Below are 52,788 nucleotides of genomic sequence, written 5' to 3'. Positions count from 1 at the left end.
GGTCCGGATGTAGGTGATGTCCGTGACCCACGCCTTGTCCGGAGCAGCAACGTCGAATTGACGGTCCAGAGTGTTGTCGATGACAATGGAAGGCCTGCCGCCATAAACTCCGGGACGGCGCTTGTAGCCGATCTGAGCCTTTATCCCGGCAATCCGCGTCAGACGCGCAACCCGGTAGGGGCAGCATGTCTCGCCGTGATCGAGCAGGTCGTCATTAAGCTTGCGATACCTGTAGACCTTGCCGCTCTCTTCCCAAGCCGTCTGGAGCAGATCAATCTGCCGCTTGTCCTCACAGGCACGCTTGCTCAAGGGCATCCGAAGCCAGGCATAAAACCCGCTGGGATGGATGCGGAACAGGCGACACATCATTCGCACCGAGAACCGCTGTTGATGCTGGGCAACGAACGCGTACTTCACTTTGCATCCCTGGCGAAATACGCGGTCGCTTTTTTTAATATGTCGCGCTCCTCCGTGACCCGCGCCAGTTCCTTTTTAAGCTGCCTGATCTCTTCGGACTGGTCGTTACCCTGGCTCCCAGACGCCAAGGAGAAATTCTTCTTCCACTCATAAAGCGAGTGCGGGCTTACACCGAGCCGCTGCGAAACCTCCGCAACCGGATAGCCCCGTTCCGTGATCTGACGCACCGCGTCGCGCTTAAACTCTTCGCTGAAATTCGATTTGCTCATGGTGATCTTCTTGCCTCAAAATTAGGAAAGAAGGCGTCTACAAATCTCGGGGCTATTCAATGTAATTCGGCCTATGCCGCTGATGGCGAGGCGGGTGTATGTGGTGATCTGATGTCCGCTCGCGGTTGTTGTTCGTTCCCTAGCGAGCCAGCCATATCAATTCGGCCGGTGGGTATATGGTAAATCCACCCTGCCGAGACTGCAGTCCAGCATCTTTGACATATTAGTGAACTGGGTATTCAACGGCGCCGCCGAATGTGGTCGCGCTAGCGATCAGCGCAACGGAGATCAGAGCAGCAATGAAGTTATAATCATGGCTTTGGCGCCCGATTCGTCGATCGTGACCATGTAAATACCGACATGCATATCCTCCCTAACCTCATGCTATGACGTTGGATCATACGCTACTGCAATTCTGGAAGCGGATAGCTCCGCCCGATCAATACGAGATACTCCATGATGTCTTTAAGAAGGTGTCTCGTTTTCCGTAGTATTCTGTGATCGCAGATAGCTTCGGCATGACCTCCTCCAGCTGATCATTGGGAAGGTCGGCATCGCCGATTACATAGCCTACGCCGGCGATCCCCGTGATCTTGCAGCCGGTAGCGGCGACCTCCTCAACGAACGCAGGAATTTCTTCAGGTTTCATTTTATGCATCGTGACCTCCTTCTCGCAGTCGAACCTAGCGGCTAAGAGCAGCATGATCGATTAGCAGAACTGCTAGTGCTATGTGGACGGCAGCGACCCACCTGGATTTTTCGCTCCCATAGGTCTAGATCTCCAGATAGCCGAGCCCGATTAGGTCGGTTGGGACTCAGAGCAGGGCGGCGGTTCTTATCGCTGCCTAAGCTTTCCGCCCCGTCTACCAAGAAGAGCCCTAACGACGTCCGTCCAGCCCTGCGCAGGGTGCGGCTTGCCCAGCGTTGAATGAGCTTCGGGTGTGAGGAACACAACGGCACCACAACTCCATTCGCTGCCGGCATCAACGCGAATAAGTCCGAGTTCACGCGCGTTGTTGAAATGATCCGTAGTTTCGAGCTCCAGAAGCTCTTCGTCAGTCAGGAGTAGAGCTCCATTTTCCTGATCGATGGTTTGCAATAGAGAAAGTAGGTTCCGGTCTATTTCCTGCCTTTTATCGATGTGAGGAGCCATGGCGACACTCTAAGTATTCGGAATCGAACCCACCCATATACGATACTCGAGTAAATAAAAGCGGCTGGCTAGAAAATATTACCTACGTGTGCTCTCGGAACAAGATTTGCTCAAAATGTTCTGATTAATCCAATAAGTTCAAATTGAATGCAACGTTGGGCGTTTAGGTACCGAGCCCGAGATCCAGGCGTCAGTTTTCAACATGTCGATTGCTGCCCCTTCCGTCTTTCTCATAGTTTCCGAAGAGCTTGGTAAGCATATCGGGCTGTGTTTTTTTTCTGACAGGTCGTACCTTTTTCGGCACGTACTTTGCCTGATATACGTTGACGTCCGCTAGTCCACTATAACGATCGCCATATTTCTTCTTGATGGCCGACACTGTTGACCAGCGCTTTGCGCGCGCGGCTAGTACTGCCTGGCCGACGACCCCCCCTTCGGTTGGCTCGAAGGAAACTGATTTGTCAAACAAGCGGCTCGCATCGGCAGTATTCTTCTGTGACAATAGGTACCATCCTAGCGCTTGAGTGCCCAACGCGGACTCATGTTCAAGAACAAGCTGCTCGAACTGCTTCAGGTCCTCGCTCCTCATCACCGCCGGCTTTTCGTCCGTCATCTGGTCGGCGACCAGCTCGATATAGATCTTGGTGATCTCTGGGGTTAGCTCGACATTTTTCTTAGCCAGCACCGTCGCCTCGACCTCATGGTCGAGATTGCGCGTGCAAAGAATCATGCCTTCCAAGCTCTTTGGGTCAGCGGCGACCTGATGCGCGAAAGAAAACCACTGGTAAGCCGCTTCCCAGCTTTTCTGGCTGTAGTAATACCAGCCGAACAATGCGGCATCCGATGCCGAGTTTGTTTTCTGGGCGAGAATGGCAAGACGTTGCAGCTGATCCGTTGTGACCACACCAGCAGCCGGATTGCCCTGCGCTAGGCTACCCATGCGGCTACGCAGGGGATCGAGCGAGACGTTTTCGAATTCGAGGCTTCCATCGGGAAGCGAACGACCCATGGCCACAAGGTTTGCGAACCCTGCTTCTGGCAGGATAAGGCTTGCCTTCTGGACCGTCGCCAGCCTTTCGTCGCCGTTGGTGCAGGTCGTCAGCACATATTTGTAGAGTTCGAAAGCCCGTGCAAGATCCTGCGTGCGCGCCAGCGATTCCGCGGTCAGCCAGATCGAATTCATATCCTGGCAAACCATCAGGGCCGGCGTCGATTCAGCGAGTTCTACCACCTGAGACCAGTTGCGCTGTGCAAATGAGCGCTGCATCAGCGTGCGGATTTCGGCCAGTCCCAGTTTCATCTGCAGGTCTGCAGACGGCTTCCAGTTCGGATTGTCGCCCTGGAGCCGCGCCACTTCGTTGTGGACGCCGGCATAGTCACCGCGACCGAACATCTCCCATAGTGGCTGTTCGGAAACGTTTGTCGGCGGGTCGAAAAGGTTTTCGGGCGCATCCCAGTTCGGATAAAGCGCCTTCAAACGCCGGATCTCGGCGCCAAGCCTCTTCAGGTCGCGTTGCGTCGCGTAATAACGGAGTGCCGTCTCGTCGATGGTCAGCGTGTCCTCCAGAGCCGAAGCCGCTGGCGCCGATTGTGACGCGCCAGACGAGGTTGAGCCGAAGGACGTCGGATGCGTTATGGCGGCGGGTGCCTGCAGTGGGGCTGTCGAGGCCGCGAAAGGGTTCTCGCCAGCTTTGGCGGCAACAGGTTGCGCGACCGTCGCCGCCGCGACGGCAAAGCTGGCAGGAACCACAGCCGTGACCGGCCCCTGCGGCGACGCTACAGCCGGAACGACGGCTGCTGTCGGGATCTGAGCCTGGCCTAACGATGCCGGCGTGACTGGCGCGGCGCCCTGCTGGAGCCCCGCTGCTGTCCCCACGCTTGCCATGTTCGGCGGCATGACAGCGACGGTTTGAGCAGGAGCGGTGGCTGGAAGAATGGTGCCGAGCGGGCTGGTGACGGCGTTGTCGCCAGTCGCGTAGCTGATGGGCACGACAAGGCAGCAGCCAGCGAGGAGAACGGACTTCAGAGAGAGCCGGTCAAACATGTCGGGTACCTTTCAGCGATAGCCATGAGGCTGAGAACGTGGAGGGTGGAAGGATAATAATCGGTCGGACTGAAGTTCGAGACCTCCTCGATATTCACAGGCCGGCCAAGACTGCATTCGACAAGATTGGCGACCGCCCGGTAGCCGGGATCGGGCATGGCGGCGGTTGCGGTCGCTGTTGTCAGTTCGATGACGGCCAGCCCCTTCGTGCCAGCTGAACGCTTCCACTGTCTGGAAAACGTTTCCAGCAGGTCCGGATGATCCGTCGAATACCAAGCGAGATAGAGCGGAATGCGGATGGATTCATAGCCGAACTGCGGCGTAAATCCCTGAGCCGGCTTCGGACTGCTTGCCGAAAGCCCGATCCAGTCAGCGGGCAGTTGTGCTGGCCCGAAACGTGCGTCACGCACCAGCGACAAGCCGGTCTTGACGAGCGCCCGACCTGGAAAGGCTCTTGAAGCCTGAGCAAGCTCCTCCAAGGCCGGAAAGACCCAGTAGGACAGATTGACGACCGGACCGTCTGGTTGCTCGCCAGCTTTGAAGCCGTAAATTGCCGGCATCAGCACCTTGCCGAACGCTGTCTCGGCCGTCGCCAGCTTGGAAATGGTCTGAGCCATTTGCAGCGCGACCTTGCTGTAATCTGACTGCTTCCATTTCTGCGAAGCCCTCAGTAGAGCCCAGGCGACTAAGAGGTCTCCGTCGGACGCGTTGTTCGTGTCTTTGACATGCGGGTTCTCCCTGGCATCCCATCGCCATGCCATGAGTCCGTCCTCACGTATCATGAGATTGGCGCGGGTCCATTTCCACATGAGGTCGAAGGCACGTTTGTCATTCGCGAGCACCGCCATCAGCATGCCATAGCCCTGGCCTTCGCTATGGCTGATGTCACCGGCCTTGTTGTCGATGATGCGGCCGTCCGGCGTCATGAACTTGTGCTGATAGAGCAACCATGCACCCGCAGCGAGATCCGCTGCAGGGCTCTCGATATCGGCGCCTACCTGTGCTTTTGCTGTCTCCGCTTCCCCGGACAAGAGGGCAAGCACCGCAAGGAGGGCACCTTTCGTCTTTGGAAATGTCATGGCTTCCGGCGTCCTTTGCGAAGGACGACGAAGGTTGACATGCCAAGCAACACTGCGGCGGCGATCTGGGAAATCGTGAACTGCAATGAATTGTTGGCAAACCAGCCCGCGACGATAAGGCGACCGTTCTTGAGCGACAGCGGCTTGGTCTCATAAAGCTCTTGATGGAGAGCTTCCTTGCGCTCGATCTGTTTGCCAGTCCGCTCGAAGGCCTGAACCGTGCCGCCGATGCCGCTCCAGACATGCGGCTGGCTGATGGCGTTGACGCTTTCCTGCAGCACCAATTCGTCACGTCCAACAATGACCGTCCAGGGCGAGCGGTCACCCGCCATCCGCTGGGTGACAAGCAGATCGGTATTGCCCGGGATTTGGTAGCTCTGGTCAGCAGCAAGGACCTGCGGGTTGGGAACGAGGTTCAGAATTTCGGCCTGCGTGCGAAGGCGCTCAAAGGCAGCAATGCCCAGACCCTCCGCCCACTTTATGTAAGCTGCGACCTTGGTCTGCGGATCTGCAGACTTGGTTGAATCTGGCTGGTCGGTGCCGAAGGCCAGGCTTGCTGTCGACTGCGCTGCCGGCAGCTTGGATGCGGCCGAGGATGCCATGTCCAGCGATGGACTGAGATCAACCATCATATCGGATTGAGAGTGACGGCCGATGCCGGCAAACGTGCCGAGCGCCAGCAACGCACTGTCACGCTGCGAAGGCCATTGGTTGGTCGTGGCAACCGGCGTGACATGGCTTGAAAGATAAGCCGTGCGGGCGAGAAGCGTTGCCGCCGCTCCGAGCGAAGCCGGACGCAGATTCTCGACGAAAAGCGGTAGAGGCTCTTTATCACTTGCACCAGCCTTGAAGTCGCCTGCCATGGCGACTGCCAGATCCGGAGAATGTCCGACCTGTGCAAACACTGGCATGTCGAGCGAACTATCCGCCTTGACGTGAAGGCGCGGCGTCGAGGAGGTCAACGTCTGGGCGTCACAGGCTGCATCGGCAGAAGCGGTCAAGTCCGCTTCGAGACGGATTGTATTTCTGCCGGGGCGCAATTTGTTCAGCGGAATCGGGAGATGTTGATTGGTGATGCGACCCGTCCGTCCGTCCCCAAGATGGACGCTCGCGACCGTCTCGTCATTTGCGCGTACGATCAGCTTGGCATTCGGGGAAAGCCCGGCAGCGTAGTCGGCACTGAGATTGAGCGTCGCAGCGCCATAGTCGCCGGGATAAAAATCGGCCGGCAGGTTGAAGGACACGGACTGATCATAGTGTCGGCCGAGAAAGGGCCGTGAGATAAATCCCAGCGCTGATAGCGCCGTGCGGCTGGCCGGCTCGAGAAGACGGCCGCGCCGGTTCTCGATGGCCCGCCGTCCCTGGCTCGTGCCATCCTGATAATGGTCGCGACCATCCACTTCGAAACGGGCGATGATCTGGTCGAGATCTTCTTCCGTTCTTGCTGTCGCAATCAACTGGGATTTGCCGGTGTCCGGATCGGTTTTTACGTGAACGCCTTCGCTAAGCTCGCCGGCATTGCTTCCGAGAGCCTGACGGACCAGGCCGAAGGTGCCGACCAGCATCTCGATGCCAGGGGTCGATTCGGGTTGCTCAACCATGGAAATTGCCGGTCGGTCGAGCTGACCCGCAATTGCCAGAGCCTGCACCATGGCCATGGTGCGATCGATATCATTGGTCGTGCCGGTCCTCGGCAAGATCATGCGAATGGCTGTTCGACCGTTGACATTGCCAAAGGTCAGCAGCGACGAGAGGTCGCTGCTGCCGTCACCCGTGCGCCGCGAGAATGACACACCGCTATTGGTGGGATTGATTTGCGTCCAGAGCTCATAGGTTGCATCCAGTGAGCAGTCGACCCGATGGAACTGGTCCGCAAGCATCACCAGCGAATTATACCCAGGTTGCAGCCGCCCCTTGGGAATTTCAATTTCCACCTGCCGCGGCGCGCCGGAGACGAGTGGCATGGTGCCAAGATCCTGATCGTTGATGAACAGCCGCAACGTCGAACGCTCGGGCGCGACCGAAATCGCCGATTGGATATCAAGAACGATCTTCGCGCTGCCGGTCATTTCCGACGGGAGGACCAGAAAGGCAAACTCGCGATTGACGGTTTCGCCTCCCATGAACAGGTCGTTCCGATCCGCCATCAGCCGACGCATCTGCCGGGTGTCTTCGGGCGTCCGTTTGGCGGGAGCCTCGGGCTTTGCTTTTGGTGCAAGGATGAAGCCCGTGTCGCTGGCGGCGGCCGAGGTCGTGGCTGCCAAGCCGAGGAACAGCAAAGCGGATGTGGTTAGGAAACCTGCTTTGTGGAGGGTCATTCTGCGAACTCCTTGTGATGTGCAGGTGCGGCGGCAATGGCGAGCGGCTGCTTGGCGATCTGCTTTCGCTCTTCCGACCGCTCTTTCGGCGCAGGGCTGAGGGCGACGGACAGGGCGGAAATCGGGCAGGTGATCGCCCAGCGGACGAGACGTATGCTCCCCGAGATCAGCCCCTTCCTCTTGCGCCGTACTTCCCGCTCTGCACGAACGACCTTCATGTCCTTCAGCATCAGTTCCGCGATGATCGGAAAGTGATGGGCTTCGGGCTCGAACCGCAACTCAAGCGCATGATCGTCGGACGTTGACGAGGCCGCGATATGAATGGGCATGCTCGTGATCAAGATGTTCGAGGAAGGATTGAGAAGATGCAGCCGGCCATACTCGCCCTTGCGGAGTTGGCGGGTCGTCCTTTCGGCCGGTATCAGCCTGGCCTGACGGGCCGATGCGGTGACGATCGCGCCCTTGAGAATGGTTTCGCCAAACTCCAGCTCGACATTGGCCCGAACCGGCAGTTCGACACCGACGTCATTATTGCCGCGTTCGGTCACGACACCCAGAGCAGCGCCTGCGATGGCAAGGTTGAGCACGTTCCAGATGCCGGCAACGAGGAGAAGGTTCGCGATTTCAGGTTCGGTATTGTAGCGATAGGCTGCCACGAAGAGCGTAACCAGAAGCAAGACGAAGATGCCGACGAAGGGAAGCGCGAGTTCCGAAATGCGATCATGCTTCTGTGATGCGCCCTTAGCGGTGACGTTGAATGTCGGGCTACGCGGGCTCAGAATAACGGCGACAATAGCCCGGATCAGAAAGACGCTCTGCACATATTCGTAGAGGTCGGAGACCCAGGGCCAGCGCACATTTCCGTAGAGATAGCCGCGCACCAGTTCGCAGACGATGATGTACATCACCGTATAGCCGATGAAATCGTCCAGCGATGCGACGAAAATCTTCATATTGAACAGAATGAAGAGCATTGGAGCGATCAGGAACGTCGCGCGGATGAACGGGAAGAACCAGTACATCGAGCTTGACAAGTAGCTGAGCCGCTGCGGCAGGCTGAGACCACGCTTGAACATCGGGTTCTTCAAGATCAGGATCTGGATCATCCCCTGGCACCAGCGCGAGCGCTGACCGATAAAACCGGCGAATGTCTCGGGCTGAAGGCCCGTGATCAAAGGCTTGTCGACGTAGATGCTGTTCCAGCCGCGCGAATGGAGTTCGAGAGCAGTTTCGCAATCCTCGGTAATGGTAATGCCCGAGAAGCCGTTAACCTCTTCCAGTGCCTCGCGACGAAGCACGGCAGCAGAGCCGCAGAAATACGAGGCATTCCAGCGGTCCAGGCCCTTCTGGATCTTGCAGTAGAACATCTCGTTTTCGGACGGCATGCGTCCGAAAGTTGCCAGATTGCGCTCGATCGGATCCGGATTGGAGAAGAAATGCGGGGTCTGCACGAGAAACAACTTGGGATCGGTGGAAAAATGACCAACCGTGTGGCGCAGGAAACTGCGTTCGGGTGCGTGGTCGGCGTCAAACACGACGATCAGTTCGCCCTTGGTGCGCCAGAGGGCCGCATTCAGATTGCCCGCCTTGGCATGGGAGTTCTCCGTGCGGGTCAGGTAGACGACCCCAAGATCGCTGCAGAGGCTCATCAGTTCCTCAGCCCGCGCCTTGGCCCGGGATGAAACGACCACGTCGTCGCTGAATCGCTTCTGGTCGGTACCGCCGTCGTCGAGCAGATAAACCGTGAACTTGTCGGCCGGATAGTCCATCGCCTTTGCAGCAGACAAGGTGAGGGCTAGGATTTCACTGTCCTCGTTGTAGCTGGGTACGAAGACGTCAATGGTTGGACAGGATTCCGGATCGAATTCCGCAGCTTCCGGCTGCTCAATGGGATCGGCAATAACGAACAGGCCGATTGCGAGCATCACGATGCAGTACATTTCTACGGCGTAGACGATCGCACCTGGGATAAACGAATAGAGGTCATCAATGGGCGGAATTGTACTCGTCGTGCGCCAGTAGGCATATTGTAGAATGACGATACTCGACAATGCCAAGAAGACGTGGCGCCATACCCCGTCGAGTCTGAAAACCATGATCACCGCTAGTATTCCGATGACGATCAGCGAAACGCCGAGCCGGGTTCCGTGACCTACAGGTTGTGCAACAAGCAGCAACATCAGGACGGCTAAGCTTAACCAAAATCCGTATGTAAGTAGCCTGACCATGACCGTGCACTCCTTCGCTATCTCTTCAGTCGCGGGCGCCTGCACTGAGATGCACAACATGACCCAACCCGCGGCCATACTTGGCATGGTTAGGAAACTATTAACGCGACTTGGAAGTGGCGCAGCAAGATAATTGCGCAGATGGCCGGATCGCGGCGCAGTTTGTCTTGATTCGTGCGTCACGACGAAAGTTATTGACTGATTGTCAATTACTAAATATGTCAAACGCACAAGTTATCCCGAGCAAGTTCGTTTAATAAGTCGATAGAATTTTGAATCAATATCGCATTTTGTTTTAAATGGAGCCAAAGTTCATGATGGTTACATTTTTAGACACGAGGTGAACAGTATTTAGGCAAAACGTGTTCTATGCCCAGTGAGGATGTTGGGGTTTTAAATGACTCGGTATGTGGGTGTACTATTACGAGACAGAATCTTACTTCAGGAGATAGCGGACCTCGCGAGGTGTTTCGATATGGCAAACCTGTTGGCGGAGGGTGAAATCTATAAGCTGGTAAGCTTTTCACTCTCGGCGAACGATATTTTCACCTTCGCCACTTGGTTGAGCTGCACCCCGGCACACGGTATTGAGGATCTCCCCCAAGAGGTCGGCGCTATCCTAATGCCACCCGCAGACCGCAACTCCCGTCCAACAACTGATGCTGGATATGCTGGATTGTTTAAGGCCCGCCCCCATCTTCAGCGGGTCCTGGCATGGGGCAATGGTGTAGTGCTGGCGGCGGCCTGTGGCCTTGCTGCGGGAGGGAAAGTCGCTTGCGAAGCCGCAGACGTTCCAAAGGTCATGATGCTCGGAAACAGCATAGCCATCGAGCCCTTTGCGGATAGCTGTCACTCCGGCTCGCTGTCGACTTGGGCCTCGTCAATCCAAGCACGCAACATCGTTCTTACACTTGTCGAGGAGGATTTTGGGCCGGCATTCGCACATGAACTGGCCCGCCGGCTGGGCGTGATCGAGCGGATGGAAAAACTCATCGCTCCGACGCCGGCAACGCGCCGTAAGACGCCAATTGATAGAGTTCAGGATTGGGTTCAAGAAAACCCGAATGAAAACCTCAGCGTCGGCACTCTGGCGAAGATGGTGTCAATGACGGAAAGAACACTCTCACGCACCTTCAAGGAAAAGACGGGGCAGACGATCGGAAACTACATTCTCAGCATACGCCTCAATCGTGCATGCAACCTTCTGACCACCACCGACCGGAAGATCAAGGAAGTCGCGCAGCTGAGCGGTCTCGGGAGCCAAGCGAACATGCGCCAAGTCTTCATGGCGAGGCTGGGCACGTCACCAAGTAACTACAGGATATGCCGGACCGACGACATCAAATCAGCCGCTCCAAGCCACGGCCCAAACTAGGCCTACAATGGTTCGATCTCTGTAACTTACAAAGCGACCTGCCGCAGTGGAACATTTGCATCGACAAATATGGATCAAACTGGCGCCGGCATGGAAGTCGCGCCCGACAAGTTAATTCCGAGATGCTGGAATGAGAGGCCCTTATTGAGCCATCGGTGCATACCGGTGGCTACTCACAGAATTTGGCTGCGCCGCTGCCGCGGACCGTCACAACTTAGAACAGGAAATCGCCCACATCGAGGGCCGCGAGCTTTACGTTCTGCAACAGGATGCTGTCGCCGTTCAGGCCATCGATGTAAACATCGTGCCCGACCTGTTTCATATGGTGCTGGACCAGGTCCTTGTAGTCGATGATGCTGCCAAGACCGGTGAGGTCGAGGATGTCGTGCTTCGGACCGGTCGCGACAAAATCGGCCATCGTGTCCTTGCCGTCCTTGGTGGCAAAGACGAACTGGTCGGCACCCGCGCCGCCGGTCAGGATATCGGCGCCGCCATGGCCCCAGATGATATCATTGCCTGCCTTGCCGTCGATGACGTTCTTGCCGCTATTGCCGTGAAGCTGGTTGGCCAGCGCATTGCCGGTGGCACTGATCGCCGAAGCGCCGTTCAGCGTCAGGTTCTCGAAATTGTTGCCCAGCGTGAACGACACTGCCGATTTGACGAGGTCGGTGCCGCCGCCGGTATTTTCGGAAAGCTTGATCTTCGCGTCGCTGATCACATACACGTCGTTGCCGTTGCCGCCATAGATCGTGCCGTTGACCTTGCCGCCGGTGCCGTCGAAATAGTCGTTGCCATTGCCCAGCTTGATGTCGCCGGTGATGGTGCCCTTGTTGAAGAGCGAATCGGCGCTGTTGCCGCCCAGGAATGCGGTGCCCGCCGATTTGATCAGGCCGTTGTTTTGCAGCGCCGCTTTGCTCGCGCCCGAAAAATCGATCGTCGCCAGAGATGCCTGCGTGCCTGTGATCGTACCGTCATTGGTCACGGTTTCACCGGCGCCACCGACCTGGATGCCGCCCGCCGCCGTCATGGTCTTGTTGTTGGTGATGATCGTATCGTCGGCCGAGACGGCAATCGCATAGCCGGAGGCCTTGATCAGGCCGTTATTGGTGATCTTGCCGTGATCTCCGGTGAGCGTCATGGCGTTCTTCAAAGCGGTGATCTCGCCGCTATTGGTGATGATCGCCGCAGCGCCGGTCGCCGTGATCGCGCCGCCCTTCATCGAGATGACCGTGCCGTCATTGGTGATGACAGCATTGGATCCGGACGATGCGATGGTGGTCCCGGTGCCGGTCGCGGTGCCGTGATTGGTCAAAACCGCCGATTTGCCGCTGGACACGATCGCCGAGCCCTTGTCGGAGCGTAACTCGCCATTGTTGGTGAGAATGGCCGAGGCGCCGCGCAGTTGCACCACATCCAGCGCCGCATGCGTGGTGCCGTGATTGATGATTTCCGCGTTGCTGCCGGACACGGCGACGCCGATACCTGCAGAGGATTCGATCAGGCCGGTATTGACGATTGTCGTCGCCGTTGCAGCAACTGCGATCGCGGTCAGGCGTGCCGCCACCGTGCCGTCATTGATGAGCTCCAGTCCGCCGCTGTCGATCTTCAGGCCGTAGTCCTGGCCGTTGACCACACCGGACGCGCCGACCACGAACTGGCTTTGGCTGTCGGTCACCGCGGTTGTGCCGAACTGGAAGGCATAGCTGGAAGCGGAAAGCACCGTGCCGTTGATGTAGAAGTCGCGCTGCGTCGCCACGCCGGTCGCCACTATCGCCGTCGCGGCTGTGCTTAGCGTCACCCCCTTGTTGAGGATAAATTCGCTGCCGGTTTCAAGATCCGTCACCTGAGCAGTGCGGTCACTGGTGATCACGATCTTTTCGGTCATCTGCCCATCATGCTGAGTGTCATCGGCTTGGTTTCGCTGTCTCAACGGTACGGTAAGGACACTTAGCCCCGCCCGGCATTTAAGCTCTTATGATGGATTCATAGGAACGCCGCAATGGCCATTCTGAGCGAGGGTCTCAAGCACTGTCGCGAAGGGGCTCAGCGACATCCTGGTGGCTTTCAAGCGGATCGTCTCAATGCGCGACGAAATTTCGGTGGCCTGCCCTCTTCGACTAGTCGCCAGCCGGCGATGCGGGTTGCCAAAATCTTGCCGACGACATCGCCGGTGACATCCTTGTTGCTCTTTCGGCGACGTTGTCTCGGGGTGGGCCGTATCGCGAGCTAAAGGGCAGGGGAGGCGAAGACGTGGGTTAGTCCGCGCCACTTCGTGGGCGTCGCCCACGTTGCGAGGGGCCGGCGCTCGGTATCGGGGGATGCGGGCCTGCCGACTTTAGAAACCTTGGCTACGGAGATTCTGCTCGACCTCTGCTGGCATCCCGTGATCCGGATCGGTTTCGCGCTTCTCCGGGTCCCACAAATGATGTGCGACAAATTTTAGGAGCAAAGCTTCGGGCCGGCCGAGGCAGAAATCTACCAATCGCCGCCAGCTACCATGCTTGCAGATAGGCAAGATCAGACGTTAGGGCACGAAAGGGTCTTCTCCTCATTCCCTCATTTACTAGATGGCGCAACGTTGCGACATCCTGGTCGGTAAGTCTGCTTGTGGCCAGTCAACAAGAATGGCGTGCCGGCGTCGCGCTCGTTGATGTTGCCGATGATCTTTTTGTCTGCAACACAGTTGCACTTTGTGCTTCGGTCCGTCTCGGTCAGGCATACTGGAACCGGCTATTTCGAAGAAATATGGACACTACTCACTCTGCAAACTGACGGCAAACGGCCAATCAGGCTCTAAGCGGTTCGTGATCATTTCCTACATGCTGACCGTAGAGGGCCATTAGGCTTGCAGCAGCATCTGCATCAACGGCCCTGGAGAATAAGTATCCTTGTCCAAGTTTGCAGCCGAACGACACGAGTTGCTCGAGCTGGAGATCCGTTTCGATCCCTTCAGCGACAACCCTCAGACCCAACTTGTTTGCTATGCTGACCAGCCCTTCGACTATAACGACAGCCCCGTCATCAGGCGTCAACCTGTCGACGAAAGATTTGTCGATCTTGATGATGTCGACCGGGACCGTCAGGAGATGAGTGAGTGATGCGAACCCTGTGCCAAAGTCGTCGAGCGCGACGCGCATTCCGCAGCTGCGAAGCAGTTTGATTTCGTCGGCAACCACATGATCGCGGTGGCCGAGATAGACGGACTCGGTCACCTCAAGGATGACATGATCAAGCGGGACGCCGACGTCCGCGAAGACTGTACAGATCCTCTCCTGTAGCCGACCCGCATGAAAATCAGCAGCAGAAAGATTGATGCCAACGTGCTGGAGAGGAAGGCCCCTGTTGAGCCAGCTGCGCATATCACGCGCGACACGTTGGAGCATGCACTGGGTTAGTTCGGCAGCGACATGGGCATCTTTGGTTGCTTCGTGGAAATTGGCAGCCGCGATGATGTCACCTGAGGCTTTCGACATCCGACACAACGCTTCAAACCCTACCACTTCACCCGAATCGAGCCGTACGATTGGTTGGTAGTAAGGATGTATTCGCTTTTCAACGAGTGCGAGACTAACGTCTCGGATCGCCCGAAAGCGCCGCGTTAGTGCCGTTCCAAGCCCAGGTCGGTGTTCGACGAATTGGCCGCGACTGCGCTCTTTAGCATGGTACAACGCGACATCAGCGCCTTGGCGCACTTGATCGGCAGGCTCATCTCGGCTCGCGACACACCCGCCTAGCGTGGCGCTGGGGAGGACAACGTGGTCGCCGCAATGCGCTTGCCCCTTGATGGCCTCAAGGAGCCTCCCTGCTAAAGTCGAAAGCGGAGACGTAGTGTCGCTCTCAACAACGACTGCGAATTCGTCGCCACCGATCCTGAACGCACGACCCGTGCCGGCTACAGCGTCTATCCTTTTTGCAACGATCTGTATGAGTTCGTCACCGGCGCCGTGTCCGAATGTGTCGTTGATGACTTTGAGATTATCCAGGTCCGCTAGGATTACGGCCCAACCGCCCCCTGCGCGCCCGGCTAGCGCTGAAAGAACCTGATTGAACGCTGCCCGGTTAGGAAGCCCGGTCAGTACGTCAGTATAAGTCAGGCGCTGGCGCTCCCGAACCCTATCATCTCGCTCTATGGCGATAGCACAAAGATGAGTGCACGCGTTGACTATGCGCTGTTCTAGCTCGTTTGGGCCTCGGCAGTCCTGAAAGTAAAAAGTAAACGTCGCGACGACGCGGCCGCCACTGCAAATCGGCGTCGACCAGCGTGCTTTGAAGCCGAGCGGGAGTGCTATGGCGTTAAAGCCTGCCCAAAGAGGATCATGTTCGATCTCTGTGACGGTCACCGCTTCCCCTTGAAAAGCTGTAGTGTCGCAGGACCCAATAAAACCCCCGATCGGCAAACCATCCAAGGCTTCTTGAAAAGATTGCGGGAGTGATGGGCCAGCGAGAGCTTGAAGACGTTCATCACGAACTAACAACACTGAACACACCGTCCCGATGAGCAAGGCTTCAGTTTCGACACACAGCCGCTCGATCGTTGCCTGCAAAGCTTCGCCGCGGGCGATCATTTCCAAAATGGTGTTCTGCAGTTTTAGTATCATCGCAATTGCTTTCTCGGAGGCTGGAAGGCTGCCAGCTCAGATCCTTAACCATGCATTGTGGATAGTAGTCTTAGCCTCACAGGCAATTCTGTCGTTCAACGCAAACCCGACCCGGCACCAAGAACGTGCTATACCCCTCGCGGACATGCTCCTTGATCATCACCCAATGGCGCCTCACCTATTTGACTGCGCGTCATGCTACCCCCCTGCCACCAAATCAAAACAAATGCTTCGGTGGCAATGAGATTGAGGCCTTACATGCCTCCTCGAGCCGTGGCACTTTCCTTTCGCTATCTCGACGACCATATCGGTCTCCGCAGGGGGACGAGTCATTCAAGACCAGCGGGCCTCGGCGGCCCATGTTGCGGCCACAGTGATCCTCGCCTGAAAACGCCGGGAAGAGCCAATGAGCCTGGCAGGGACAAGTTCTTTAAGGACGTAGATATTGATTAAGAAGGTAGGCTCGCCCGTGCTGATTGAAGCGAGCCCAACAACTGCCTCTTACCTCTCACGACTCGAAGCGTTTAGACATTGATACGCCGAGGTTTAAGAAACATTAAGACACTCTAAAATACGAAATTCTAAAGTACGCTGTCGTCTCAGCGGCTTGGGAGGATTGTGCAGCCGTTGGTATTAGCAACGATTGCTTCGCCAAAACGGTGGCAGAGGATCAAGAATATGCCGAGCTCATAAGCTAAAAATGACCAAATGACCTCAGATAACTGCTTGATAATAGTCATGCGCGAGAGCCGAATGCGCGGACAGTACTTCTTAAAAGGTTAGATCGTCGTGACCCACACTGAGCTGAGCCGCGACGTTCTCCATGGATACAGTGACGTAGAGCCTACCGTTGGCTGTGTAAGCGGCAGCTGCAGAGATAACCGCCATTGGAAAACCCTATCCAACTGTTGCTGCCGCCAGTCCGTTTGCAGCACTGGAGAGAGGCATCTTGTGAAGGAGAACTGCCACGCACTGATCTGTGCCAGTAGGCATACTGCGCCTGTCTAGCCTCGCATCCGGTCAGGCTGTCGCTAGCCGTTGTGACATCCTTCAGGACCTCTAGTTAGGCAAGTCAAGTTTGTAGGACGGATCACAAACCGATGTAGGCGGTAGAGTCGCGCGTTATCCGCAGCGGAGGGTATCCTTCGGTCGCGCATGCAAGGATGGCGTCCGCCACCTTATAAGGGTCAGAACGAAGCCGCTGCTCACATGGAAGCGCCGAACGTGTCCAGCAGGGGAATCCTTGTCCGCCTTCCGCACTGTACCGGTCCGCTGCCGGAAACTAAATGTTGACGCAAAAGCTTCTAGCCCTTAGGAATGACTGATCGATCTTTTGCTTGCCGAGCTTTGTCTACCGCGCGACTGGCACCGCGCTTTGAGCGAACTTCTCTTTCAAAAATATTCGGTCTTCATCTGCACAGCACCTGCTGCGCGGCTCACTCTTTGCTTTGAAAGGCTTCGCTATGACCACTGGCACAGTAAAATGGTTTAATTCCACCAAAGGTTTCGGCTTTATCGAGCCAGACAACGGCGGCGCTGACGCCTTCGTTCACATCTCGGCTGTAGAACGTGCAGGTATGCGCGAACTCGTGGAAGGTCAAAAGGTCTCTTTTGAGCTCGAGCGCGATGCTAAATCCGGTAAGATGTCGGCTTGCAACTTGCAGTCCACGTAATCCTTTTTCGTCGTTCACGGACTGTTCGGATTTTGTTGTAACTACGTTATTAGCTTAAAGCCAGGCGTTGCGGCTTGCCTCATCTGTCAGACTCCATCACCACTGAAAAAAGATCTAGCAAATGTGCCAGAAGCACGTGATCGCCTTCGGCGTTTGCCGGTGCCGCGTCGATTCGCTCAACGCTCTTCTCAGCAGGTAATGCAGGAAGCGATGGCAAACCGTTACTATACATAGCCTGTATTAGATCGAGCTTTGGCCACTAGAGTCCATTCCTGTTTACGAATGCATGGCAGTAAGCTGACAGACGCTTAATACCCAATAAGGAAACGATTTGAAACACTCAAGAAACAACGAGCTTGCCGACCGTCGCTCAGCAGCGGCTGACGCGAAGGCATCCCTCCTCAATGCCTACCGTGAAGCGCAGAGCTCCATCGAACTTTCGCGAGTTGCCAGACAGGCTGAGCGTGTCTCGATTGTTGAAGCTCGTGAAGCTCGCCGCGTTGAACGAGATCGCATCAGATTCGAAGAGCGGCTCCGGCTAGAGGCAGTGGCTTCCGACGCAAAAGCTACCGCGGAAGCACAAATAGAGACACGTAAAGCGACTGAGGACGAACTCGTTGCGCGCGTTGTTAAAGATGAAGCTGAACGGAAAGCCGAGCGCGATCGCCGATACGCAAATCGCAAGGCGCGGCAGCGTTAGTTAACTGCTAAAGCCTTACAGCTGTCGGGGCCTCCAGGTCTTAAGTCGTCCTCACCAAACTAAGGTCTCTAGGCCTGCCGTCCGGCGGGCCACGGGTCGGGTCACGCCATCACCGAAACGTTCGGCGACAATGGCCTTCCATTGTCATCGACAACACTCTGGACCGTCAATTCGACGTTGCTGCTCCGGACAAGGCGTGGGTCACGGACATCACCTACATCCGGACCAACGAAGGCTTCGCCTATCTCGCGGTGGTGATCGATCTCTATTCCCGCCGTGTTATCGGCTGGTCGATGCAGAGCCGTCAGACAACGGATGTCGTGCTGCAGGCGTTGCTGATGGCTGTCTGGAGGCGAAAGCCAAAGGAAAAGGTTCTAGTGCATTCGGATCAGGGATCGCAATTCACCAGTATGGACTGGGCAGCGTTCCTGAAGCACCACAATCTGGTTCATTCGATGAGCCGACGGGGCAACTGCCATGACAATGCCGTCGCTGAGAGCTTCTTCAATCTGTTGAAGCGGGAGCGGATACGCCGGAAGGTCTATCGCTCAAGAGACGAAGCCAGGCAGGACGTGTTCGACTATATCGAGATGTTCTACAACCCGAAGCGCAAACATGTCAGAAACGGGATGCTGTCGCCCGTCGAGTTCGAAAAGCAGCAGAAAACGTAACCGGAGGGTGTCTACGAAACTCGCGGCTATCCAACGGGACCGTTCGATATTCATTAATTTGCAAGGTCGTCGCACAGATAGTCGTGTGTTTTGGTGTTTGGATACGCAGCAGAGGAAAGAGAAAGCCACCACTGATACGATGGTGCCTGCACAAGGCTGAGCGGGAACATCAGAGTTTCGCTCGTCAAAAAGAACGATATCTTCCGCCTTTCACCGAAGAAAGAAATTTGGACCTGCTGAAGGACAAAAGGAGTAGTTTTTGGGCCTGGCATAACGAATTCCCGCCAAAGCCCTCCGGTGGATACTCCGTCCCTGCTTTTGCTGGCTGGGTTAATTCTCAATTCGATGGTAGGCGGAACATGCGACTTATTATCTTCAGTTGGCTGAATTATCTGACGTGAAGTGATGCTCCGAACGGTGTCGAGAGACGAAAGAAAGTTCGCAAGGCTATCGAGCCGTCGCTAGATCGGGCAGACGTAACTGGTAGATATGTGAGGATTAAAGATGGCCGAAGATGCCGGCGTAATAGCTGTGGACCACACGGGATTCTCGGTCGCCTCGTTGGAGGAGGCGATCCAGTTCTGGACTGAGGCGATGGGTTTCGACCTTGCTCGCCGAGGAGAGATGGGTGGGGAGTTTCTACGGGAGGCTACGGGGGTTGACGACCCCCGTTGCCGAATGGCGCTGGTGACGGCTCCAAATGGCTACCCTATCGAGCTTCTCGAGTATTCGACAGGCCGTACGCTGGGCCAGACACCTCGTAGCGCGGGTGCGATCGGCGCCGCTCATATCGCCTTCACGGTTAAGGATATCCGCACGGCGATCGCGCGGGTTGAGACGGCGGGGTGGGCAGTGATCGGTTCGCCGCAGCCGATACCAGCCGGCCCCCGATGCGGAACAATGGTCGCGTACATCTCCGGCCCGGATGGTATCACCGTAGAGCTAATGCAGCCGCCTGCTTAGTGGAGGATTGCTGATACTTTATGGGCCACAGTCGCGACGCAATGTGCACACTCCACATGAATGTATTTTAGAGGTAAAAATGGCGATCTGGCCGTGGAGAAAAACACGGGCTAACGTCGATGAGTATGGTAGAAATGCCCTCTGGCATCACGCTACCGAGGGGAACTATGAAGCGTTACACGCCGAGTTGCGTTGTGCTGACAGCCCTTCCGCCTCAGACCAAGATGGGTTTACCACTCTGCACGTTGCCGCTCAAAACGGCCACCTTGAGATTGTGAGAAGGTTTATCGCGGCACATGCGGAGGTCAATGCCGTGGACCGACGTGGAAACGGTCCATTATGGACTGCGAGCAGATAGGCAAGCCTGGCGATCGCCGCGGAACCATCTTTTGAAATCGTAGCGCTGCATTTGAGCAATGGTGCCGATCCGCACCACCTTAACAACGCTGGAAGATCACCGTCTTTTTGGACGGTGGGAAGTTCCAGGCTTCGAGAAACAAACACCATCGCCGGTGTACCGTTCCTCGCCGGTTGAATGTGTCTCCGAGATCTTATCAATGATATAGCGTATTTATCATGCGCAATGTCCGCTTTGGGCCAAACGCGGAACACATCACCGCTTACGTAGATGTCCGGTTTTCGCCGTTCGGCACCCATCATCGGACAGTACGCTTGCGGCCCCATATCCGCCGACCCTTTTAAGACAAACGACGGTCCCGCTGTGGAAGTTCAGCGCGTCAGCTATATTCAAATAAGAGGGTCGTGGGTCGAACCCCCTCAAGGCGAGAAGGTCTGTCACGTTCCACTAGAAACAATTTTTTCACCGGACGTTGGTGAGTCAATTGCATGGTGTCTCTCAGTCGGGGGGGTGATGCGTCAGGGAACTGGCACACACAGGATGACGCAGGCTGTCCGAACGGCAATAACCAACGACGCTTCGTTCTGGGCGGCACTTTCGCCGCTATTCGAAGCAACTTTACAGGCATCGCCATCTGGCAAACCAAAACAGGCTCGCAATTCAAGATGAGCAGGTCAGCGGGCGCGGAGAGAGGCCTGCCTTTTGGGTGACGCCACGCCCTCGCACTGCAATCGTGAATGTTCACTACGCTGGAAGGGTGGCGGTCCACCCGAAATTAAGTCACTATTTTCACACCGATAATGAGGTGCAATGATCTCAAGCGGCCGTTCGTTGGCTTTCGGCAGCAACGCCGTCCATTGTCACACAGTTGCGCTCGCTTGTCTTTGCCTCGTATAGAGCAGTATCTGCACGATGGATGACATCCTCCAAAGCGCGTGCTGAAGTGGTCCCCAATTTGCACCCAACGCTGGTGGTAAAGCTGATCTTTTGCTTTCCTGCTGTGACGATGGTGCTGGTGATCTCTTCGCGCAGTCTGGTCTTTCCATTGCTTGATTAGGTTCGCATGCACGTCAAACTGCTGGGACAATTCCACCAGCGTCTGCTCGCCACGGATCGCAGCGAGCGCCATCTTTGCCTTGAAAGCCAAGCTATGGTCCCCGCGCGGTCGTCTCGTATCGATATGTCCTGTTCCCGGCATTTAGGGCGAGGACAGGCAGACATTCCACTTTTCCCGGCTATGCAAACTGCCCGAGCCAGCTCTGGATGAGTATTGCGCTGTCGGCCTCAAGGGCTGATACAGGTTTCGCAGTTTAAGGCGGGTCGAACCGCTTTCTAGGAGGGACACATGAGTGGATGTTGTTCGGTAGCGGCGCGAGCCGGGGACGGCCAGGCGGCGGCAGGAGCCAAAAGTTTCACGGTTCGAGGTTGCCCTGGCCAGACGATTGCGGTGAAGGGAGCAGAGAGCTTCGTCGGTACCCATGATCCCGTCATCGCCGCTGATGGTGAAGGTCCGGAGCGGAGGGTCTTGCTGCAGGATTTCCATCTTGAGGTCGAAACCGTCACGCTCGCCCGGTTTTCCGACTTCATCGAGGCGACGGGCCATGTGACGGAATCGGAGCGGTTCGGCATGTCGGCGGTGTTCTCCCCACTCCTCAAAAACCAGTCCCTCGCTACTGGAGGTGTCGTCAACACCCCCTGGTGGACACGCGTCGACGGCGCGACCTGGAATCAACCAGAAGGGCCAGGCAGCTCGATCGAGGACCGTCTGGATCATCCAGTAACGCACGTCTCCTGGCATGATGCGATGGCATTTGCCGCATGGGTAGGTGGCCGACTGCCTACCGAAGCCGAATGGGAACATGCCGCACGCGGCGGCAACCGGAGGCGCCGGTATCCCTGGGGCGACATTGAGCCGAGCGACGATCTGAGTTTCTGCAATATCTGGCAGGGCCGGTTTCCGAACCACAATACGATGGTTGACGGCTACTTCGGCACGGCGCCGGCACGCAGCTTCGAACCATCAGAAGCAGGTTTCTACAACCTTTCCGGTAACGTCTGGGAATGGACCGCGGATGCCTTCAAAGTGCGGTCGCTCTCCAAGGCTGCGAAGCTTCGCAACGACCAGGCGAAAAAGTCCGCTGACAAGGTTCTGAAAGGTGGCTCTTTCTTGTGCCACAAGAGCTACTGCTATCGCTATCGAATAGCTGCCCGCATGGGCCTATCGGCCGACAGTGCTTCGAGCAATACGGGTTTCCGTGTCGCCTATGACGTGCTGCCGTAACCGTGACTTTTACCAAGGGAGGATCTGGCCATTGTAATTGTAGAAGCTGCCTGTCTGGTGCGGGCCGGAATGATCGATGACCTCGCGCATCCGCACGATGCTCTCGGATTTGCTCAGTCCGCCGTCCCCTTGACGGGCGACTTTGCCGGGGTGAAGGCCAAGCACGCAGATTTGGCGGGGCGCGAGATCGATGGCAAGGCTCTTCATGACCATGTTGAGGCCTGCCTTGCTGGATCGATAGGCGTAGGCGCTAGCTGTATTGTTGAGCCCGATCGACCCCATGCGGCTTGTTATAAAAGCGATCACCTTGCGCTCGCTGCGGGCAACGTGCTCGGTGAAGGCCCTTGTGACGACGAAAGGCGCGATCAGATTGACTTCCAGCATGTTTCGCCAGAGCACGAGGTCCGTTTCGTGCAAGTCCGGATGCGGGCCCGGAATGCCGGCATTGTTGACCAGCACGTCGATCGCAACGCCGTCCAGCTCCGCAGCAAGGCGAAGGACCGATGCTTCGTCGGTCACGTCCAGCTTGACGGTTTCCAAAGTGCGGAGATGTTTGTGCCGTTCGCCGAAAGCGTCGGGATCAAGGCAAGTGGCGATGACACGATCGCCTTTGGCCGCGTATTGAAGCGCGAATTCTTCGCCAAGCCCGCGATCGCACCCGGTGATCAGAACGGTCGCCATTGGTCCTCCTCCTGCTCGCCGGCATTGCTTGCGTCCGCATCGGGCGCAGCATCATATTTGGTACTAGAGTTTTCGGCAGATGAGAACAGCTGCTTGTTGAGAGTGAAAGGCTTGCGGTCGCTCGGGCTGTAAGCGGGTGTCGGACTGGGAGAAACATCATGTCAAACGAGAAGAAAAAGCCGAACATCATCTTTGTCATCACCGACCAGCAGCGGTTCGACACAATTGCTGCCGGCGGCTTTCCCTATATGAAGACGCCCAATCTCGACCGGATGGTCAGGGAAGGCACCTACTTCCGCCAGACCTACGTCACCTCGCCCTCCTGCGCGCCGTCGCGCGCAAGCCTGTTTACAGGTGTGTATCCGCATACCAACGGCGTGTTCCGCAATGACGAGCCGTGGGCGTTCAGCTGGGTGCAACTGATGGCCGAGGCGGGATACCGCTGCGTCAACGTCGGCAAGATGCACACGTCTCCCTTCGAGGATTCGTTCGGGTTTCACGAGCGGCACGTAGTGGAAAACAAAGACCGTGCCACGCCGCGGCTCCCGTTTTTCCTCGACCAGTGGGACAAGGCGATCTGGACGCGCGGCTTTGAAAAGCCGAGCCGTGTCACCTATCGTCGGCGGGAGGATTACCGCTCGTCGCTCGGCGCCTTCGTCTGGAACCTGCCCGAGGACCTGCATTCCGACAACTTCGTCTCGGCGCTCGCCCAGATGTGGCTCGATACCTACACCGGCAATGAACCTTTCTTTCTGCAGATCGGTATCCCCGGGCCGCACCCGCCCTATGATCCGACCCAGGAATTTCTCGACATCTATGCGGATGCCGAGCTGCCGGAACCTATTCTCAGCAAGGATGACATCGCGGCCCAGCCGGCGGCGCTGAAAGTGCTGCGCGATCAGCATCTGGCGGTCGACCACGATGCCGTCGTGCATCTAGCCGAGCCGACAAGGGAACAGACGCGCCGCCAGCGGCAGCACTATTTCGCCAATGTTTCTATGATCGACGCGCAGATGGGCAAACTGTTTGAGGCCGTCGAGCGGCGCGGCGTACTGGACGACACGATCATCATCTTCACGTCGGACCACGGCGACAGCCTAAACGATCACGGACACAGCCAGAAATGGTCGATGTACGAGCACAGTGTTCGTGTGCCGGCAATTGTCTGGGCGCCGGGGCGGGTGGCCGAGGGCAGGGTGGTGGACGATCTCGTCTCGCTCTTTGACTTTGCTCCGACTGTTCTGGACATGGCTGGCGTGCCGGTGCCGGACTGGATGGAGGCACAGTCGCTGATGCCTTATCTGCGCGGTGAGGAGTGCGAGCCCCGACGATACGTCTTTTCCGAACATGCCGGCGACCGCATATTCAGCGGCACGACGTTCATGACGATGATCCGCAGCCGGCGCCACAAACTCGTGCATTTCGTCGACAGCCACGAAGGCCAGTTGTTCGACATGGACCACGATCCGACGGAGGTGAACAATTTATGGTCCGACCCGGCGCACCAGGCCGTGAAGCAGGAACTGATCAGCGCGATCCTCACCTGGCGCATCGAAAGTTCGCTGAAGACGCAAGGCTGGACGCTTGCAAGTGTGCGACTTGGCGCCAATTCCAGCCGCACGCCGGAAAGCAGATCGCGGCAGGACGGCGCCTAGCCGTCTTCCTCAGTTGCGTCCCGTTGCGTGCTCTGGCGGGCAACGAGTTTCCAGTCAACGATGGTCGTCTGCGGTTCGCCGCCGTTGATGCGGGTGACGATGGCATCGGCGGTCAGGCGACCGATCCGCTCGCGATCAGGACGGATGGTGGTCAGCGGCGGGGTGATGCAGGCGGCGGCTTCGTTGTCGCCGAAGGCGATCACGCCGATGTCCTCGGGCACGCGTTTGCCAAGCTTTCTCAGGCTGCGCATCACGCCGAAAGCAACGACGTCGCTGTTGCAGACGATGGCATCGATGCCGGGATGGGTCTGGAGCAGGTCAAGCGCCAGCTTTTCGCCGAGATCGGGGCTGCCACCTATCGGTTCTGTGCAGGTGACGACCGGTGCAATCCCGGCTTTGACCGCTTCGGTTTCGAGGCCGAAAAGACGTTTTCGCGCGCGCCGGTCGTTTTCACGCAGGCTGCCGACGAAGGCGAGTTTTCGGTAGCCGCGATCGATCAGATGGAGGGCCTGGGCTGCCCCCACCGCCTGGTGGTCGAAACCGATCGCCGTGTCGATTACCGGGCCGCTGGTATCCCACATCTCTATGATCGGAATGCCGGAGGACTTCAGGAGCTCGACCACTTTTGGCGGATGGTCGATGCCGATAATTGCCACCGCCGCCGGCCGCCAGCTCAGGATCGAGCGGACCAGCTTCAGCTCCTGGTCGGGATTGTAGCGGGTATTGGCAAGCATGACCTGCAGGTCGTGTTCGAGCAGGGATGACTGCAGGGTATCGATGACGCTGGCAAATTCCGAATAATACAGCGAGGTCACCACGACGCCGACGATATCGGTGCGCGTGCCGGACAGGCCACCGGCCAGCCGGTTGGGTACGTAGTTCAGCTCTTCCATCGCCACGTTGATGCGTTTGCGCAGTTCGACCCTTACCGTATTGGGTGCCCGAAGTGCGCGCGATACGGTGTTGACGGAAACGCCCACCCGTTCGGCGATCGAGGCGAGCGTTGGGGCAGGGCGGTCCTTCCTCTCACTCGTACTCCGGTCGTCGTCCCCGTCCCTGGCTTTCGCACTGATCGTCATAGGTCCAAAACCTGCCAACTAACGTCGTTCAAGCAGCGATAGTGATCGTTGCGTTATCGATAACGTTGTGTCATCCATTGCTTCGAGAGGCAAGCGAAAGAGGGGGATTGTTCCTTCGCATGCTGTAATGTCCGCCGCGCCGTTTGGCTGCAGCGGGGAGGAGCGATTTGATGGCTGACAAGCCGAACATCATTTTGATCATGACCGACCAGCAGCGCTACGATTCCATTTCGGCGCTCGGTTACCCTTACGCACACACGCCGAATATCGATGCGATGATCGAGAAAGGTGTGGCGCTGACCGACTGCCACATCACAGCGCCGAGTTGCGTGCCGTCACGAGCAAGCCTGTTTACCGGCTATTACCCGCATACGACCGGCGTTCTTGCCAACGGTCAGAAATGGCAGCGGACCTGGGTCGAAAGCCTGCGCGACGCAGGCTATCGCTGCGTCAATGTCGGCAAGATGCACACCATCCCCTATAATTCGGACAGCGGTTTCCACGAGCGTTACGTCGTGGAAAACAAGGACCGCTACATGGAGGGACGCTGGTACTTTGACGAGTGGGACAAGGCGCTCGCCGCTCAAGGTCTCGTCAAGCAGCAGCGCGAATTCTACCGCGAGCGTGCGGACTATCGGGAGCGGCTTGGATGTTTTGACTGGGAGCTTCCAGAAAACATGCATTCCGACGCCTTCGTCGGCGACATGGCGAAGTGGTGGGTCGAGACCTACCCGCCAACAGAGCCGCTGTTCCTGCAGGTCGGCTTTCCCGGCCCCCATCCGCCATTCGATCCGCCGGCGCGCTATAGCGACCGTTATCTGAAGCGCAACGATCTGCCCTTGCCGAAGCCGACGAAAGAGGAACTCGACAGCCTGCATCAGGAGCTGAAGGACAAGCGTCAGCACGATGTCGAGGTTGACCACGATTCCGTCGTCTGGAGCCTGGATCCGAGCGAAGACCAGATGCAGCGACTGTGGGCTCACTATCTCGGCAATGTGACGCTGATCGACGAGAAGGTCGGCGAGCTGCTTGCCTCATTGAAGGAGCGTGGATATCTGGAAGATGCAATCGTCATCTTCACCTCCGATCATGGTGAGTGCCTTGGAGAGCACGGCCTGATCCAGAAATGGTCGATGTACGATATCGTGACCCGTGTTCCGACAGTCATCTGGTCGACTGCCGGCCGGTTCGAGGGCGGCCGAACCGTCGACGGGCTCTGCCAGCTTTTCGACCTGGGGCCGACCATTCTCGACTATGCCGGCATCACGCCGCCGAACACGTTCGAGGCGAAAACCCTACGGCCTGCACTGGAAGGCAAGGACTGGACGCCCCGCACGCACGTCTTCTGCGAGCAGATCGGCGACGTGGCGATGGCCGGCGGCACCGAGTTCATGACCGGTGTGCGCAGCGACAGATGGAAACTGGTGCATTTCAAGGGCTCGACCGACGGACAGTTGTTCGACCTCGAGAATGATCCGAAGGAGGTAAGAAATCTCTGGAGCGATCCGGACCATCAGGATCACAAGCGAGAGCTTCTGGACGTGATGCGCGACTGGCTGATCGAATCGAACTTCGAGACACGGGATGTTATGGCAGCGGCACGCTGACCGGATGACGGACTGGCCGAATGCTCGGGAGGAGTGATCTTGGCAGTTATGGAAAGTGAAAACACATCGGATAAAGCAAGGGGGATACCTTTGCCGACGGGTCCCCTCGCCATGCTGGGGATCAACATCGTTGCCGTCGTTTTCGGTATCTCTATGTGGGCCCTGGTGACATCCTATGGCGTTGTCGGGCTACCGACACCGCTGGCGGTCGCCAGACAAGCTGTGATCCAAGCGGAAAGCGGCCTTCTATGGTCCGACGCGCTGGGAAGCCTCGGCCGCGTCTTTACCGGCTTTGCGCTCGGCATTCTCGTTGCAATTCCGGTCGGCTTCCTGATGGGCTGGTACAAAGTCGCCCGCGCCATCATCGAGCCCTACGTCCAGTTCTTCCGCACCATTCCGCCACTTGCCGTCATTCCGCTGGCAATCGTGACGATGGGCATCGACGAGACGCCGAAGATCTTCGTCATCTTCCTCGCATCCTTCCTGTCTTCCGTCGTCGCCACCTATCAGGGCGTCATCAGTGTGGACAGGACCATGATCAACGCGGCGCGGGTGCTGGGCGCCAACGATTTCACCATCTTCCGACGCGTCATCGTGCCGGCCTCGCTGCCTTATATCATGGTGGGCGTCCGTATCGGTCTTGGATCGTCGTGGTCGACCGTGGTGGCTGCCGAGCTGATCGCAGCCCAGTCGGGCCTCGGTTTCCGGATGCAGCAGGCACAACTCTATTACGATCTTGCGACCATCTTCGTCAGCCTGATCTCGATCGGCATTCTTGGACTGATCATGGATCGCATCGTCATGGCGATCGACAGTGTGCTGACTGCCTGGCAGGAGAAACTATGACCCCGAAAATATCGTTCAAAAACGTCCGAAAGACGTTTGATATTGCCGGCCGGACAGCGTTTACGGCGCTCGAACGGCTGAACCTCGATATCGAGGACGGCGAGTTCATCACCGTCGTTGGACCCTCCGGGTGTGGCAAGTCGACGGCCATGAATATTGCAGCCGGACTGACTGCGCCGTCCTCAGGACAAGTCCTGGTCGATGACACGCCAGTCCGAGGGCCGGGACCTGAACGCGGTGTGATCTTCCAGCAATATGCGCTCTTCCCGTGGCTGACAGTGCAGCAGAACGTCGAGTTCGGGCTGAAGATTGCCGGTCATAAAAGGGATGAGCGGCGGCGGATCGCCGATCATTTCATCGCCCTTGTCGGGCTGACCGACTTTGCGAATTCACTGCCGAAGACACTGTCTGGCGGCATGAAGCAACGCTGCGCGATTGCCCGTGCCTATGCGGTCAATCCGAAGATCTTGCTCATGGACGAGCCGTTCGGAGCGCTCGATGCTTTGACCCGCGTGCAGCTCCAGGATCAGTTGCTGACGATGTGGAGCAAGGAACGGCGCACGGTAATGTTCATTACCCATGATGTCGACGAGGCCGTCTATCTCGCAAGCCGTGTCGTTGTCATGGCAGCCCGGCCGGGCCGGCTTTATAAGATTGTCAATGTCGATCTGCCCTATCCTCGCACCGAGGATATGCGGCTTTCGTCAGAATTTTCAGAATTGCGCAACGAGGTCTGGCGGGCGGTGTATCACCCTGCCGCAGCCGCCTGATCCTTGCCTATGAAGCGTTGCAGCCCGTCAAAGGAGGAATGACCATGCTGACGAGACGACATCTTATGGTAACCGGCGCCGCACTTGCCGGCGCCAGCGCGTTTTCCATCGGCGCCGGGGCTCGCGCCCAGTCCGCCGAGATGACGATCGGCTATATCGCCGATTTCCCGAATGCCAGTGTGCTGGCAATCGCCAAGGACCAGAAGCTGTGGGAGGCAGAAGGTCTCAAGCCAACGGTGAAGGTCTTTACCAATGGTCCGATCCAGATCCAGGCGATGGGTGCGGGCAGTCTGAATTTCGGGACGATCGGCCCCGGCGCCCTCTGGTTGCCAGCGAGCGGCCGCGCAAAGGTGGTTGGCGTCAACGATATCGGCTTTTCTGACCGCGTTATCGCCCAGGCCGGTATCGCCTCGATGGCCGATCTCAAGGGCAAGAAGGTCGGCGTTCCTCAAGGAACGTCTGGCGATATGATCTTGCGCATGGCGCTGACAAAAGCTGGCATGACGATCGCCGACATCCAGATGGTGCCGATGGACCCGTCGACCGTTGTCGCGGCCTTCACGTCGAAACAAATCGATGGCGCAGGCATCTGGTACCCGCTGATCGACACGATCAAGCCGCGCGTGCCCGACATGAAGGAACTGGCCTCGAACCAGGATTTCTATCCGCAGACGTCGTTCATCAACACGTTTGTGGCACGCAACGAAATCGTCGAACAGAACCCGGACTTGGTGAAGAAATTCCTGCGGGTGATGAAGAAGGCGATGGATTACCGCGTCGCCAATCTCGATCACTCGATTGAGATCACCACGGCGTTTCTCAACGCACCTAAGGAAGCAACCGACAAGGTTGCCCGCAGCCGCAAGATGCTGACATCCAAGGAACTTGAAGGCTTTACCAAGGACGGCACGGTCAACAGATGGCTGGCTGATTTCAACAGGATGTTCCAGGATTTTGGCACGGTCAAGGACCCGCTGGCGCCGGAGAAGTTTTACACCGGCGAGCTCTTCACCAGCGCTTGATCGTGCAGACAGAAGTCGACGTCAAGATTGCACAGCAGTCAAAAGTCGCTCCGACTGTCCTAGCAGCACGCAGATCTGGGAGGAAGCTGAAGTTACAGTAGATACTAGTTTGTTGATCTAGATGAGCAGTCCAATCGACCGGTCATGGGGCAGAGCCGTTCAACGCGTCGGAACGGTTCGAATATCATAACGCGGCTCCCAAAGCTTCGAACCTCATCAAGGCGAAGACGACTGACGCCCAGGCAGACGCGGAGATCGTTTCCGCATCTGCCTGGGCGATGTGGATCAGCTATTCAACTTACTGGTTATGCAGCTTCCCAAACCTGATTGAGAATTTTCGCCGCAAGTGCCGCCTTGTCTTGGGGTAGGAAGCGACCGTAGTGCTGCTGAACGACATCCGGTGTGTCCTGTATGGCATAACTGGCCTGCTCGTAGGATCCGGTCTGTTTGAGGATATGCGTTGCTAGAATATCTCTAAGGTTATGCGGTCCGTGCGGCAGCAGCCCCTTTATGGCGCCGCGGTCGGTGTAGGGGTTGTAAATCCCATAACGTTGGATCACGGTTCGCCAAGCCTCGTAGAATTTCGTCGAGTCGTACGCCGCGTCGATGCTTGTCGTCTTCACCGTTTTCACGAACAGGGTGCCAGGATCCTTGGCGCTGCCCAGCAGTACGCCGCGGTGCCTGTCGATATACGCCTCGAGGTATTTGTAGAGGTCGAGCAGATCCGGCAGGATCAGCCGAAACGGCTTTTGTCCGAAGAAGGATGAGCCTGAGTTCTTGAAGGCGACCGATGGAATGAGTACCTCCCATCCGTTCTCTCGATCGCTCCAGCGTAGCTCACCGCATTTCATGTCTTCCAGTCGTCGCTCTGACGTCGGAAAATGCCCGCGTGGGCACAAGCGAAGCTGTCGAAGGTTCTTTTGCCGAAGTCCCAGATGCAGGCCAAGGCGGAGTAACAGAAAGGATCGTACAGCCTCTGCGGCCGGCCGGGGATAGCGGTTTTCGTCCGGCATTCGCTTCAGGATCTCGTCTGTGATCTTGCGATATTCTGCCAGCGGGCTGTCCGCCTCAAGGATCACCATGATCGGCTCGAACGGGTCGCGATGCACACGCATGACCCGCTGGATCTCCTTCGAGCGATTGGCGGCATGCCGGTGGAATGCATCGCATGCGCCGTGCCAGTCGCGCGCCGCAAATTCTATCTCCTCGGGCGCGATCAGCCCTTCGATTGGCTGAACCTTCGTCAACAATTCTGGATGCTGGCGTATCCAGCCGACTTCGGCACGGGTCAGCGCCATTGCCACCATCAACATGTCTTCCTCCCACTTGGTATAGAAGCCACGCCGCTGCTCGCGCCATTGCAGGTACCAATCCCAGACGCCTGGGAAGATCAGCAGTCCAAAGGTCAGTTGGCTGAGAGGCACGCCACGCCCTTTGACGACGCCGGCAGGCGAGGCGGCGAGCGCACCGAACATGAGGCCGAGATGCTCGACCTTCTGAGACGCGGTTTCCTCTCCCCAAACTCCATTTCGTTGGAAGCCGATAGCTGTCAGCGTCGATGTCTTGAAGCGGATCAGATCGGCCATCTCCATAGCCAGCCGTGGTGGCGCATCGACGACGCCTGACAGGAGATCTGGATCTTCAAAGGTTTCCGAATTGTGGCCCGTGCTGTTTGGATTGATTTGCGACCGTGGGGACAGAGCTCCTCCGCCATAGGTCACGCCTGGGAACCGAATTGCATAACGCTGCTTACTCGCCGCCGCCTGATAGCGGCGATAGTCTGTTGAGCCCGAGATGATGACCCTGCGCACCCACTCGATGATCTCCTCCCGCTTGGAGAACGTCAGGCTGCTGAAATCGTCCGGAAGATGCCATGCAAGCCGTCGACGTTCCGCAGCGCTGATGTCACCCATATCATGGCCATACAGGGAGCGGGATTGGTGCGGCAACTTCGCTTTGAAATAGCCTTGCGCCAGCCGATAACGCCGTTCGATGCGGGACAGAATCTCGAAGCTTGTCAGAGATCGCGGCACGCGCTTGCCCTGTATCCAGGACAGTAGCGTCTTTTCATCGAAGGTCTCGCCCAATCGAACCACGGCGCGATAGAGCTGCCAATAACTCTCCCCGAACCGGCGCATCTGATAAATGAGCGCATCGTGAAAGCTGGCCGGATCATTGGTCGCCTCGAACAATGGCTCAGGGAAGGGACTGATCGGCTTCGGTTCTGGCCCTCTGGGCAACGACGAAGATTGAACAGGGGGCGTATCGGAGAGGATCTTTCGTGGTTTGGAGAACGTCGCAGTTTCCAGCTTGCGGCGAACAGCATTGTTCGATTTCGCACGTTGTCTTGTGGACCGTATGTCCTCAGCGGCAGGTGGCGCTCCGAGCCAGCGGATAATAGCGTCCAGGCCCGGACGGAGCGCCTTCTTCAACTCAGCCGTCAATTCGCCTTCAATCCCGCATGCCTGGCCAATGATCGTCCAGTCAATGCGGCCGTTCGCGATCGGGGGAGGCTGGCGGTGGACGACGAGACTTATGAGGTAGGGCCGAATGGATTCCAGCATCCGCTTTGAGGCGATTGGCGCAAGGCGCACTTCGCAGAAATCAGAGATTTTTCGTTGAAAGCGATGAGTTGAAAGATTGTTTTTTGCCATGCTCTTATTCCATTTTCTCGACACCAGTGCCGAGGGCGGGCCGGAATAGGAGCGGATAATTAACAAATGGTTTTGCCACAGCTGCAAGCATTTGGGGCCAGGTGCTCAAGAGCAGTGAGTGAAACAAGAACTGGCGACGGCAGCCCTACTAGCTATGGCGTTTGTCATTCATATGAACTATGATCTTGGCCAAAGTGGAGATTGGTTATGGCGGCAAATGCACTGGTACAAACTCGTATTGACGCCGAGGTCCGGGATCGTGCCTCAGCGGTGCTTGGAAATATGGGACTGACCGTCTCGGACGCGGTCCGTATATTACTCACCCGGACGGCCAACGAGGGTGCGCTGCCGCTGGAACTTCTTTCTGGCAGTGAGGCGCATGACGCTTGGTTTCGCACCAAGGTACTTGAAGCGCTAAACGATACTCGACCGGACGTTTCGGACGATGAAGTCGAGTTGCATTTCGCTAAACGCCGAGCGGCAGCCCGTCTCAACGCGGGTGAGCGCAAAGCGTGAAGCTTACCTGGTCTGCGTTCGCGCTATCCGATCGCGACGCCATCTTTACGTATATCGAATTAGAGAGTCCGTCAGCGGCCATTCTGGTCGATGAGCGGATCGTTGCCGACGTCCGCCGGTTGAGGGATTTCCCCGCGAGCGGTCGTGTTGGTAGAATTGCCGGCACCCGCGAACTGGTCATTAGCGGCACGCCGTACGTCGCGGCATATGCAATTTCCGAAACAGCGGTCCGTATTCTTCGCGTCCTCCATGGTGCGCAGGAATGGCCAGACACTTTGCCAACGAGCTAAACTTTGTTCTCGGTGCTGAGAAACAACGGGTCTTTGGTTCGAACTGGGTCGAGGCGAAGAGCACATCCTGCGAAATTGACCGATGCAATATCGTCTTACCTGAACAGCGGCTGCGCGCGATGAGCAAGGAAGTTATGACAAGCTTTCCCATCATCCGGAAGCTGCGTTGAATTCCGTTCTTGAAGTTCGCCGTGGGGATCACGCAGATCGCGCAATCGACTCCGAGTTTCCAACGGGGGCCAGTCCAAAATGTGAGCGTAGCGTGTGGCCTTCGTACTCCTTCCGGAACAGCCCCCGCTTCTGCAGTATTGGAACGACTTCCTCGGCAAAGAGCGAGAGCTGGCTGTTGATAATCGGCGGCATCACGTTGAAGCCGTCGGCAGCGCCGGTGCGGAACCAGTCTTCAATGATGTCGGCGACTTGTTCGGGCGTGCCGGTCGCTACGAAATGGCCACGGGCGCCCGCAAGCTTGCGCAGCAATTGCCTGAGCGTCAGATTTTCCTTCAATGTCATGTCGATATAGCCAATGACCCGGCTCTTCGAAGCTTCGACGGAATCCGGATCTGGAAAGTCGTGTTTGGTCAAAGTGCGGTCCAGCGGGACGCCGCTGAAATCGTGACCGCCGAACCGGGCCGCGAGCCGCGTCAGTCCCACATCCGTGCTGGTCAGCGCGTCGAGCTCCTCCCAGACCTGTTCCGCTTCCTTTGTCGTCGACCCGATCGCCGCGCTGATGCCTGGCAGAATGACGACATCCTCCGGGCTGCGTCCATAACCCACAGCGCGGTTTTTCACATCCGTGTAGAAGGCCTTGGCAGATTCCTTCGTCATGTGGGCGGTAAATATCGCTTCCGCCCATCTTGCCGCAAATCCGCGACCGGCGTCGGATTGACCTGCTTGAATGTAGACCGGGCGGGACTGCGGACTTGCCGGCACATTGAGCGGACCCTTGGTGCGGTAGTGGTCACCTGCATAGTTAACAGGCTTGATCCGATCGACGTCGAGATACAGTCCTCGTTCCCTGTCATCGAGAACAGCTTCTGCCGGAAAGCTCTTCCACAAGGCATCGACCGCTTCGACGAATTCTTCCGCCAGCTTGTATCGATCCGCGTGGTCGAGATTTTGCTGCAGGCCATAGTTCGCACCGGCCTCAGGTGCCCAGGATGTGACGATATTCCATCCGGCGCGACCATTAGAGAGGTGGTCGAGCGTGGCGAACTGGCGTGCCAAAGTGTAGGGCAGGCTGTAGGTCGTCGAGGCCGTTCCGATGAGACCGATCTTCCTTGTATTAGCCGCGAGCAACGACAGCAGCACGATCGGCTCCAACGACCCCGACGACGCCAGGCCGCTGCTGTTTCCGGCCGCCAATGTATCGGCAAGGAAGACAGCATCGAACTTTGCGCTCTCCGCGATCGCGGCAGCTTCAACGTAGAGCTGAAGGTCAGTCAGAGCCTTGCGGTTGGCATGCGAATGACGCCACGCCCCTTCATGGTGGCCGCGGGACATAAGGAAGAGATTGAGATGCAACTTGTGCGACATGGGGTGCCTTTCAAATATTGTCGGCTTCGACGCCGAGGCTCTTGAGCAGTTTTGACCGAAGCGAAAACAGTTCGGCCTGATGCTCGTGGCGCGGGTGGGGAAGCGAGATCGAGTGATCTTCGATGATGCTGCCATCCTTGAGGACAAGGACGCGGTCTGACAAAAGCAGGGCTTCGTCGACGTCGTGGGTCACCAGGATAATGGTCGGTCGCTGACGTTCGACAAGGCGCATCAGCAGCGCCTGCATCTTCAGCCGCGTGAGCGCGTCAAGCGCACCGAACGGTTCGTCCGCCAGCAGAAGGTCTGGCTCGCGCAGGAGGGAACGCGCCAGTGACGCCCTCTGCTTTTGTCCGCCAGAGAGTGTCGACGGCCAGACATCCGTCTTGTCACCTATCCCGACATCCCTCAACATATCACGTGCGGCGGCCTGACCATCGGCGCGGCGCAGCCCGAGCGTGACGTTGTCGATCACCGTCTTCCACGGCAGAAGCCGTGAGTCCTGGAAAAGCACGGAGACACTTTCCGGCGTACTGTAATGTCCCTTGGTTTCCGCATCGTCGTCGAGCCCGGCAAGCGCCCGCAGCAGGGTTGTCTTGCCGGAACCGGACTCTCCAAGAAGAGCCACGAACTGCCCCGCCGGAATATCGAGCGAGATGCGGTCGAGCACAGTCTTCCCCTTGAAACTGCGGGAAAGGTCTCGAAGGACCACGGCATACGTCACATGCGCGTTCATGAGCCCAGAGCCCGTCGATAGGAAAGCGCGCGGGCCTCGATGAATCTGACGACAGCGTCGGAAAGCAGTCCGAGCAGCGCGTAGATCATAATGCCGACGACGATGATGTCGGTCTGGCCCCAGTCGCGTGCCCGGTTCATGAGATAGCCGATCCCTGTTTGCGTATTGACGAGTTCCAGCACGACGAGTGCCGTCCAGCACAGCGCGACGGCAAGCCGCAGTGACACGAAAAAGCCGGGTAGCGCCCCGGGCAGTGCGACATGACGGATGAACTCGGCGCGGGTCAGGCCGAGCGTGCGTGCAAGCTCCACATGCCCTATGTCGATTCCGCGCAACGCCGCATGGGTGTTGATGTAGACGGGGATGAGGACCGCTGTGAAGATCAGGAAGACCTTCATAGCCTCGCCGATCCCGAGCCAAATGATGACTAGCGGGATGAGCGCAAGTGTCGGCACCGCACGCTTGATCTGCACAAGACCATCAATCAGGGCTTCGCCAGTTCGCGTCAGTCCCGACAGGAGAGCGAGGACAACACCAACCACAACGCCAAGGAGGAGCCCGGAATAGGCGCGTGCTGCCGAGGCGGCGAGGTGAGGCAGAAGGCTGCCGTCCACGACCATGTCATAGCCTGTCTTTACCGCCGTGGAAGGGGCGGCGAGCGTGCTGGGCGAGAGGACGCCGATGCGAGCCGCCGTCTCCCAAACGATCAGAAGGATGATGGGGCCGAGAAGCCTCAATCCGGGTGGAAGCTTTGCGGGCGTCAGTTGTGTCGGCCTGCGGTCGAGGGCACGACCTTTTATCCGCTCCGCGCGCGCGTTGACTACCCTGCCTGAAGATATGTCCGTCATACTACCTCCGATCAGCGTGATTGCTCTACGACCTTGTCGAACGTATCGACGAACGATCCCTTGGCATCCAGACGCTCTTTGATGGAGCCTGCCTGGTACAGGATGTCGATCAGCTTCTGGTGATGGGGGATCGCCTCAACCGATGTCTGGAAGAGAAGGGGCGACTGTCCTGCAAGGATGGCGGCGCTGTCTTCCGGAGATACACGCTGGAAGGCGGTATAGTAGAATTTCGCCCATTCTTGCTGGTGCTCGTTGCTCCAGTTGCCGGCTTTAACGAAGGCGGCCAGAAATTGCTTGATCGATTCCGTCTTCTTCGGGTCGGCAAGAACATCTGGACGTGCATAGAAGTAGGATGTGCTCGGCAGAAGCTTGCGCTCTTCTGGATCAAGTACCGGGCTCGCGCCGGACTGGTTCGTCAGCCGTGTGACGAAGGGCTCCTGGAGGACCGCGACATCGACGGCGCCGGACCGCAGAGCATCGGGCAAGTCCGCGACGCGAAGGTTAACGAGGGTAACATCCTTCAGCGTCAGCCCGGCCCGGTTGAGCGCCTCGATCAGAAAGACCTGGCGGCCGGAACCCTCCACATAGCTCAGCTTTTTGCCCTTAAGTTCGGACAACGCGTTGATATTTAGGCCGGGACGACTGGTCAGCCAATACTGGGCGATCTCGCGTGTGAACGTGGCGACGATTGGCAGCAAGGTGCCGGAGGAACGCGCCTGGATCGGCGGGGTGTCGCCGACATAGGCTATGTCCACCGCGCCTGCCCGGATTGCCTCGAGGATGGCTGGGCCACCGGCAAAGTTTGGGAACTCGATGTCGAATGCCAGGTTCTTTCGCTCTCCGCTGGCGTCCAGCAGATTGCGCACGAGTTCGGCCTGGTCGGCTACGATCAGCTTGGTTGCCGGATCGGCTGCGCTCGCCGCAGACGCGACCAAGGAAAGACCCGCGAATACGCAGGACGCGGACGCTTGCAGAAATGTTCTACGATACAAAGAAAGCTCCATTCTGAACCTGCAAGCCCGGAGGACACGCGGTGGTGAGGAAAGAGATTTCAGTGTAGATTAACTCGACCGCATTGGTAGAGATACCGATGCGCCGAACATCGGAGCTGCGCATTTTCGTTCTTCAAGATGGAATCTGTTGAGGCGATCATTCTAATTTCACGAGTAACTGGAACGCTGGAGTAGGATGTTTGCCCTCAATATTTTTTTCATAAGGGGCTGGCCTCCGTGTTGAGAGCCCATACGGTTTTTGGCGCTGTTGCCGCTCTTCTGCCTGGCTCAGGCTCCGTATTTGCCGGACTATGAGATGAATCAGCTTCGCTATCCTTGTCGCGCCAGAAAGAGCCTTCGAGATCGGTTGGATTATGCTCGGCGCGTCGCGCGTCCTTCGGCGACGTGAAGCTCCGCGGATATTGCCTTTGCGATCCGTTTGGCCTGGACACGAATGTCCGGCACCGCCGTGATTTCCCAGAACTGGCCTGCAGTCAGGGCCCCGACAGCAAACAGTCCTGCGTTCTGCAACTGCGTATCACCGAGGACACGCGACGTCTTGTCAACGACAATCCCGAGGCCCAGTTCGTCGATGCGGATCAGCCCGAGGTCGCACATCGTTCTAAGAAGTGGCGAATGTCGGATTCCGGCCTTTTCCATTCCCGTACAGTTCACCACCAGATCTGCGATGAAGGTCGTGGCGTTCTGGCTGCCTCTTGGCCGGTACTCGACTCGAACGCCGTCCCCGTCGTCATGGATGCCGGAGAGAAAGCCCGCCTCAACTTCTACTGTGCCGTCCGCCACCAGGGCTTGGAACTTCCGGTGCACATCCGGAGCGATACGGTGACGGTGAATATTCCACCAGGCCATCGCATGACGCATGAACCGCGATCGCTGCGCCATGGTTAGCCCCTGCCAGAGTGCCTGGGTCTTCGGACGCAATCCGTCGATGACGGACCGCCAATCCGCGACATCGTCAGCGGACCGGCGAAGTGCATGCAGCACCTGGCTAAGCTCGGCTCCGTCCGGAAGATCGACCGCTACGGGCTCGCTTCGGCGATCAAGATGCGGTATCGGCACGAGGCCGCGACGCGAAAGCGCGCGGATCTGCCCGCGATGCCCTCTGGCGCGAAGCGACAGCACTTGGTCGATCATCGTCAGGCCTGAGCCCAGCACGCAGATCGCGTTGTTTCGCCCGACGTGCGAAAGCCAGCCCATGGTCCATGGATTTTCGATAATTCGCCCGCGGGCAGCCGCCGAAACCCGGTCTGACGCGACCGGCAATCCTGCGCTTCCCACGCCGAGCGCAAGGACAACAGTTCGGGCCCGCAGGCTTCCACCCGTGTCGAGAACGAATGAGATCCCGTCTCCCTGCCCATCGTTGCAGCTCACGGCTTTCGCCCGAACAAAATCAAGACGTGCGCGATGCTCCCGCGCTCGAAGCCGGGAGGCGAGCCTGTCACGCAGGTAGAGACCAAAGTCACCTCGAGACGCAAAAGCGTCGGGACTGACGGCTTTACCCCGCGACGTGAGCCAGTCGGTGAAGTCGTCAGGCTGGTCGGGGAAGATACTCATGCGCGCAGCGGGCACGTTGAGGCGGTGGAGATAGAATTCTGTCCGGTACACCGTTCCCCGTCCGAACCCCGGATCGTCTCCGATCACGGCAATAGTCGCCTCTGGTGGCAGGATATCGAGAAGATTGATTGTCAGTGCGATCGCCGAGAAACCGGCTCCAACAATGGCGACATCGTAGGTCAAGGACGTTCTCCTTAGCCGCTGGGGGGCGCTCTGTCTGAGGTGCCCGAGACAAAAACAAGTAAGGTCATTCCCTCAATCGCTACGAACTAGTAGAGATTGAGGGAATGTAAAGTGCGGGTATCACGGAGGCGAAGGTGAGGCTACTAGCGCGCAACCTTCCCGATGTTGCGCCTACGGCAGCCTTCTAATCGTGCTGTAGATGATATTGCGGTTGGTCCCGAACCAGACGCGGGCATCGATTGCCTCTGCATCGACACTGGCACCGACGATACGCCACACGTCTGACTCCGAACGCTGCAAGAGCTCCCAGTTCATATAAGATTCCATATAGCCGTCGTCAGACATCTCATCGGAGAAATTAGCGAACAAGAATACTCCGCCCGGCTTCAGCATCGCGACGCAAATCTGCGTAAGTTTAATCGCTACTTTATCACTAAGGTAATCGTAGAGACCCGCGGCATAAATCAAATCAAATGTTCCGAGTTGATGCTTTCCCGTGAGGAGCCCACGCACCGATCCATCGATTGGATCGACAGACGTCCCTTCGAATTGTCTTATGATTGAGCCGATGCTTTGGGGATCCTGATCAAGGGCGACCCAGCGCTTGATTTCGCCTTTTGTAAGGGCCGTCGATGCCTCCGCTTCCCGGAGGTGTCCGGCGGCAATCGCCAGGATTTCAGTATCTGAGGCGGTCCTTGCCGCGGTCTCATCAACATAGCGGGTTAGAATGTCTCGCCTTTCCCTAACCGCAACCGGCCCTGGTGCGTTAATTGTGTACTCAAAGATCTGAAGTCCGACAGGAGTCGCCTTGGCGACTTCTTCAGCTACCGCTTCATGTCGATAGATGAAGTCTATCAGTCCGGCATCTCCCGAATACCCACGCGGCTTCTCGAACGACCATCGGGTAAAGGGGCACTGCTGTAATACCCGCGCTGAAGGATGCGCCTGTATGATGGGGACCAGCATCTGCCAGACTTCGGGCCCTGCTTTTTGCCTGATATAATGCAGTTGACCGATCAACCATCTGGTCATCTCGGGTAGATCCTTCCCAGCATCCAACCGCTGCATGGCCAGGTTTATGACAATGGCAAACTGAGCTTTTGCTACAGCTAGATGTTCTGCCGGGTTGGTCGGTTTTTGAGAGATAAGACTGTCGCTGACGGATCGGGGCATGATCAAGCTTTTGCCGTCAGGGGAGAAAAGGGGCTGAGCCAAAAAAATAACCTCATGATTAATGAAATGTTAATACAAGGTTAAATTCTTCACCGATTTGTCATTCGTCAAGGATTATTAGTCTGTCCCGCATTGGGCCAATCAAGCGTCACCAACTTTAGAAATTATTAAATAAGCTGGGCGGTTCGTATCGAGTGCGCGCGCGATAAGCTCGTTATCGTTTGTCGCGGATGTCACATGGCGCTACTTAACGTACAGCGGCGATCTACGACGCGTAGCTACAACCGAATTGGTTCTTAGGCCATGCTGCACATGTTTGCCGAGGCAGGTTACGTCGCAGCAGGTACGACGCCCTCGCCGGAAGACTTGCGTGATTTGTACGTGCGTGAGAGCGAGCGGGGCAGGAGACGCGTCACGCGCAAAGGCCTATGGATAGCCGTCGTCGCGTATCTGGCGTATTCTCTTACCGACTACCTCTTTATTCCCGACGTCGCTTACTACACCGTCGCGGGCCGTCTTGTCGTTGGGGTCTGTGCCTTAGCGATCTTAGAGGTCTTGATCTACGTCGGAGCAAGATCCGGCCTGATCGACACTGTCGCGGCTACAGCCGTATCCGTAGCCTATCTTGTTTGGATTCTCACTGCACAGATGTCCAGTGCTGTGGAGGCGCTCTCCTACTACATGGTTTTCGGCGCCATCTTCATGATGAGCGTGAACCTGTTTTTCAGCTTTCGCTTTCCCGTTGCACTCACAGCCTCTGCAGCGAATATGCTCATCTTTCTGGGCACGCTCTACCTATATTCACCCATGTTGCCGCTTTATAAGCTGATCCTTGGAGCCTTCTGCATCTCGTGCTTCATATTTACTTCGTACGTGAACCTGAAACTCAACCGGGAGCGTTACAACGTGTTCCTCAACGCTCTTGAGGCCCGTGTCCAGCACAACGCGGCGGAGGAAAGGGGCAAAGCTCTCCTCCTTTTGTCCAACACTGACCCGCTCACTGGGCTGGAAAACCGCCGGGCTGTCGATGAGCGACTGCGTGATTACTGGCGACGTTGGCTCGACCATAGCTCGATGTTCTACGTGCTGCTGCTCGATGTCGATTACTTCAAACGATACAACGACCGCTATGGTCATCAAGAGGGTGACCGGTGCCTTGTCGCTGTGTCCCATCTTCTTCAAGAGGTTGTCAATTCCCACGGAGCTAGGATTGCACGTTACGGCGGCGAGGAATTCATCATCATCGCGCAGCAGCAAAGCGTTGAGGACGCCATCGCTTTTGCAGAGGCGATCAAGTCTGCCATACGTGGGCTGGCTTTACCTCATGAGAACCGACGAGATGGAACCTCGATCGTTACTGTCAGCATCGGATTGTCGTTCGCGAGGAACCAGACCAAGCACCTCGACCGAGTTGTCCACGAAGCTGATCTTGCCCTTTACGCTGCGAAGAAAGGCGGTCGGAACACGGTGGTGGTCTTCGATCCTGGTGACGCGAGGACACGGGATGACGAGGAAGACATAGCAGCGATCCTAAAGGTCGCGGTAAACCACCAGCTTGTATCCCTCGTCTATCAACCGATCCGAAATGTTCAGACGGGCAGAGTGGCGGCTGCAGAGGCTCTGATGCGCTTGCGTCGGCCGGATGGCACATCGATCGCGCCGGTTGATTTCATCCCCGTCGCGGAACGATCAGGGTCAATAATCGAGCTGGGGCGTTGGGCGATACGCACCGTCTGCAGCGACATTCTGGCAGGAAATAAGGTTGAGGTAGCCAGTGTCAATGTTTCGCCGATTGAGCTCAAAATGCCGGATTTCTCAAGTTTCGTCGCTTCAACTCTCTCTGATTTCGGTTTAGGAGGAGCGAGGCTCGCTCTCGAAATTACAGAAGGGATGGAGCTGGAAATAGACCAAGACGTAGTGCGCTGCATCAACGATTTGCGAAAGTTGGGCGTCCAGGTCTGGCTGGACGACTTCGGTACGGGTTTCGCGGGATTGTCGTGGCTGCGTCTCATAGAATTCGATACCGTCAAAATTGATCGGTCCTTCCTCCATGACTGCAACACGGAGAAAGGACGACGAATGATGTTGGACATCATTGGCCTGCTTCGTAATCGTGGAACCCGCATCCTTGTCGAAGGGGTGGAAACTATCGAGCATCAGCGTCTGATGCAGCAGTACGGCATTCATCAGCTACAAGGGTACTATCTTGGCCGACCGGCAGCTGCAGACCAACTTCAATCCATCAACGTGTTACCGTTCGATATGATGAAGAGCCGCGTAGGCTAGGTTCCAAGCATTGAGAGTAGTTTTGAGCCTGTTGGCACTGATACGACTAACGCAGCCTGTGTTCGACAACCTCGCCTTGCCTTGAGTTCAATTCCTCTCAATGCGATACAACTGAGCACGGATCTTTCATCTTGTCGCGAGACGGAGCGCTAGCACGTCGATGCAACGAGCCGTCCTTCTTACGCGACCCGCTACGACAAGCAGGGCGCAGGGCTCTCTTAGCCATCTCTGGGCTGGTTTGCACTTGCCGCACTCCCTACGTCATCGGTCCAGGGCATAGGACTGCCGAGCCGCCACGCAGGCGATGGACAGGCTGTCGCGCGGATTTGCTACGAGTTTTGGAAGGTCGCTCGCTTCGGTCTTGAGAAAACCCGCCACTGCAGCCGACGAGATCGACAAGAGCATGGCAGGTTGGAACGGCAAGAGTGACAAGCCAGAGAGCCGCTCGCGCTCCGCTTCCAGGCTCGTCGGCTCATAGGAAACTCCCAGCTGCTCGGCCAGATCGACAACTGAGAACGGCGTTGTCCCCGAAAGCTCGTATGTGACCCCAGCATGGGCTCCGGGCTCCGCCAGCACTGCGACGGCGGCGTCGGCAAGGTCCGCCCGTGCGACGGCGGAAATGCGACCTGTGCCGAAGGGGGTGGTGATCCGGCCTTCGCGAGGTGCGGCAAGTGCGCCGATCAGTTCGGCATAGAGACCGTTTCGCAGGATGGTCCATGCCATGCCGCTGTTCATGACAGCCCGTTCGGTCCATCGATGGGCGAGCGCGAAGCCGAGATGATCACTCGCCTGCGAAAGGCTCGTATAAACGACGTGCTTGACCCCCTGCCGACCGGCTGCCTCCAGCACCGCGCCATGTCGACGGATCACGACATCGTCCTCCGCATATCCGGCGGAGACGAGAAACAGGGTTTTAATCTCCGAAAAATCCAAGGTCTCTGGCCGATCAAAGTCCATTCTTCGGTCAGCTGTAGGTGACCGGCTGGCTGTCAGAGCCGGCAAGCCCGACTCATTCGCCTTATCGGCAACAAGCGAAGCGAGTTGGCCTGATGCTCCCGTTATCAAAATCATGCTATGCTCCTTTTGTGTCAGTGCTGCCCGTCACTTAGGAGGTTCTGACCGCACGCATAAGGAGGCACAATCTTGTCCGATACGCACATCGATGTTCGTCCCGCCGCAGTGCTGATCCCTTGTGGAGAGCCCGGAGACGAAGACTGCGGCCTGCGGCTCATCCTCGATCGATTGGGGGAGCAGTGGACGGTCATGGCGTTGGCGGAGCTTACTCCTGGTCCACGTCGTTACCGTCAATTGGAACGGGCCCTGTCGGGCATCTCCCAACGGATGATGACCTTGACACTGCGCCGCCTTGAAAGGGACGGACATGTTGTGCGCCATGTCGAAGCGAGCGTTCCACCAAGCGTAACCTATGAGCTCACGCAACTTGGCCGCTCCTTCGCTTCTCAGGTCGCGGCCCTTGTTGAATGGAGCCGAGACAGCAAACATCAGATCGAGCTTGCGCAGGAGAGTTTTGACGCACGACAAGGCGCATGAGCCGTGCGTCTATGATCATGGGAAGCAGGAGGTCAGCGTTATCGCTGACTAGGAACACCTGACCCACTGAGCAAGGCTGAACCGTTATCTCGCATTCGGCGGATTGATCCGTGCGAACCCTTCCTGCCGGTAATAGGGGAAATGCGGATAGGGTGCCGTCACCTCGCTGGCCTCGTTAAGTGTGGCGACGTGTTCGGCAGACAGGGTCCAGCCGACCGCACCGAGATTTTGGCGAAGCTGAGCCTCGTTGCGCGCGCCGATGATGACGGAGGAGACGGTTGGCCTCTGGACCAGCCAATTGAGTGCCACCTGCGGTACTGTCTTGCCGACCTCTGCGGCAACCGCTTCCAGCGCATCTACGACACGGAACAGAAGTTCATCGTCAACGGGTGGGCCAAAGCTTGCCGTATCGTGGAGACGGCTTGCTTCCGGAATAGGATAGCCGCGCCTGACCTTGCCGGTCAGCCGTCCCCAGCCAAGGGGGCTCCACACCAGAGCGCCAAGCCCCTGGTCTGCTCCAAGCGGCATGAGGTCCCATTCATAGTCGCGGCCAACCAGAGAATAGTAGACCTGATTGGCGACGTAGCGCGGCCAGCCGTAGCGATCGGCCGCGGCGAGCGCCTTCATGATCTGCCAGCCGGAAAAGTTGGAGACGCCGATATAGCGAACCTTTCCGGCGCGAACGAGCGTATCGAGCGTGGACAGGACCTCTTCGACCGGCGTTGCGGCGTCGAAGGCATGAAGTTGCAGAATGTCGATGTAATCGGTACCGAGCCGCGTCAGCGCATCCTCGATCGATCGGATCAGCCTGAAACGTGAAGACCCTGCATCGTTTGGACCATCGCCCATCGGCAGGCTAGCCTTGGTCGAGATCAGAACCTTGTCGCGACGTCCTTTGATGGCGGCACCGAGCACGTGTTCGGATGCGCCGTTCGAATAGACATCGGCAGTGTCGAACAGGTTGACACCAGCGTCCAGGCAGATGTCGATCAGCCGTCGTGCTTCTTCGACATCTGTGTTGCCCCATGCGCCGAACAGCGGCCCTGAACCACCGAATGTGCCGGCGCCGAAGCTGAGCACCGAGACCTTGAGACCGGATCGGCCGAGATAGCGATAATCCATTGTTTGTCCTTTGCAACGATCGAGGGTTCAGCGGTCGCTCAAGTGGCAGGTCGAAGGCGTTAGCCACGATCTGTCCCGCAACCCCTGGTGACCAGACCACAAAGTAGACGCTTGCCAATTTCCGATATAGTCTGCCCAGAAGAACATCATCTGTGAATTGAAAGACCAATGGCGCGCTCTGATATCAACCGATCCGGTGAAATGGAGGTCTTCGTCTGCGTGGTAGAACGCGGCGGATTTTCGGCCGCAGCGCGCGCTTGCCACATGACGCCGTCCGCAGTCAGCAAGCTTGTCGCCCGGCTAGAGGCACGGCTTGGGGCCCGATTGGTCAACCGATCAACCCGGGCTTTCCAGCTCACAGCCGAGGGGTGCTCGTTCTACGAAAGGGCGACCCGTATTCTTGCCGACATCGGCGATGCCGAGCGTAGCGCTGGTGCAGGCGAGCAGCCGGTGGGACGCATCCGTCTCAACACCAGCGCATCCTACGCCACGCACATTCTCGCTCCGATCCTGCCGGAGTTCCTGGAGCGCTATCCCGGCGTCACCCTTGATCTCGTGCAGACCGACGTGGTTGTAGACCTGCTGGCGGAGCGGACGGATGTGGCAGTTCGCGCAGGAGCACTGAAGAGTTCAAGCCTGGTGGCGCGCAAGCTTGGGGATACAGCCATGATTGTCGCAGGCAGCCCTGCATACATAGCGCGCTTCGGTGAGCCGCAGACCGTTGAAGACCTCGATCGCCACAACTGCCTTGGCTTCTCCTATATCCGTAACGTCGATGGATGGCCGATGAAGACGGGAGCCGGAACCGTCGTCATTCCGGCCGTTGGGCGGGTTCAGGTGGGCGACGGCGAAGCGCTGCGCCGTCTGGCGCTTTGCGGTGTCGGGCTCGTGCGCCTTGCCCAGTTCACGGTCCAAGACGACATCGATGCCGGGCGTCTCGTACCCGTTCTGGAGCAGTTCAACCCCGGCGATCGCGAGGCCTTCCATGCGATCCACACCGGCCAGGGGGGACTGCTCCCTTCGAGGGTGCGCGCGCTCCTGGATTTTCTTGCCGAGCGTGGGAAAGTGCGGGGTTGACGGTAAAGACTTGTTCGTCATCGCTCTGCTAAGTTGCGACGGCCCCGTCAATTCCGACGGCGATTGCCGACCGACAGCGACAAGCGGCTGACACTGCTGTCCTTCCTCACCCAATCGTTGCTGCTGGCCGGGCGGAGAACCAATTCTCGTCGAGGACATGTGCAGATCGGACCGATCGTTCACGAATATGTCGACCGTCCCGGCGACAGCGTCATCAAGACAGCGGTGAAATGCGCCTAAATTCTCATGCGTATGGGCGCACGAGAGCACAGATCGGCCGCTTCGTTGATCGCACCTCGCTGACTTATGGGCAGGACTCGATGAGTTGATGCCCAAAGCCAAATTCGTGGCCGACAACGCCATTCTCGCCACGTGAGATCGAAATGTTCCTCGCCGCGGCTCAGCTCGTCAGAATTGCCACGCAGCGGTTCACCACGTGGCAAGACCCGGCGTGACCGACCACGAGATCTATGAACCTTTCATGCGATCACAGCTCTCCTTCGGCGGCGAGACGGGTGACGGATATCAGATCAGCATAAGCTTACCAGGGCACCACCACCCCGTCGAAGTAGAAGCCGCCTGTCGGACCTTTTTCACCCAGCGTCGCAAGCCACACGATGCCGCTTGCAGCCTGCTGGACCGTGCGATAGCCGGAATGACCGTTGAAGTCGGTTGCTGTGTAGCCTGGATCAGCCGCGTTAACCTTGATGCCCGAGGCTGCAAGTTCCTTGGCAAGAGCCACCGTTATGGCGTTGAGTGCCGTTTTGGAGCTGTTGTAGCCGAGAAAGTTGACACCGTAGAACTGGTTGCCCGGGTCCGAGAGCCAACCAAGGGAACCGAGGCCGCTGCTGACCATGACGATGTTTGCGTTCCCAACCTTCTTGAGAGCGGGAAGAAAGGCCTGGGTCACCAGAACAGGTGCGAAGACGTTGGTATCGTAGATGGTGCGGATGTCATTGATCGACTGCTGAGAGGGCGGCACCATCTCACCTGGAATACCCGCATTGTTGATGAGAACATCGAGCTTGCCATCCTCTGTCTGGACGCGATTGGCCGCCTGCCTCACCGACGCCTCGTCCGTTACGTCGATGTAAATCGGCCTCGCCTCAACGCCTTCAGCAGATAGCAACTGCACAGCCTCTTCGCCGCGCGCAGCATCGCGGGTTCCAATCCACACGCTGTAGCCATTGCGACCCATTCGACGCGCCGTTTCAAATCCGATGCTTTTGTTCGCACCTGTGATCAACACTGTTTTCTTGTGCATCATGTTTTCCTTTGAGATTGGCCATTGCGGTGGACTGCTCATGGAGATAGATGTAGATTTAGCGCCCGATAATCCCCCTAATCCTATATACCGTGATCGTCATGGCGAACAATGAAGACATTTCTGGCTTCAACGACCTAGCGGTGTTTCTCGACATTTGCGAGACCGGCGGCTTTCGGAAGACTGCGCAGCGACTTGGGCTGTCCCCGTCGTCGGTCAGCGAACGTGTGAAGCGTTTGGAGCAGCAGATCGGCGTTCCTTTGCTGACAAGGACGACACGCAGCGTCTCGCCGACGGATGCGGGCCGCTCATTGGCGGAACGCCTCTTGCCTCTTTATGCGGAAGCGCGCGCGGCCCTTCAGGATGCCGCAAGCTCCCAAGCCGAAACCCGTGGCTTGCTGAAGCTGAATGTAACCGGCGCAGTCATGGTCGATATCCTTCCGCCACTTGTCGAAGGCTTCCTTGAGAAGCATCCTGGCGTGCGCATCGAGTTCGTGGTCGAGGATAGGCTTGTGGATGCTGTGGCAGCCGGATGTGATGCCGGCATTCGCTATGGCGAGCATCTCGCTCAAGACGTTATTGCCGTACCGTTGGGTCCAGCAAGACAGCGAGCCGCGCTCGCGGCCAGTCCGTCATACCTCGCAAGTGGAAAAAGGCTTCGGCATCCGAGCGATGTGCTCGATCACGAATGCATCCGCCTGAGGTTCTCCAGCGGGGCTTACGTGATGTGGGAGTTTGAAAGGGAAGGCGAGGCACTTGCGGTCGACCCTCAGGGACGGCTGGTCGTCGGTGTGGATGCTGCCGCCGCGGCGATCGACTTTGCCCGGCACGGATGTGGCCTGATCTACACGTTCGAGAATTGGCTTCAACCGCACTTTGATTCCGGAGATCTCGAACCCGTGCTACCGGAATGGTGGACAAGTTTTGACGGTCCACGACTGTATTTCTCCCGCAGGTTTATGCCTGCGCCATTGAGAGCGTTCATCGATTTTGTTGCCTCGGAAAGAAGTAAGTAACTTGCGCCATTGTGGTTCGCTTAGGCCGGAAGGCGCTCTTATGCTTCGCGCCTTCATAGTGGTTGCCAATGCATACCTTCGTAAGCTGACATGGCTCCTGTGGGGGCTCATGTCTCTTGCTCGTTCGAACCAGCATGCTGCGATGACCGGCCGCGTGCGCACAGCAATAGAAGATGCGGCGGTCCAGTTCGCGGCGACCCTTTCCCTGGAACAGGGCACGCAACTTGCCATTTCCGAACGCAACCTTCATGGAGGCCTGCGAAACAGATAGCGCAGATAATGCAGCTAGTGCTCGACGATATCGTCGGATTTCTGTCCGGACGGTGACTGGAGTGGGTTGAGCACCAAGGCCATCGTGAGCGGAACCTTGCTTCAATCTAGCGGTTTGCGGCAGGCTAGGTTGGAGAATTAGGTTGCAAGACGGACCCGCGAAACCGGGTCTCTCCTATGCTCCACAACCGGGATGAAGAGGTCAGGCCGAACCGAGGCTGACCTCCCGTTGCTTTCTCTCCTTTCCGATTACACTACCGCGACTGGTCTGTCATGATAGGGAGTAGGAAGAGTTTCCGGGGTATCAAGTTGCAAAGACCGTGGTGACCTTTGGGGGCGTAGCTCGGTAGCTCGGTAGCTCGTTTACAAAACGCTCAAGCATCTAACTGACGATAGGCTGCAAACCGTTCGCCTTGGGACCACTTGCTGTGCTGCATTAAATAGCTCCTAGTTTTGTTGACGCCCTCGCGCAGCAATGCGCAAATAACAGCCGATGAGGGTATCCCGCGGGTAACTTGGGTGACGCGCGCGTCTAAGAGCGGCAGGGTTGAGGATGAGGCAGTCGCGGCGGACCGCCTGTGGAGATGCGTTTGGTGCGGGCGCTCTTATTAGATTTGCGCCCGGGCGGAAGGGTGGCTGTGAGACTAAACAAATATACGGCTTCTCCATTAGCGGGCTTATGAAAGCGCGTAACATATATTATGGAACATGGCGTGCCTCGATCCCGGATGGGCTTTAAGAAGCAGCTCCCACTTTCCCAGCTTAGGAACAGTAACAGCAGAACGAACCCTCAATTTTGCGAAAAGTAAGGCCTACAAATCAAGGCTTGGCACTGGTGGATTCCCTTGGGCACTATCGGTGTACCGTAAGTGTCATTATCGGTAGTGCCACGCGTCCGGCGATGTAAACGTACATTAGACGTACTCCCGTTGCCCGGAACAATCGCACTTCGGCGATGTTCGGCGATCGAGGGAGAAAACGGACATGGCACATCAGCAGGACGGATCGAACGGCACCCCCACAGAGTACGAGACGAAGCATAGCAACTCCCGCCGAACCGGTCGGGGACGTTCCAGGTGGGCCATGGTGGCTCTCGCAGTATTCTTGGTATCGGTCGTGGGTTGGGCTCTTTTGAATTCAGTGGAAGGCAGCGGCTCGGCTCCCTCTTCTCCAGTCGGTATGGAGAATGCCAATCCCGGACCGTCAGCCAAGCCCTGACTACACGCGACGCTTTTCGGGTCAGCGTCGCAGCTGCGCGGCCTCGCGGTTAATGATGTCCAATCACTGCAATAATGCTGACGGGCCAGTGGGAGCGCCGCTTTAACGTCGGCGTAGCGCTTTGCCAACTGAATTACTCTTGCCGCACCGGATCGGCTGGAAAGATAATCGATCCGTCAACGGTCTCGTCGGCAAGAGCTGCTTCCAGAGGTTGCCTCAGTGCAGCGCCTAGTTCTTCCACTGCATAGTTTCGTGTAGCAACGGCTGGCCAGATCGCGATATCGATGATGTCCGGATCGACCGGGACGCTGTCATCCCTCCCGCCTTGGGATTCCATCCAGTTGATCTGGATCACGCAGTCTGTGCTACCCACGAGGAAGATCGGGCCGTACGGCAAAGGATCGGGCAGCGACGGGCTGAATATCCCGAACGACATCGAAGGGAACGAGGCTTGCGTCTGCTCTATTCGCGTCCACAGATTGCCGCTCAAGGGCTCGGTGACCGGATGCTCCGGTTCGCTGTCGTAGATAGCGATCCTGATATGTTGCTGAAGGCTGGACTGGGTGTAGATTACAAGCCCCCTGGGCGTCACGCACAGGCTACGTGCCTCCATCTCCATCGTGTTCTCCACGGGAGCTACGTCCTCCCTGTCCACAAGGTAGAACTGACCGTAGTCGGACTGCCAGGCGAATGTCGCCCAGCCTTTTGGCGATGGTGCCATTCTCGTCATCCTTATTGCGCCTCCGCCCAGTGAGGATAGGTCACGTATGCCGTCAGCGCGCCCTCGCCCTCCGTCGTGATCGTTACGGCCTCGCCCTTGGGCATGTAGACGATGTCGCCAGGTCCTGCAGTCACGGTTCCGTCCCCAGTGGAAACCGAGAGCCTGCCTTCTATGACTACCATCGTGTCGTGGACGGCCATGGTCTCTGTAAGCGACTGGTCAGGAGCGTAGCGGCCGTATCCGATGGTAACGGGGCCACCATCCTTCTCGTCGATTAGGTTTCCGACAAAGATATCGGCATCCTGTCCCGGAGACTTGACCAGTTCAGCGTCCGACAGGCTGAATTTTTGAACCTTCATTGCTACCTCCCTATTCACGACTGGAGGTAGTGCGGTTGTCGAGATCGCCAAGGACGACAGGAAAGGAGACATGGATGACCAGGAGCTGCGCCGTACCGACACCCGAACAGCGCCAGTACATGGAAATCAGAGAAGCAGCCGAGCGCGCGATGCTCGACAAGGTCTACAAAGCGATTGAGGACGCGGCCGCCCAAGTGGCGGACAAATTCCGGGAGGCCGGACTGGAATTCGAGCCAACCAGCAAGGACTATTTCACGTCTGCCACCCAGCAGGTCCTTTTCGTGCGCCTCAGCGGCGGCGATCCCGACACTCTGAAAGGCGGCGATCCGGAAATTGGAGAACGCGTCGTTCGGAACTGCAGCCACATTATCGACCACTATTGGAAGGGCGAGGCCCACCCTCTCGATGACCGGTCAACGGGCTAAACAAGTCGGTCTTTGATCATTCGAGACGTTTCCGCAGAAATTCGGCACCTTGCATCGCCTCGTCGGCGGAATCGAGTGTCCGACCTCCTGTAGGCCAGTGGATTGCACGTTAAACGAACTGAAAGTGCCATGTGTCAGGGGGCGGCGTTGCCCGACGTACGGTGGCTAGGGCCACGCACTGCGAGTGCGTGACGGATGTGAGCGACGCAATTGGCAGTTGGTACTATGAGCGTTCTATCTCGTTCCCATTGTCTCCGCGTTCTTCCTTTCCTGGATGCAAAGAAGGGCGGCATGCTGACTCGCGTCTAGCAGAACCGATCCATCACCAGTGTGAACGATGACGCTGAAACCGTAGTGCGTTAGGTCGTCACGAAGAATCGTCCGCAGGACAACCGGGAGCCAGCTGTTGAGATAAGTGACGGGCTTCGTAAGTGCGGTGAAGTCGGTCTCGCTATGGTCGTTCTCGTCGTAGAACTGCTCGGCATCCCAATGCGACATAGGCCGTCCTCGCTTCTTTCATCGACAGTGCGCGCAGTTCTATCGGAGCGCAAGGCCGCGACCGATCAGCGACGGACGGCGCGTCAGAACTCGGGCTGGAAGGCATAGTCGCCAAGAGGCCGGACGTACCGTCCGGGACGGGCGGTGACTGGCGGATGATAAAACGTGTCGCCAGCGACACGTTCGTCGCTGGCGGCTACGAGCCGTCCTCGGCCGGTACGGGAAACCTCGGCAGTCTGCTTCTGGCTGCGCGAAAGGGCGACGATCTCGTCTACGTTGGAAGCGTCGGAACCGTGTTGAGCGCACGGACGGCAAGGGTACTGGAAGGCACGTTTCGATGTCATCAGAGACAGGAAGGCCGTGGTCATGATCAGGTCGCGCTCGGCCGTCTACGTCGAGGCGACGCTGGCGGCAGAGATCGAATACAGGGCCTGGGCGGCTAGCTTAGGCACGGCTAGTTCAAGGGTATTCGAGACCCGTCGGACGACGTGTCGATATACGAGCTACCGGGCTGATCTACAGCAGGGTGTGCGCCGCAAAGCGCTACCCCGATGTTACGCTCTGAGCGGGTGATGGCCGTTGTCTAAATTCTGACCATGGCTGGCCATCAGAACAGTCGCAGCATCTCTATCGACAGCTTTGGAGAACAGATATCCCTGCCCGAGCTTGCACCCGAACGACACGAGTTGCTCGA

At 57.6% G+C, this 52,788-nt stretch carries 40 protein-coding genes and 5 pseudogenes; 19 read left to right on the top strand and 26 right to left on the bottom strand.

Going from position 1 to position 52,788, the window contains the following annotated elements; genetic code table 11:
* The 7 genes and pseudogenes from BLW69_RS22275 to bcsA form a co-directional block, all read right to left on the bottom strand.
* Positions 1-686, bottom strand: a pseudogene (locus tag BLW69_RS22275) (IS3 family transposase); the annotation flags it as partial.
* Positions 687-1,125: 439 nt separating this feature from the next.
* Positions 1,126-1,344, bottom strand: a complete 219-nt coding sequence (locus BLW69_RS22270) for a hypothetical protein (protein WP_139283926.1) — start codon at positions 1,342-1,344, stop codon at positions 1,126-1,128.
* Between the two features lie 177 nt (positions 1,345-1,521).
* Positions 1,522-1,839, bottom strand: a complete 318-nt coding sequence (locus BLW69_RS22265) for a hypothetical protein (protein WP_092665490.1) — start codon at positions 1,837-1,839, stop codon at positions 1,522-1,524.
* Between the two features lie 190 nt (positions 1,840-2,029).
* Positions 2,030-3,736, bottom strand: a complete 1,707-nt coding sequence (locus tag BLW69_RS22260) for a hypothetical protein (RefSeq protein WP_139283925.1) — start codon at positions 3,734-3,736, stop codon at positions 2,030-2,032.
* 125 nt (positions 3,737-3,861) lie between these two features.
* The gene (locus BLW69_RS22255) at positions 3,862-4,962 is read right to left on the bottom strand and encodes a family 8 glycosyl hydrolase (protein WP_092665486.1); all 1,101 of its coding nucleotides are present in this window, start codon (positions 4,960-4,962) and stop codon (positions 3,862-3,864) included.
* Positions 4,959-7,280 (bottom strand): cellulose biosynthesis cyclic di-GMP-binding regulatory protein BcsB, encoded by a 2,322-nt coding sequence (locus BLW69_RS22250; RefSeq protein WP_092665484.1) that lies wholly within the window; start codon positions 7,278-7,280, stop codon positions 4,959-4,961. Before BLW69_RS22250 ends, BLW69_RS22255 begins: the two co-directional genes overlap by 4 nt.
* A complete protein-coding gene (gene bcsA / locus BLW69_RS22245) occupies positions 7,277-9,508 on the bottom strand; it encodes a UDP-forming cellulose synthase catalytic subunit (RefSeq protein WP_092665482.1) in 2,232 nt (743 codons plus the stop codon). The genes BLW69_RS22250 and bcsA overlap by 4 nt, the downstream gene beginning before the upstream one ends.
* 475 nt (positions 9,509-9,983) lie before the next feature.
* On the opposite strand from bcsA, the gene BLW69_RS22240 reads away from it, so the two are divergent.
* Positions 9,984-10,883 (top strand): helix-turn-helix domain-containing protein, encoded by a 900-nt coding sequence (locus BLW69_RS22240; protein ID WP_175487309.1) that lies wholly within the window; start codon positions 9,984-9,986, stop codon positions 10,881-10,883.
* Positions 10,884-11,097: 214 nt separating this feature from the next.
* Here BLW69_RS22240 and BLW69_RS22235 read toward each other — a convergent pair whose 3' ends face one another.
* The 3 genes and pseudogenes from BLW69_RS22235 to BLW69_RS22225 form a co-directional block, all read right to left on the bottom strand.
* Positions 11,098-12,768, bottom strand: a complete 1,671-nt coding sequence (locus tag BLW69_RS22235; RefSeq protein ID WP_092665478.1) for a calcium-binding protein — start codon at positions 12,766-12,768, stop codon at positions 11,098-11,100.
* 254 nt (positions 12,769-13,022) lie between these two features.
* Positions 13,023-13,435: pseudogene (locus tag BLW69_RS23060) on the bottom strand (integrase); the annotation flags it as partial.
* 234 nt (positions 13,436-13,669) lie between these two features.
* On the bottom strand, positions 13,670-15,481 hold the full coding sequence (locus tag BLW69_RS22225; protein WP_092665476.1) for a putative bifunctional diguanylate cyclase/phosphodiesterase: 1,812 nt from the start codon (positions 15,479-15,481) through the stop codon (positions 13,670-13,672).
* 1,463 nt (positions 15,482-16,944) lie between these two features.
* On the opposite strand from BLW69_RS22225, the gene BLW69_RS22220 reads away from it, so the two are divergent.
* From BLW69_RS22220 to BLW69_RS22205, 4 genes and pseudogenes are all read left to right on the top strand, one after another.
* Positions 16,945-17,154, top strand: a complete 210-nt coding sequence (locus BLW69_RS22220; protein WP_092665474.1) for a cold-shock protein — start codon at positions 16,945-16,947, stop codon at positions 17,152-17,154.
* 331 nt (positions 17,155-17,485) lie between these two features.
* A complete protein-coding gene (locus BLW69_RS22215) occupies positions 17,486-17,854 on the top strand; it encodes a DUF6481 family protein (RefSeq protein ID WP_092665472.1) in 369 nt (122 codons plus the stop codon).
* A gap of 59 nt (positions 17,855-17,913) precedes the next feature.
* A pseudogene (locus BLW69_RS22210) lies at positions 17,914-18,525 on the top strand (IS3 family transposase); the annotation flags it as partial.
* A 531-nt stretch (positions 18,526-19,056) separates the two neighbouring features.
* Positions 19,057-19,488, top strand: a complete 432-nt coding sequence (locus tag BLW69_RS22205; RefSeq protein ID WP_244508943.1) for a VOC family protein — start codon at positions 19,057-19,059, stop codon at positions 19,486-19,488.
* Positions 19,489-20,879: 1,391 nt separating this feature from the next.
* Here BLW69_RS22205 and BLW69_RS22645 read toward each other — a convergent pair.
* Positions 20,880-21,044 (bottom strand): annotated as a pseudogene (locus BLW69_RS22645) (IS3 family transposase); the annotation flags it as partial.
* A gap of 249 nt (positions 21,045-21,293) precedes the next feature.
* Here BLW69_RS22645 and BLW69_RS22190 point away from each other — a divergent pair.
* A complete protein-coding gene (locus tag BLW69_RS22190) occupies positions 21,294-22,127 on the top strand; it encodes a formylglycine-generating enzyme family protein (RefSeq protein WP_244508942.1) in 834 nt (277 codons plus the stop codon).
* Between the two features lie 9 nt (positions 22,128-22,136).
* Here the strand turns inward: BLW69_RS22190 and BLW69_RS22185 are convergent, their stop codons facing one another.
* Entirely contained in the window at positions 22,137-22,808 is a 672-nt protein-coding gene (locus BLW69_RS22185; RefSeq protein ID WP_092665464.1) for an SDR family oxidoreductase, read from the bottom strand.
* Between the two features lie 158 nt (positions 22,809-22,966).
* Here BLW69_RS22185 and BLW69_RS22180 point away from each other — a divergent pair, with 158 nt between their 5' ends.
* Positions 22,967-24,463 (top strand): sulfatase family protein, encoded by a 1,497-nt coding sequence (locus BLW69_RS22180; RefSeq protein WP_092665461.1) that lies wholly within the window; start codon positions 22,967-22,969, stop codon positions 24,461-24,463.
* Here the strand turns inward: BLW69_RS22180 and BLW69_RS22175 are convergent.
* A complete protein-coding gene (locus BLW69_RS22175; protein ID WP_092665459.1) occupies positions 24,460-25,542 on the bottom strand; it encodes a LacI family DNA-binding transcriptional regulator in 1,083 nt (360 codons plus the stop codon). The two genes, BLW69_RS22180 and BLW69_RS22175, sit on opposite strands and share 4 nt — an antisense overlap.
* 170 nt (positions 25,543-25,712) lie before the next feature.
* Between BLW69_RS22175 and BLW69_RS22170 the strand changes: the two genes are divergently transcribed.
* The 4 genes from BLW69_RS22170 to BLW69_RS22155 all read left to right on the top strand — a co-directional run bounded on the left by BLW69_RS22170 (position 25,713) and on the right by BLW69_RS22155 (position 29,787).
* Positions 25,713-27,149 carry a sulfatase family protein gene (locus tag BLW69_RS22170; RefSeq protein WP_092665457.1) on the top strand — a complete coding sequence of 479 codons (1,437 nt, stop codon included), beginning with the start codon at positions 25,713-25,715 and terminating at the stop codon, positions 27,147-27,149.
* A 111-nt stretch (positions 27,150-27,260) separates the two neighbouring features.
* Positions 27,261-27,995, top strand: coding sequence for an ABC transporter permease (locus tag BLW69_RS22165; RefSeq protein WP_175487310.1), 735 nt, complete (start codon positions 27,261-27,263; stop codon positions 27,993-27,995).
* The gene (locus BLW69_RS22160) at positions 27,992-28,765 is read left to right on the top strand and encodes an ABC transporter ATP-binding protein (protein ID WP_092665453.1); all 774 of its coding nucleotides are present in this window, start codon (positions 27,992-27,994) and stop codon (positions 28,763-28,765) included. Before BLW69_RS22165 ends, BLW69_RS22160 begins: the two co-directional genes overlap by 4 nt.
* 44 nt (positions 28,766-28,809) lie before the next feature.
* The gene (locus BLW69_RS22155; protein ID WP_092665451.1) at positions 28,810-29,787 is read left to right on the top strand and encodes an aliphatic sulfonate ABC transporter substrate-binding protein; all 978 of its coding nucleotides are present in this window, start codon (positions 28,810-28,812) and stop codon (positions 29,785-29,787) included.
* 305 nt (positions 29,788-30,092) lie between these two features.
* Here BLW69_RS22155 and BLW69_RS22150 read toward each other — a convergent pair whose 3' ends face one another.
* On the bottom strand, positions 30,093-32,441 hold the full coding sequence (locus BLW69_RS22150) for a hypothetical protein (RefSeq protein WP_092665449.1): 2,349 nt from the start codon (positions 32,439-32,441) through the stop codon (positions 30,093-30,095).
* A gap of 207 nt (positions 32,442-32,648) precedes the next feature.
* Between BLW69_RS22150 and BLW69_RS22145 the strand changes: the two genes are divergently transcribed.
* The gene (locus BLW69_RS22145; protein ID WP_092665447.1) at positions 32,649-32,957 is read left to right on the top strand and encodes a type II toxin-antitoxin system RelB/DinJ family antitoxin; all 309 of its coding nucleotides are present in this window, start codon (positions 32,649-32,651) and stop codon (positions 32,955-32,957) included.
* Positions 32,954-33,247 carry a type II toxin-antitoxin system RelE/ParE family toxin gene (locus BLW69_RS22140; RefSeq protein ID WP_092665445.1) on the top strand — a complete coding sequence of 98 codons (294 nt, stop codon included), beginning with the start codon at positions 32,954-32,956 and terminating at the stop codon, positions 33,245-33,247. Before BLW69_RS22145 ends, BLW69_RS22140 begins: the two co-directional genes overlap by 4 nt.
* A gap of 198 nt (positions 33,248-33,445) precedes the next feature.
* Here the strand turns inward: BLW69_RS22140 and BLW69_RS22135 are convergent, their stop codons facing one another.
* The 6 genes from BLW69_RS22135 to BLW69_RS22110 form a co-directional block, all read right to left on the bottom strand.
* Positions 33,446-34,783, bottom strand: coding sequence for an LLM class flavin-dependent oxidoreductase (locus tag BLW69_RS22135; RefSeq protein ID WP_092665443.1), 1,338 nt, complete (start codon positions 34,781-34,783; stop codon positions 33,446-33,448).
* Between the two features lie 10 nt (positions 34,784-34,793).
* Complete coding sequence (locus BLW69_RS22130) at positions 34,794-35,504, bottom strand: ABC transporter ATP-binding protein (RefSeq protein ID WP_244508940.1); 711 nt, start codon at positions 35,502-35,504, stop codon at positions 34,794-34,796.
* A gap of 8 nt (positions 35,505-35,512) precedes the next feature.
* Positions 35,513-36,364: an ABC transporter permease gene (locus BLW69_RS22125; protein WP_092665439.1), complete on the bottom strand. Its 852-nt coding sequence runs from the start codon at positions 36,362-36,364 to the stop codon at positions 35,513-35,515.
* 11 nt (positions 36,365-36,375) lie between these two features.
* On the bottom strand, positions 36,376-37,299 hold the full coding sequence (locus tag BLW69_RS22120; protein ID WP_244508938.1) for an ABC transporter substrate-binding protein: 924 nt from the start codon (positions 37,297-37,299) through the stop codon (positions 36,376-36,378).
* Between the two features lie 429 nt (positions 37,300-37,728).
* Positions 37,729-39,114: an FAD/NAD(P)-binding protein gene (locus BLW69_RS22115; protein WP_092665435.1), complete on the bottom strand. Its 1,386-nt coding sequence runs from the start codon at positions 39,112-39,114 to the stop codon at positions 37,729-37,731.
* A gap of 171 nt (positions 39,115-39,285) precedes the next feature.
* Positions 39,286-40,329 carry a class I SAM-dependent methyltransferase gene (locus BLW69_RS22110; RefSeq protein WP_092665433.1) on the bottom strand — a complete coding sequence of 348 codons (1,044 nt, stop codon included), beginning with the start codon at positions 40,327-40,329 and terminating at the stop codon, positions 39,286-39,288.
* 261 nt (positions 40,330-40,590) lie between these two features.
* On the opposite strand from BLW69_RS22110, the gene BLW69_RS22105 reads away from it, so the two are divergent.
* On the top strand, positions 40,591-42,573 hold the full coding sequence (locus BLW69_RS22105) for a putative bifunctional diguanylate cyclase/phosphodiesterase (protein ID WP_092665431.1): 1,983 nt from the start codon (positions 40,591-40,593) through the stop codon (positions 42,571-42,573).
* Between the two features lie 261 nt (positions 42,574-42,834).
* Here BLW69_RS22105 and BLW69_RS22100 read toward each other — a convergent pair whose 3' ends face one another.
* Positions 42,835-43,443, bottom strand: coding sequence for an NAD(P)H-binding protein (locus tag BLW69_RS22100; protein WP_244508937.1), 609 nt, complete (start codon positions 43,441-43,443; stop codon positions 42,835-42,837).
* Positions 43,444-43,716: 273 nt separating this feature from the next.
* On the opposite strand from BLW69_RS22100, the gene BLW69_RS22095 reads away from it, so the two are divergent.
* Complete coding sequence (locus BLW69_RS22095; RefSeq protein ID WP_092665427.1) at positions 43,717-44,124, top strand: winged helix-turn-helix transcriptional regulator; 408 nt, start codon at positions 43,717-43,719, stop codon at positions 44,122-44,124.
* A gap of 84 nt (positions 44,125-44,208) precedes the next feature.
* Here BLW69_RS22095 and BLW69_RS22090 read toward each other — a convergent pair whose 3' ends face one another.
* A complete protein-coding gene (locus BLW69_RS22090) occupies positions 44,209-45,246 on the bottom strand; it encodes an aldo/keto reductase (RefSeq protein WP_092665425.1) in 1,038 nt (345 codons plus the stop codon).
* Positions 45,247-45,414: 168 nt separating this feature from the next.
* On the opposite strand from BLW69_RS22090, the gene BLW69_RS22085 reads away from it, so the two are divergent.
* Complete coding sequence (locus BLW69_RS22085; RefSeq protein WP_092665423.1) at positions 45,415-46,323, top strand: LysR family transcriptional regulator; 909 nt, start codon at positions 45,415-45,417, stop codon at positions 46,321-46,323.
* Between the two features lie 63 nt (positions 46,324-46,386).
* Positions 46,387-46,864, top strand: a pseudogene (locus BLW69_RS23055) (aminopeptidase P family protein); the annotation flags it as partial.
* Here BLW69_RS23055 and BLW69_RS22075 read toward each other — a convergent pair.
* Positions 46,865-47,590: an SDR family oxidoreductase gene (locus BLW69_RS22075; RefSeq protein ID WP_210184940.1), complete on the bottom strand. Its 726-nt coding sequence runs from the start codon at positions 47,588-47,590 to the stop codon at positions 46,865-46,867. It lies immediately after the preceding pseudogene.
* 98 nt (positions 47,591-47,688) lie between these two features.
* Between BLW69_RS22075 and BLW69_RS22070 the strand changes: the two genes are divergently transcribed.
* Positions 47,689-48,603 carry a LysR family transcriptional regulator gene (locus BLW69_RS22070; RefSeq protein WP_092665419.1) on the top strand — a complete coding sequence of 305 codons (915 nt, stop codon included), beginning with the start codon at positions 47,689-47,691 and terminating at the stop codon, positions 48,601-48,603.
* A gap of 1,621 nt (positions 48,604-50,224) precedes the next feature.
* Here BLW69_RS22070 and BLW69_RS22060 read toward each other — a convergent pair.
* Entirely contained in the window at positions 50,225-50,812 is a 588-nt protein-coding gene (locus tag BLW69_RS22060) for a hypothetical protein (RefSeq protein WP_139283924.1), read from the bottom strand.
* A gap of 11 nt (positions 50,813-50,823) precedes the next feature.
* Positions 50,824-51,171: an AraC family ligand binding domain-containing protein gene (locus BLW69_RS22055; RefSeq protein ID WP_092665413.1), complete on the bottom strand. Its 348-nt coding sequence runs from the start codon at positions 51,169-51,171 to the stop codon at positions 50,824-50,826.
* A gap of 74 nt (positions 51,172-51,245) precedes the next feature.
* On the opposite strand from BLW69_RS22055, the gene BLW69_RS22050 reads away from it, so the two are divergent.
* The gene (locus BLW69_RS22050) at positions 51,246-51,596 is read left to right on the top strand and encodes a hypothetical protein (RefSeq protein ID WP_092665411.1); all 351 of its coding nucleotides are present in this window, start codon (positions 51,246-51,248) and stop codon (positions 51,594-51,596) included.
* A 581-nt stretch (positions 51,597-52,177) separates the two neighbouring features.
* Here the strand turns inward: BLW69_RS22050 and BLW69_RS22640 are convergent.
* Positions 52,178-52,462, bottom strand: a complete 285-nt coding sequence (locus BLW69_RS22640) for a hypothetical protein (RefSeq protein WP_139283923.1) — start codon at positions 52,460-52,462, stop codon at positions 52,178-52,180.
* Between the last annotated feature and the right edge of the window lie 326 nt (positions 52,463-52,788).

The organism is Rhizobium sp. NFR12 (assembly GCF_900108545.1).
GTDB classification, from domain to species: Bacteria; Pseudomonadota; Alphaproteobacteria; order Rhizobiales; family Rhizobiaceae; genus Neorhizobium; species Neorhizobium soli.
The sequence above is the reverse complement of the archived record's forward strand: the minus strand, read 5'-3'. Positions and strand labels throughout refer to the sequence as shown.

Coding starts and splice junctions, on each gene's coding strand:
- BLW69_RS22270 (WP_139283926.1), bottom strand. CDS start 1,344: ATGCATAAAATGAAACCTGAAGAAATTCCTGCGTTCGTTGAGGAGGTC.
- BLW69_RS22265 (WP_092665490.1), bottom strand. CDS start 1,839: ATGGCTCCTCACATCGATAAAAGGCAGGAAATAGACCGGAACCTACTT.
- BLW69_RS22260 (WP_139283925.1), bottom strand. CDS start 3,736: ATGCCGCCGAACATGGCAAGCGTGGGGACAGCAGCGGGGCTCCAGCAG.
- BLW69_RS22255 (WP_092665486.1), bottom strand. CDS start 4,962: ATGACATTTCCAAAGACGAAAGGTGCCCTCCTTGCGGTGCTTGCCCTC.
- BLW69_RS22250 (WP_092665484.1), bottom strand. CDS start 7,280: ATGACCCTCCACAAAGCAGGTTTCCTAACCACATCCGCTTTGCTGTTC.
- bcsA (WP_092665482.1), bottom strand. CDS start 9,508: ATGGTCAGGCTACTTACATACGGATTTTGGTTAAGCTTAGCCGTCCTG.
- BLW69_RS22240 (WP_175487309.1), top strand. CDS start 9,984: ATGGCAAACCTGTTGGCGGAGGGTGAAATCTATAAGCTGGTAAGCTTT.
- BLW69_RS22235 (WP_092665478.1), bottom strand. CDS start 12,768: ATGACCGAAAAGATCGTGATCACCAGTGACCGCACTGCTCAGGTGACG.
- BLW69_RS22225 (WP_092665476.1), bottom strand. CDS start 15,481: ATGATACTAAAACTGCAGAACACCATTTTGGAAATGATCGCCCGCGGC.
- BLW69_RS22220 (WP_092665474.1), top strand. CDS start 16,945: ATGACCACTGGCACAGTAAAATGGTTTAATTCCACCAAAGGTTTCGGC.
- BLW69_RS22185 (WP_092665464.1), bottom strand. CDS start 22,808: ATGGCGACCGTTCTGATCACCGGGTGCGATCGCGGGCTTGGCGAAGAA.
- BLW69_RS22180 (WP_092665461.1), top strand. CDS start 22,967: ATGTCAAACGAGAAGAAAAAGCCGAACATCATCTTTGTCATCACCGAC.
- BLW69_RS22175 (WP_092665459.1), bottom strand. CDS start 25,542: ATGACGATCAGTGCGAAAGCCAGGGACGGGGACGACGACCGGAGTACG.
- BLW69_RS22170 (WP_092665457.1), top strand. CDS start 25,713: ATGGCTGACAAGCCGAACATCATTTTGATCATGACCGACCAGCAGCGC.
- BLW69_RS22165 (WP_175487310.1), top strand. CDS start 27,261: ATGCTGGGGATCAACATCGTTGCCGTCGTTTTCGGTATCTCTATGTGG.
- BLW69_RS22160 (WP_092665453.1), top strand. CDS start 27,992: ATGACCCCGAAAATATCGTTCAAAAACGTCCGAAAGACGTTTGATATT.
- BLW69_RS22155 (WP_092665451.1), top strand. CDS start 28,810: ATGCTGACGAGACGACATCTTATGGTAACCGGCGCCGCACTTGCCGGC.
- BLW69_RS22150 (WP_092665449.1), bottom strand. CDS start 32,441: ATGGCAAAAAACAATCTTTCAACTCATCGCTTTCAACGAAAAATCTCT.
- BLW69_RS22145 (WP_092665447.1), top strand. CDS start 32,649: ATGGCGGCAAATGCACTGGTACAAACTCGTATTGACGCCGAGGTCCGG.
- BLW69_RS22135 (WP_092665443.1), bottom strand. CDS start 34,783: ATGTCGCACAAGTTGCATCTCAATCTCTTCCTTATGTCCCGCGGCCAC.
- BLW69_RS22125 (WP_092665439.1), bottom strand. CDS start 36,364: ATGACGGACATATCTTCAGGCAGGGTAGTCAACGCGCGCGCGGAGCGG.
- BLW69_RS22105 (WP_092665431.1), top strand. CDS start 40,591: ATGCTGCACATGTTTGCCGAGGCAGGTTACGTCGCAGCAGGTACGACG.
- BLW69_RS22090 (WP_092665425.1), bottom strand. CDS start 45,246: ATGGATTATCGCTATCTCGGCCGATCCGGTCTCAAGGTCTCGGTGCTC.
- BLW69_RS22085 (WP_092665423.1), top strand. CDS start 45,415: ATGGCGCGCTCTGATATCAACCGATCCGGTGAAATGGAGGTCTTCGTC.
- BLW69_RS22075 (WP_210184940.1), bottom strand. CDS start 47,590: ATGATGCACAAGAAAACAGTGTTGATCACAGGTGCGAACAAAAGCATC.
- BLW69_RS22070 (WP_092665419.1), top strand. CDS start 47,689: ATGGCGAACAATGAAGACATTTCTGGCTTCAACGACCTAGCGGTGTTT.
- BLW69_RS22060 (WP_139283924.1), bottom strand. CDS start 50,812: ATGGCACCATCGCCAAAAGGCTGGGCGACATTCGCCTGGCAGTCCGAC.
- BLW69_RS22055 (WP_092665413.1), bottom strand. CDS start 51,171: ATGAAGGTTCAAAAATTCAGCCTGTCGGACGCTGAACTGGTCAAGTCT.
- BLW69_RS22050 (WP_092665411.1), top strand. CDS start 51,246: ATGACCAGGAGCTGCGCCGTACCGACACCCGAACAGCGCCAGTACATG.
- BLW69_RS22640 (WP_139283923.1), bottom strand. CDS start 52,462: ATGACCACGGCCTTCCTGTCTCTGATGACATCGAAACGTGCCTTCCAG.